This is a genomic window from Leucogemmata humicola (assembly GCF_055379415.1).
In genome coordinates, this window is record NZ_AP040875.1 from 5,516,777 (window position 1) to 5,574,447 (window position 57,671).

Consider the following 57,671-nt stretch of genomic DNA (forward strand, 5'->3'; position numbering starts at 1 on the left):
GTCCGTGACCGTGAGTTCATTTGCCGCGAGATCGATGACTTGACGCGATGGCGTGCGCTCGTCGCGGGCGAGGGTAGCGCCCTTGAGTCGAATCGTTATGCCGGTCGTGCCTTGAGCATTCACGATCTCGAAGAGCGCTCGCGTTAGCGGTGCGCGCGCGTCGAGCGCAGCGTCGAGTTGCGCACGCTGCATTGGGGCGAGCGACGCGCGCCCATCGATGGTGATGCGAAGTGTCGACGCAGAAGTGCCGTTCGCCCGCCCCGAAGCGCGCACGGCGAGTTGCCAATCCGTCGCCGTAAAGGCTGCACTCATTGACGGCTCCGACGACGCCAGCCGAACATGCACGCCATCGATGCCGCCGCGAACCCAGCTCTCACCATCGACACCCGAGGCGACGCGTGTGCTCGTATCGGCTCGGAACGAAGGAGCGCGCGCGCGGCGGCGCGGTGTCGATGCTTCGCTCGTCACAACCGCAGGTGCGACGAAACCAATACGCGCCACGGGCAAACGCGCGCCAGCCGAGGTTCCGACGTCGACGTGCGTCAATCGCGCATCCGCGAGTACGAGCGACTCCGTTGTGCGGAACTGCGCATCCGTGAACGTGAGCCGAACGGTCAACGACTCATGCGCAAACAGGGCTTGATAGAACGGTGCAACGCACGTCGTGGCTACTGAGACCTCGAACGCGCCTGCGCCGTGCGGCGATCCTTCAGCCGCAACTTCGTCGAACGCCTCGACCGCGATCCCCTGTCCGCCAGCTCCATGAGCGCTCGTGCACGAGGCAGGCGGTACATCGCCCCGGATTTCGCTCGAGAAACTCGCGAAAACGTGCGCGGGAGCGCCACGCCGGCCGGCGTTCGGGTCGCCGCCCACCAGCGACGACAAGACGGCGATCGCGCACCATGAGTACACTTTCATGAGCGAATCATTGTCTGGCTTCGCCGAGCACTTACGCGATACCGGCCGCTCAGTTCTTCACCAGCTCCACGCGACGGTTTTGCTGACGCCCCTCCGCCGATGTATTCGGCACGGCCGGCTTGGTCGAGCCAAAGCCCTTGCTGCCGAGACGCGCCGCATCGACGTGATAGTTGGCGATCAAGTACTGGCGCACCGCCGCCGCCCGCTTATCGCTGAGCGTCTGATTCGACGCCGCGTTACCCACATCGTCAGTGTGTCCCTCGATCGTGAGCTTCAGGTCGGCGTGCGTCTGCAGCATCTGCCCGATCGTCTCCAACGTCGGCTTCGACTCGGCGCGAATGCGATCGCTGCCCGTGTCGAACAGAATGCCGTGGGTCGCCACGCGCCCATCCGCCATCAGCGCGTCGTACAGGGGCTTTCCGCCGGCGGCCAGCCGGAGGTTCGTCACGAAAGCCGGGCTGTCTGCATCCGCGACGAGCTGAAACTCGATCACCTTGCCGCGGCCGAGGTTTGCGTTTGGCACGTTGGCGACTCGCACACCATTCAGGTACATCTTGGCATACTTACCGTCGGCCATCACCGCGACATGCACGGTCGGCCGCTGCGCATTGTCCGGGAGCGACATCGATGACTCTACGCCGTTGCCAACCAATCCACCTTCGACGCGACTGAATCGGAGGCGCGTCGGGTCTTCAATGGCCTCCGTATCGACGAAGTAGCCCTCGCCCGACCACCCGTCGCTGCCGAGGTAGTCGAACTCGAAGGTGAAGCGCGACGGCAACACCTCAGGAAGCGGAATGATCACTCGCGTCGAGCTGGTGGCGCGCATCGCTCGCTGTCCGCGCCACCCCGCGACTTCGACATTCCCCCGCTTGAGTTCGAGGCGCTTCGGGAAATCACCGACGTTGTCTCTCGTAAAATCCTCGGCGAAGATCACGCGGTCCCCGGGCACGAAGTCGTAGTTGACCAACACCACGTCGTCCGTGCCCTGAGGCGTCGGCGACGCCGACTCGGCGGCCACCGTGGCCCCACCGTCGCTCGTGACACCGGCCTTCGCCATCGCCTTGGCCGAATCGGACGGAGAAACCTTCTTTCCCTTTCCGTCTACTACCTCGACGTTCTTTCCGGCCGCATGCGCCTTCTTGATGCAATCGGGCTTAGTCGCCGCACACATGACCGCGCCAGTCGACTTATCGACGACGACGTCGGCCAAGCTGTCCGTGATACCGTCGACCTTGTCCTTCGCCTTCTGCTTGAGTCGGTCGCCAATACTTTGGCCGGCCGCCAGCCGGGGCGAGGCCCCGAGGATCGCCGCGACAATAAAGAGTCGAACCAGGACCGTGACGCGGCTGGCGCCGCGAAGACGTGCACTGAACGAGTAGTACATATGAATGAAGGCTCCGCACGGTGTCGGGCGAGCCGCCGCATGCGGGCTCGCGTACGCGGCGCTATATTAGCCGCGCCTGATCCGCGCGATCTCACCATGTCAACATGTTGATTCAGCGACACTTCCGACTACGATCGCTCGGCCAAGTCTCGCTCGTCTCCGTCGCCGGTGACATCGAGACCGCCGTCAGCGTTCGCCCTCGGCATCTCGCTGTCTTGGCCGTGCTGATCATGGCATCACGCGCCGTCGCGCGAGACACGCTGGTCGAGATGTTCTGGGGTGGAGAAACGGAGACACGTGCGCGCCACTCGCTCAGCAACGCCCTCTCCGGCCTTCGTTCTCTTCTCGGACCCGAAGCCATCACGGCTCGGACCGACTTCATCTCGCTGAATAGCGAAGCGCGTCTCGAGTCCGACGTCCTTCAGTTCGTCGCCGCCTGCGAAATGCGCGACGATGCGACCGCGGCGAGCCTCTACGCCGGACCCTTTCTCGAAGGCGTCTACGTCCCGGACAGTCCCCAGTTCGATCAATGGCTCGCGCGCGAGCGCGGACGACTCGAACGCCAGTTCCTCGAACTGTGCGAGCGACACGTTCCCGGACTGCTTCGCGCAGGTCAGTGGTCCGACGCCGCTTCGATTTGCGAGCGCTGGGTCGCCGCGTCCCCTCGCTCTGCCAGCGCCTTCACCGCGCTACTCGAGGCACACGCCGGTCCCGATACACCCGCCGCACTCACGACCGCGATCAACACCTACGAACGAACGCGCGAGTCGCTGCTCGAACACCATGGGGTTCGCGTTGCATCATCCGTGACCGAACTCGCGGCGTCGCTGCGCGAGCGACTGGCGGCGAGCGATCGTGCGTTCACCCACACTGTAGCCCCAGAACGCGTACATCATCGCGTCGCATCAGCGCCAGCAAGCCGCCATCACGTAACAACCATTGACCCGACAACGAGCCGGCGCGCCGCGACCTGGTTCGCAACCGTTGGACTCGTCCTCGTTCTTGCAGTTGCCGCGCTGTGGACACTGCGACGCCCGACCGCAGTCGCCGCTGAGGCAAAGCATCCCGTCGTTGCGGTAACCACGATCGACGATGTTCGCGGCGACAGCTCCATCGCGTGGCTACGTGCTGGTCTCCCGCGGCTCATCGCCAGCGATCTCGGCCAACTCGGCGTCGTTGACGTCGTTGCGCCATCGCGGGTACGCGAGGTCGTCGCGCGACTCGCCGGTTCGAGCACTACGCGGCTCACCGAAGAGCAGGCCGTCGACGTCGCGCGGCGCGTCGGTGCAACGTGGGCAATCATCGGCGGAATCTCCGCGGCGAAGGGCGGCTATCTGCTCGACGTCACCATGCGCAAAGTGGGCGACGCCGGCGAGACCGAAAGCTTTACGATCCTCGCCGCAAATCCGATCGAGCTTGGACGTCTCGCCGCCGATCGACTCGCCTCAATACTCAACGTGTCGCCCGGCAGCGGCGCGGCGCGTTACTCCGGTGTCGGCACAGCCAATCCCGAAGCGTACCGTCGATTCGTACGCGGAATGCTGCTCAACGACGCCGAGCAGTTTTCACCGGCAGCTGTCGAATTCGACGCGGCCATCGCACTCGATTCCGAGTTCGTCGACGCCATTCGTGCGCGACGAACCGTGGCCTACATGCTCGGCGACGCGAACTCCATGGGTCGCCTGCGGCGCCTCGAGCAGCGATACGAATCGCGCCTGCCTGCGATCGAACGACTCACCGATGAAGTGCTGAACGTCGACAGTCTTGGTGAAACGGAACGAGCGGACGCGCTGTCACGACAGATGGTGCAGCGTTTTCCGCATGACCCGCGCGCGCACAGCGTGCGTGCCGACTACCTCGTGCACCACGGACGATGGGCCGAATCGGACACCGTCCTCGTGCGCGAACTATCGCTCGACTCGCTCGCCATGGTCGCTGGCGACGGCCCATGCACGCCCTGTGAAGTGCTGTGGCGTCTCGCGCAAACGCGCATTGCGCTAGGCGATCCAGTCGGCGCAGAAACCGCAGCGCGGCGTTGGGTCGCGCTTCAGCCAGATCTTCCCGCCGCGTGGCGCAATCTGTCATCGACGCTTGCCGCCGTCGGTCGGTCCGCAGAGGCAATTGAGGCGGGCTATCATATGGTCGCGCTCTCGAACGAGCCGCCGACTGCCACACAATTTGGCCGGATCGCAATCTCTGCTCGTCGCTTCGATCTCGTCGATTCGTTGCTGCGCGCGTGGCAGGGATCGACGGATCCTGTCCTCGCCGAGAATCGATACGACCTCGAGATGATGGTTCGTCGCGAGCGCGGGCAGTTCGCTGCGTCGGTGCGCGATCGTCTGCCGCCAACGAACGGACTGTCGTTGGTGCAGGCAGATGGCTTGGCGCGAATTGGTCAGCTCTCAGAGGCGCGCGCGATTTTGGAGGCGTCGGGTCATCGCAAAGACACGCCGGAAGGTTGGCACCTGACTCCGACCGGCGCGCGCGGATTCACCTGGGCACACGCGATAGAAGCCGACATCCTCATGCGCGCCGGCGATACACTCACCGCCCGGGTGATGCTGGATTCGATTGCGATTTCTGGAAAGCTCAGCTACTACGGTCGCGACAAAAGGCTGAACCATCACGTTCAGGGAATGCTCTATTTCGCCGAAGGCAAATTCGCCGATGCCGAACGCGAACTGCGCGCGGGCGAGTGGAGTGCGAGCGGTTGGACGCGCACCAATCTCGAGCTCGCACGCGCGCAACTCGCTCAGCATCATCCGGCCGACGCCCTGGAGTCGTTGCGACAAGCGCGACTCGCTCCGGTCGACGCCATGGCGCGGTACGTCCCACGCAGCGAACTCGATTGGTATAGTGCGCGCGCCTTCGCCGACTTGGGTCAGCGTGACAGCGCGGCGGTGTATGCGCAGTACGTACGTCAGGCGTGGAAGAACGCTGACCCGATTTTCCGCGTGCGTCTCGACTCTCTACCGCGATAGCACGCCTCGTACGACGAACGCGAACTACGAAGGTTGGTGCGTTCCCGCCGGATGCGCGGCTGCTCGTCGCATGACCGCGGCCAACAGCTCGTACGCCTCGCGCCACGCGGCGCTGAGCTGCGGCGTCCACCGATCGCCGAGTGATTCGCTGAGCGCCCAAAGGAGAGCGGCACCAACGGGCTCGTAGTCTTGCTCTTTCACGCCATACCGAACATGCCGTCGCCCAGAGTCCGCGACTTCGCCAACGAGCAGCGAAGGCCGATCGAGCACGCGAACGATTTCGCTCATCATTGCGCCAAACTTTCGACGTTGCTCGGTCATGTCCGTCGCGGTGAATAGCGACGCGAGTTCGGGCCTCGATTCGAACAGGTGCGCGTAGAAGCCCGCGATCGTTGCATCAGTCACGGGCTGGAGCTCGGCCCAGCTCTCTCTGATTAGGCGTTCAGTTTCTGGACTCATCGCGCCTAAACAATAGGTGACTGGGCACTGAACGCTAGTTCGGTCACGCGGCGAGCTGCCGTGCGCCGCGCTGCATGACCGCCGCGAGGGCCGTGTATGTCTCCGTCCAGGCCGATCGAACCTGCGGAGTGAAGGCCGCGCCGAGCCCCTGTTCGAGTGTCCACAGAAGTGCATCGGCCACGGTCACGTAGTGATCGTCGGTCACCCCGTAACCAGCGTGGCGTCGGCCGAGTGCCTCGACCGCTGGGAGCAGCTCTTCGAGTCGCTGGAGTCCGCGAACCACGACCGTGATGATCTGCATCAGCTTCTTGCGCTGCTCGGTCATGTCCGTGTGGGCGAACATGCGGCGGAGCGATGGGTCGAGCTCAAAGAGTCGAGCGTAGAACAGCTGGGCGGCGGTATCGGCGATCGGCACGACCTGCTCCCAGCTTTCCTGAACGAGGGCGACATCTGAGGCGTACATGGCAAGCTCCAAGTGCGATTTGTGGAAGTCCGGATGAAGAGTCGGCGGCCAACTTTCGGTCGCCGGACGGGGGGAATCCTACGGCCCCCCGTCACTCTGCCGTCTCCACGAAATCACCCGCTTATCACTCGGGCGTGCATTTCGACTTTTTTGCGCGAAAACCTCGTTTGCAGCCGTTCGCGACGGCTCAGGGCTGCCAAACTTCCACGGCTGTCGTCTGTGCAAGGCCCTGCTTCGGACCGCCGCCAATCACGTAGATCTTGCCGTTCGCCGTCACGGCGGCGAGTCCGTGGCGCGGCGTCGGCATTGGCGTTTCGACCGCCCAGGCGTCGCGCGCTGGATCGTAGACCTCGTGATTGTCGAACACGCCGTCAGTGCGTTCGCCGCCAAAGGTGTGGATCTTCCCATTCAACACCGCCGACGCCAGGCCACCCCGCTTACTCGGCATGGGGGCCTTGGTCGTCCACCGATCGTGGGCGAGGTCGTAGGCTTCGACAACGTCGTAGTTGCTCGCCGGGCTGATCGGGCGACCGCCGATGGCGTAGAGAACGTCGTTCACCACCTGGGCCTCGAGATGGTCGCGCTTCGTCGGAATCGGTGCGCGATTGCTCCACGAGTTCGCCTTCGGATCGTAGACGAGCGTAGTGTCGAGGAGCGCGCGCTGTAGTCCGTATCCGCCAACGACTACGATCTTCCCGGCGACGACGCCGGCGCCGGTCGCGCCACGCGGCGCAGGAAGTGAAGCGCGTTCCTCCCATGCGTTCTTTTCAGGACGGTAAATCCAGAGCGTCGCCTTCGGCGTGAACTTCAGGCCATCGAACCCACCGATCGCATATAGCGTATCGTTCAGGACGATGAGCGGCATGTGATGCCGAGGTTCCGGCAGATCGGCGATGCGCTCCCACGCGTTTCGGCGCAGATCAAGACGAAAAGCAATTTTGGTTGTCTCGTTCGTCGAATCGATGCCGCCCGCGACGTAGATTTGTCCGCGGTACAGCACGCCGTGGTGCTCCTGCAACCGTTCCGGCAGCGGCGTTCCCGCCGACCAGCTACCAATCACACCGCTCGTGAGTACCAGTAGACTCGCCGCAGCGACCAACCGCATATTGATCCGCCTATGAAGATGAACGCCAAGAATCTACTCGTCGTCGGTATTGTCGTCGTCGCAGCGTGCTCGAAAGACAAGACCGACACGACCAAGTCTGCTGCGAATCCCAGCACTCCTGCGCCGGCGGCACCCGTCGCAGTCACACCAGCTTCGTACGTCGGCAGCCACTATGACCCCATGCCCGACGGCGTCAGCTACGAATCGGGCACGGTGATCCTCGGCAAGGACGGCAAGCCTTCGTCGTTCGTGCTGTCGCATGTCCGAACGCCCGCGGGACTGATGGTGTGGATCGACGAGGTGCTGCCCAACGACGGCGTGATTCGTCGGCGTGTCGTTCGCGCCGCGGTCGCGGATCCGGACATCACGCCGGGTCAACGCCGCGTCATCGGAACTTGCGGGGTCGACGGGAAGTTCAACGGCGATGTTTTCGCGGTCGTGAAGGAAGTGGGCGGACGCCGCTACACCACGGTGTATCGTGCGTGGCGCGCAAATCCAGCGACAGCCGGTTTCGATTCGATTGCGACGAAGGGCGTGGTGTGCGAAGAGCCCGGCGGCGCCGAGCTACCTGCACCGCGCTAGACGGCGACGTGGGAACTCGAGCTCAGCGCGCGGTATTTTTCGCTTGACAGTTCGTTGATTTTTCTATAGAATCGTTGGCCTGGGAGTCGCGTCCCGATGTTTTACGTCGTTCTTCTGCAGCGTCAGCGCAGAAACAACGACCTTCTCGAAGCCGAATCCGGCTCGAGTCGTTCATCGGGGCGCGATTTTTCGTTTCTCCCAGTCACACTCACTGATCATCTCATGTCCACGATTTCACTCCGCCAATTCGACGGTATGCGACAGACGAGCCGCGCCCAGCGCGTCGTCCGCGTCGCCGAAAATTCGTGGCCGCTTGATGCCCGCGGTGCAGCGATTGTCTCTGGAGAGCGCACGTAAGACCGCACTCTTCGATCAATCGAAGGAGCGTTCTCAAACGCCCCGTCTGCGCCGCCAAGCGCAGACGGGGCGTTTCGGTTTCATCAGCACTTTCTCGTCGTTCGGTCGCCAGACGCGACACTCGAGTAGCAGGAACGCGACTCCCTACTCGCTGTGCCCTCCGTTTGGTTGGCCAACGCTAAACCCTCAACCCTAGAAACACTGTCGGTTCGGCGCGTATGGGCCTTTGCCGCGCGCCACCGGTGTCCGTAGCTCAAGTTCGTCGAGAGAGCGCGGCGTCGCCGTTCGATCATCCCATGGGCCGAAAGCCGGGACCGAGCGGAGCACGACGCCGAGATGCGGGTCAATCCCGCCGGCCCGGTACCCACAGGGTTCTTCGGAGGATAGAGTATCGAAATCTCTTCTCGTTCGAATCAGCCGTGCTTCTCTACACGCTGGACCTGATCGGTGTTGCCGTGTTCTCCTCGAGCGGCGCGCTTGCGGCTGGCCGTAAGCGACTCGACCTGCTCGGCGTGATCGTGCTCGGATTGGTGACCGCTGTTGGCGGCGGCACCATTCGAGACGTGCTTCTTGCGCGCCACCCAATCTTCTGGCTCGCCGATTCGGCGTACATCATCGTCATCGTTGCCTCGGCGCTCATCACCGTCGCATACGTACGTTGGCGTCCGCCGCCGGCAGCCACGCTCCTCTATGCCGATGCCATCGGCCTCGCGATGTTCAGCGTCACCGGCGCGCAAATCGCCGAACGTGCTGGACTTCCGGCGTTGGCCGGAATCGTGCTCGGAACCATCACGGGTTCCGCCGGAGGTGCTGTTCGAGACATACTGAGTGCGGAGATTCCACTCGTGCTGCGTCGAGGAAACCTCTACGCCAGCGCGGCCATCTCCGGAACGGCGATCTACTTCATCCTCGTCAACCTCGGCGCGGCTCGCGGCGTGGCGACTTGGGCCGGTATGATTGTCGTCGCAGGAGTTCGCGTCGCATCGATCATCTGGGGACTGAAGCTTCCCGTCTTCGTCCTCGAGAACGAAGGTGTTTCCGCAAACACAGATCGAACGTCTAAGACGGAGTCTTCGTAAGTAGAGTTAGTGCAGGCGCACCCGCAGGGCTGGCTGTTTCCGTTGGTTTTCACCTACTCTCCCCGCCCCATGAACCTCACGTCCATCGCCCGTCCGACGATCGCACTGTTCGCCGCCGCGGCCATCGCGGCCTGCCACAAGGGCGGCGCGACGACCACCGCCGCCGCGCCTGCGCCGGCTGCTTCCGCGCCCGCCGCGAGCAGCGCCGCTGCACGTCCGGCCGCCTCGAATGGGCTGCCCGCCGGCGTCACCGCCCGCATGGTCGCCCAGGGCGACTCGATCTTCCACGCCAAGTCATGCGTCCGTTGCCACGGCGCCGACGCCAAGGGCGCGAAGAACGGGCCCGACCTCACGAGCTCCACACACCTTCAGGTCGACGGCAGCTACGCCGGCTTCGTCAAGGTCATCACGGACGGCGTTCCGGCCGAAGCGATCAAGGACAAGTCGCACCAGTTCGCCATGCGCCCGCGCGGTGGTCAGGCTCCGTTGCTCACCGACGACGAGATCAAGTCCGTTGCGGCGTACGTGTACTCGCTCAGCCACAAGTAGGGAGCAGGCGCTGGGTCCTAGAGACTAGGCGCCAGATGGCAACAAAAGCGGGGCGCGGCATACGCCGCGCCCCGCTTTCCGTGTTCTAGTGCCTAGCGCCTATCGTCCAGACTAGTCGTTGCAATACCGATTGAAGGCATTCACGAGATCGTGCGCGATCTCGTCGGCCGGCCGGCCCTCGATCTGCCACCGCTCGAGCATGAACACAACCTGCCCGTCCTTGATCAGACCGATCTGCGGCGATGACGGCGGATAGCCGGTGAAATAGCTGCGAGCACGGTTCGTCGCGTCGGCGTCCTGACCCGCGAACACCGTCGTGGAATGATCCGGCTTGATCGGATTCTGCAGCGCGATCGCAACCGCCGGACGCGCCATCCGCGCCGAGCAGCCACACACCGAATTGACGACCACCATCGTCGTACCCTTCGCGTTGGCAAGCTGCGCGTCGACTTCTTCCGGCGTGCGCAATTCTTTGACGCCAAGTCGGGTGAGGTCCTGGCGCATTGGCGTCACGAGACGCTCGTCGTACATCTGCTGAGGTAGTCGCATATTCAGAAACCCCCGTGGGGATTGTGTCGGGTGTTTTGGTATCGCTACTCGTCGCGGACGAGTGCAAGAATCGCGGCCTGCGGTACTACGAGATATCGATCGCCCTCGAAGGTGATCTCGACCGCAGCCTTACGGAAAAACAGCGCGTAGTCACCCTTCCGCGCCTGCATCGGTACGAAGCGCGTGGGACGCTCAGGCGTTCGCCATGGCTCCTCACTCAACGAATCCGGACTCGGCATGGGGAGTCCAGGTCCGGTGGCCATGATCTTTCCGCCCTGCACAGCCTGGTTCTCCACCGCTGTCGGCGGGAGGTACAGGCCAACGTTCGTTCGCTCTTCGCCCTCGTCACACCGTACGAGGACGCGATCGCCGACGACGATCAGCTCCTTGTCATGCTTGATCATTGCTACTCCTTCAGTTCGCTCTCAAAATCCTGCCCTTCTACTCGGAAACATACGGGTCGACAGAAGGGCTTGGCAGAGTCTTGCCGCGGCTGAGTCGAAACACCGGATAGCTGACGATCACGATCGCGAGAGCGTAAAGGCTGTTCTGTCGATCGGCAAACACTGCACTGACGAGAAACCCGATCGACCCAAGGAACACGAAGCCGGTGCTCCATGGATGCCAGATCGCGCGGAATGGACGGTCGGCCTCCGGCTCGCGACGCCGCAAAACGAACAGGGCCGCGAACGACAACGCGTAGGCAGCGACAAAGAAGAACGCCGCGATGCCGATCAGCGTGTTGAACGTCCCCGTCGCGAGGAAGGCAACAGCGATCACTCCAGTCGTGATCATCGAAACCGAGGGCGTACCACCGGCGTTCACACGCGTTGCGATCGACGGCCCCAGCCCGTCGCGCCCCATCGAGTAGAACACCCGAGACGCCATGAGTAAACACGCATTGACCGCGCTTGGCATCGACGCCACGACGACGACGCGAACAAGCACATCGCCGCGTGCACCGAACAGCGCTTGCGCAACAGTTGCGGCGGCCAGCGGCGATCCCGCCAACACGCGCGTCGGTACTGCGTAGAGGAACGCGATGTTGATCAACAGATAGATCGCGGCAACGGTCAACAGTCCGTAGAACATCGAACGCGGAATCTGTCGCGCCGGATCATCGAGTTCTTCAGCAAAGTACAGCGGGCCGGACCAACCGTCGTACGTGTAAATCACCGCCTGCGCGGCGAGCAGGAACGCAGCAAAGCCGGAGGTCACAACCGCTGCCGACGGCGAAATAGGCGGCGGTATGTGCGCACGCCCCGCAAAGACGAAGCACGCGACGACGAGAACGAGGAGTGCAACTGTCTTCACTAAACTCGTGATGCGTTGCGTGACATCGCCCGTTTTCGTTCCGCGTACGAGTAAAATCGTAAACACGATTACCGCAGCCATCGCGATGCGGTTGGCCATCGTCGACGGAAGTCCGACGAGACTCGCCGCCGATTCGCCGAGTACGATCGCAATCGCGGCAGTCGACGCGCACGTCGAGATCCAATCGACCCAGCCGACGAGAAAGCCCGCGTAGTCGCCAAACGCCCGCCGCGCGAAGGGATATTGCCCGGCACTGCGCGGCATCATCGTGCCGAGTTCGGCGAGTGCGTTCGTGCCAAGCAGCGCGTACAGGCCGCCGATCAACCAAATCGCGATGAACGCCCACGCACTGGGCAACAGACCCGCGATGTCGCCTGGTGTGCGAAGAATTCCGCCACCGATCGTATTTCCGACGACGATGGCAAGACCAAACGCGAGACCGAGAATTCGCAGTAGCGACGAAGGACGATTCATGCGCGGTAGCATGCGCCTCGAACGCACGGCTTCGCTAGGGACAAAAAAACGGCGGGGTGAATACCGAGAGCTTCCTCAGTACCACCCCGCCGGGTCTTCAGTGAAGAACCGAACCCCCACCCGGGCCGGCCTCCACTTCATTTGACACACGAGAGAATCGCAACCCTTATCGCTCCCCTCGCTAAGAAAACCCTACGCGATCAGGAGCAGGTCAGTCTGCCGAACGGCAGTGGCAGCGTGCAATTCTGCGTCTCACCGTCGAGCGTGATCACGACCTTTGCCGTCGCTGATCCGTCGTACGTGATCACCTCACGACGCGTCGACGTCGTCGGTGTTTGACCGGTGATCGTCACCGTTCCCGACATCGAGCGAATGATCGTACCGGCCGTCGGATACGGAAGCAGCTTCGACGCCGATGGGAATGGAACCACAACACCCTTTACGGTATCGCCTGCGACGCGCTTTGCCGTGAACGCTCCTTCTTTCGACTTGCCCGTTGCCGATTCAGTTCCAGCAGACGCGCTGTTCATCGTGAGCCCCGTCGTGCCGGCGAGTCCCGTCACCGTCTGCGTGCTCGTCATATCGATCGTGCTCGAGCTGCTATCGTGACGCGTCGACGTGCCCTTCACAGTGGTTGTCGTCGCCACAGAGTTGGTCGTCGAATCAAACTTCGCTTGCGAGGCGCCCGCCGTCGTCTTGAACTGAAGAACGCGCGTGACCGTCAATCCATTGCGCGTCGATGGTGCACACGTGACCAAGCCCGTAGCACTCGCGTAGGTGCAAGACTTATCGTCGCCCGCAAAGATCGATCGGATGAAGCCGTTCCCGATGAATCCACCGAATACGCCGCCGCCCATGAATCCGAGACCGAATCCCGGACCAGATCCTCGGCCGCCAAAGTTGAACGGACCACCGTGACCATGATCGTCGTTGCGTTCGAATTGCGGATTGAACGCGGATCCTTCGTCGCCGACGTAACTGCTGCTGAGATTGCTGTATCCAGCCGGAGCAGCGGAGAAGGCCGAGGCCATGGTTACGGCAAGATTGCTCGCCGGCGCGTTGGTACTCGTGCTGTCGCTACACGCTGCGGCGCCGAGTGCGGCGATCGCTGTCGCCGTGATAACGATTCTCTTCATGCTGACATCCTCTTCTGGGGTTCGCGACTCATGACACCTTAGCGCGGCGCACACCCTGTCGATGTGCGCTACGTCGCTTTCCGTTCCGGGAGCCACGCAGCGAGACGCAGACGAAGATGTCTTAGTGCTTTTCCCATCTGCGACTCGACGGTCTTCACCGAAATTCCGAGCGTGCTAGCGATCTCAGCATAGCGAAGACCCTGACCGCGACTGAGCTCGAACACCTCGCGACACGCGGGCGGAAGTTCTGCCACCGCCGCGGTGAGTGCGTCGCGCAGTTCGCCGGCAACCAGCTGCGATGCGCCCGTCGCATTCATGCTCTCTTCGCCAACGAGCTGCGGTTCTGCACGACGCGCAACATTCGCGTGTCTCAATTGATTGAGCGAGCGATTGCGCGTTGCTCTCAACAAATACGCACGCAACGATTCGGAGATGTTGATCTCCTCACGGCGTCGCCACAGCTCGAGCATGACCTCCTGCGCCATGTCCTCGGCGGCCGCGCGATCGCGGAGCATGCCCTGTGCAAACGCCACGAGGTGCGCGTAGTGCGCACGAAACATGGTATCGAACGCGGCCTGGTCTCCCGACTTCAGTCGTTCGAGAAGGTCGCGGTCATCCATGTCATATGAGTGAGGAGTTCGTTCTGACGGGGAAATCGTCTATTGCCAGCGACCGCGTTCCCGTATACTCCTGGGAGCGTCTCATGATCCGAAATAAGGGTACTCATTTCGTCGCGTGTCGATAGGGTATGATCGACGACCGTTCTTCCGATAACGACAGCGCGAACCCATCCGATTGGGATGCGGTCGCGCGATACCTCGCCGGCGAAAGCTCGGCCGAGGAATCGGAGCGTGTTCGTCAGTGGCTCGACGCGCACCCGTCGGATAAAGCACTCGTCGAGCAATTGAGTTCGGTCGAGTATGGCGAACCGGACGCAGTGGACGTCGAGGGTGCGCTCACAAAGGTTCATGCCCGCATGGAACAACGGGCGGGGTCACCGCGTCTAACTCTCGAGCGCGGTAACGGCGGTCGCGCCGGCAGCCCGTCACGCCGACGATCCGCCGCAGCCGTTCTATTGCTCGCTACCGCAGCAACCATCCTCGGCGTGGTGACACTCAAACGGCCGAATTCGGCCGCTAAGGTGTCGTCTGTTGCCGCTCGAACCTATTCCACCCGAACTGGACAGCGCGACTCGATCATGCTTGCTGACGGTTCGCGTGTCATTCTTGGTCCTGGCAGCCGGTTGACCGTTCCAGCCGACTTCGGGACGGCCGTTCGCGCAGTTGAGCTACAGGGCGACGGCTACTTCGACGTTCGCCACGACACGACCAAGCCCTTCACGGTTCGGGTCGCGAACGCGCTGGTCGAGGACGTAGGCACCACGTTCACGGTCGAAAGCGACGCAGGCGATACGACCTCTGTGTCAGTGCTGTCTGGCAGCGTACGACTTCGTGCGAACGGAACCGCTGCCTCGACTGGCGCGATTTTGGCCGCTGGGGATCGCGGATCGCTCACGGTAGACGGCCAGGTGCGCGCCTACCCGAAGACAGTCCGAAGTGACGACACGACCTGGACGACTGGCCGCGTCGTGTTCCACGATGCCTCCATCGCGCGTATCTCTGGTGAGATTCGCCGCTGGTACGGAGTCGAGCTTCGGGTCGCCGATTCGTCGCTGCTCACGCAGCACGTGACGACGACGTTCGACGACAGCGACTCGATCGATCAGGTTCTAAAGAGTCTTGCACTCGTTCTCGGTGCACGAGTCGAGCGTCAGGGAGACAGTGCAACCATTCACGCAAACCGCGGGTCTTCAATCGTGCGGTGAGTAGCTTCGCGAGCAGGATACGCCCGGTGGTATGGAGCGCTGGTGCAGCGCTCCTTTTGGCGCGTCCGGTAGTCGCGCAGTCACGTGCGTGCGCGCAGTCCACGGATTCCGCGAGCACAGCAGAGCACTGGAACGCCCCGCTCGATCGGTTCGTTACGGCACACACCGGCAGCATCGCGCTTCGCGACGCGCTCGATCGTGTCGTCTCCATCACGAAGATCCGCCTCTCGTATAGTACGGAATCAGTTCCGCTCGATCGCCAGGTGTGTTTGTCCGCCGACCGAGTTCCGGTCGGTCGCGTTCTGTCGGACCTCCTGGCCGGAACGAGCGTCGCGCCCGTAGCAGTGGGAAGCGATCAAGTCGTTCTCGCTCCGCGCGCGCCCGTACCGGAACGCCAGGTTGCCCCGGACATGGCGTCGTCGATGAGCGTGCTCGACAAGATGGTCGTCACGGGCAGCGCCATCGGAAGTTCGTCGCGCGACGCAACGGTGAGCAACGACGTCATCAGCGGTCGCCAGCTGTCTCGCGACAATTCCAACAACCTGTCGAGCGTTCTCGACGGCTATGTCCCCGGCGTTTGGAGTTGGACGCAGTCGCCTGCGAGTATCGCAAGCTCCTTCGCCAGCATTCGCGGTGCGAGCTCGTTCGGACTCAGCACTCCCAAGATTTACGTCGACGGCATCGAGGTCGCGAACCCGCTCCTAATCACGCGCTTTTCGACCGATGCAATCGATCGCGTCGAAGTGATTCGCGGACCACAGGGCTCGGCGCTGTACGGTACTGATGCCATCAGCGGCGTCGTCAACATCGTTACGCGCCACGAAGGCACGAACGCCGATGGCGAGCACGCAATGCTTCGCAGCTCGGCCGGCCTCGTGCAGAGCGATTTCGCGCGTGGCGTTCTCGCGCAGAATCATTCATTGTCGCTCGTGACGGGTTCCCCGACAGGCTCGGCCGATCTTCACGTGTCGGCTGGAACCGTTGGCGATTTCATCCCGAACGGATATAGCCGCGACCTCGTTGCTTCGGGCGGAGCTCGCGTCATTCGCGATCGATCGACCTTCAGTGCGACTGCTCGCTTCTTTACGCAACAGACCGGCGGCGCGACGAGCCCATTGCTCGTGCAGCCGAGAGTCGACAGCCTGAATCAGGGCTTCGCGACGCAGAGCACGCTGCCTCAGTCGATTCGCGAGTACACACTCGGCTCGTCCGCGACGTTCGCTCAAAACGATCGCTGGACTCATTCGGTCGTCGCCGGGTTCGACGGCTACTCACTCGCCAACGTCCAGACGAGCTTCTCGCCAGTCTCCACGGTCACCGACTCCGCACTGCGCGCCGCGCAGGGTGCAGCCACTCGCGGAACGTTACGCGCGTCGAGCGTGCTCCACCTCGGCAATAGCGACGCGACGAAAGCGACGGTCACGTTCTCGGCCGAACAAGGATTGCTACGCGCAACGTCGACGACATACGAGATGGCGGCAACGCAAAACCACGGTGCGCTGCCGCGGTTGCAGCCCACCGAGATGGTGACCTGGCAGAACAACACCGGACTCACCACTCAGGCTGCAGCGTCGCTCGACAATCTCTGGTTCGTCAGCGGTGGCGTTCGTCTCGAGCGAGACAGTCGCTTGCCGGGAAATCAGGTTGCCGCACTTCCAATGTTGGGCGTGGCAGCCGTTCGCGACTACGCAGGCCTCACCGTGAAGCTGCGTGGCGCATACGGCGAAGGAATTCGGCCGGCGGCGACGTTCGGCCGCACCACGGTGCCGCAGAACGCGTACAACACTACGCAGCCCGCGCTTGGCGCCGAGCGACAGGCGGGAACGGAGGCCGGTCTCGACCTCGCGTTCCGTCAGTCGATGTCGCTGCGTGTCACTCGCTTCGATCAGCGCGCGTCGGGATTGATTCAGCAGGTCGCATTGCCGGTCGACGACAATCCGCTGTCGCGACGGATGCGCTACGAGCTCGAGAACGTTGGCGAGATCTCGAATCGCGGCTGGGAAATGGAGGCGGCCGCCAATCTCGCCCGACTCACTGTTTCCGGAACGCTGTCGTTCGTCGACAGTCGGGTCGAGAAGTTGGCCACGGGCTACAATGGCGATCTGATGACTGGCGATCGCATGCTGCAGGTTCCCTCGCGTATGGGCGCGCTCAACCTGTCGTACGCTGGCCGCCGCTGGACCGCCGCGCTCGGCGGCTCGCGTGCGCTGGACTGGATCAACTACGACGAACTCGGACTGTCGAACGCGTATTTGAGCGACAACCGTGCGGCGCACGAACTCGTTGGTCAGCAGCTTCGGAACTACTGGCGCCGGTACAACGGCGGCCTACGCGTCCGCGCCTCGGCGTCGCGCGACTTCCGCGACATGTTCACATTCGAAGTGAGCGGTGAGAATCTGCTCAACTATCAGAAGAACGAGCCCGATAACCTGACGATCGTTCCTGGCCGAACGCTGATGACCGGAGTGCGATTGAAGTTCTAGAAAGGTCACAGGTCACTGGTCCGAGGTCTCAGGGAAACCTGAGACCTTTCTTTTTTCCCCTGAGACCAGTGACCTGTGACCTGTGACCTGTGACCTTATTTGCTCTTTACCAGGTGAAACTTCGTCTGCCGGTTCAGCGCCCAACGTACGGCGCCATCCGGACCAACGACCACGTCTTCCTCCTGCGCTGAACGCACAGGTTGGTTGTTCCACTCCGGTACTTTCGTGGTCGCCTGCAGTTCGATCGAGAACCACATGTTCGGAATCACCTTCGCGTCGCCGCGCCCGGGAACACCGTCCTGATAGTCCCAGAGGCCAATGAGCGGGCCGGCGCCGTGTCCGTTCATACCGATGGGATGCGAGTAGACGGTTCCGTCGAGGCCGGCCGCCGTCATCTTGGCGCGCGATGACTTTAGAACTTCGTTACCGGTGCGTCCCACTTTGATTTCGCCGACGACGATGTCCTGCAGCTTGTTCGAATTGAGCAACGCGGCCTTCAGTCCTGCGGGCACGTCGGTCTCGCCGTCGCGAAGAACGTAGCCCATGTGCTGCGTGTCAGTGTTCAGGCGCATGGCGGTGATGCCGAAGTCGCAGTGCAGCACGTCGCCCTTCTGCACGATCGGGTTTTCACCGAGCTGGGCGTCGGTCGCGCCCTTGCGTTGAATCTCGACTGACGGGTGGAACCAGGTTCCGAGCCCGAGGTCGTTGACCTTCTGACGCATCCACCACACGACGTCTTCTGTGCGCGTGACACCCGGCTTCACGACAACGCTCGAGAACGCGGTGTCGATGATACCCCACACCGTTTCCTGCATCTTCTTGTAAGTCTCGCTCTCCTCGGGCAGCCGCGATGCGATCAGGTCCAACGCGAGATCGTCGGCGTGTTTGAATTTGGCCGCGAGCGTAGGTCCGAGCGCCTCGCGCATTCCCTCGAGTTCGCCTGCGGAGAGTCCGTCGTTGAACGCGAACACGCGCGATACGTCGATCGCGATGACTTTCGGGTTTCGCTTTTCGATCTCAGTCTTCAGGACCTGCCACTGCTCGTCGCCCCAAAGCTCAGCTTGGGCTTGCACCTGGCCGCCTGCGGGGCCCGACGCGGGCTTCATTGAGCGAATCGCCTGATAGATGCCACCCTGCGACGTGCCGCCCATAGCGAGGCGCTCGAACGGCTTTGCGCAGTCGCCGCGCGTGAAGGCGCACGGATCGTAGAACAGGTAGATCGTCCGTCGCCGCGCGTTGAGTGTGGTCGCCGCCACCATCGACGAGAACACGGGGTCCTCGTTGTACTCGCGCATGGGCACGACCCACATGTCGACACCGTGCTTTTTCATGAGCGCCGGCAGGACTGTCTTCATTCGGCCCTCGAGCCAGCGCTGCTGCAGGGCAGCCTGTTCGCGGAGGGTGCCGAAGGGTCGGTAGGTGTTGAAGCTCTGCGCACCGGCGGGTAGCACGGCACCCAACGCTGCGGAGAGAACGAGTGTCAGAGAACGTGCGGTTCGACGCATAAAGGCCATGCCGATAGGTGTGGGATGGCCGAATGTAAGGCTTGAATGGCCGCCAGGCACTAGCCAGCGGTGCCGTTTCCGCCGCACGCCTCACGCCTATTGACATAGCTACCTAGGTATAGCTAGATAGGCATCGTGGCCAAATCCAAGAACGACATCCTCCAGGGCACACTCGCCCTCATCGTCCTCAAGACGATCGCCGCGCAGGGACGCATGCACGGCTACGCCATCACCGCGCACATCCAGCGCGTGTCCTCCGACCTCCTCCGCGTCGAAGAAGGCTCGCTCTACCCCGCCCTCCATCGCATGTCGCAAGACGGATGGCTGCGCGCCGAGTGGGGCACCACCGAGAAGAATCGCCAAGCGCGTTTCTACACCATCACCGCCACCGGCAAGAAACAGCTCGAGCTCGAAGAAGAGAGCTGGGCACGCCTGCGCGAAGGTGTACAACGCGTCCTGCGCTACGCCTGATCAACGCCGCTGCCGTTTCGTTTTCTCTGGAGTCGTTCAATGTCATGGTTCACGCGCATTCTCAACGTCTTTCGATCGAACGAGCATTCCGACGACCTCGATCGCGAGATGTCCTTTCATCTCGCCGAGCGCGAAGATGATCTCGTTGCCCGGGGCATGAATCCGGTTGCGGCTCAGCGCGAAGCACGACGCCGCTTCGGCAATTACGGCCAACAAAAAGAGAACACTCGCGACCGCGACATCTTCAGTTGGCTCGACGTTCTCGTCGGCGATCTCCGGTACGCCGTTCGCGCCCTTCGCAGTGCGCCCGGCTTCGCACTCGTTGCCATCTTTTCGCTCGCACTCGGAATCGGCGCCAACACGGCAATCTTCTCGCTGATCAATGCCGTGATGCTCAAGTCGCTCCCCGTGAATCATCCGGAGGAGCTGGTGGTCGTAATGCGCGACAGCAACGAAACGCTCACCAATCCGATTTGGGAGAACATCCGCGATCGCCAGGACGTGTTCAGCGGCGCATTTGCCTACGGGATGACAGAGTTCAACCTCGCCACCGGTGGCGAAGCGCGACGCGTGTACGCCGATTGGGTGAGCGGCGATTTCTTCTCAACGCTAGGTGTGCGCCCAGTCGTTGGACGAACGCTCGCGCGCGCAGACGACTACCGCGGCTGCCCCGCAATCGCCACAATCAGCAATTCGTTCTGGCAAAGTGAATACGGCGCCAGCGAGAGCGCGGTTGGCAAGAACCTCAGTCTCGATGGCCATCAGTTTCAGATCGTCGGCGTGATCGATCCGGGTTTCTTCGGAATGGACGTCGGTCAGCACATACAGATCTATGTGCCACTCTGCGCTGAACCGATTGTGTCCGGTCCGAACAGCGCACTCGATGAACGCAGCAATTGGTTTTTGCAAATCGTCGGTCGCCCCAAGCCTGGTCTCACCCGCGCGCAGGTCGAGGCTCGGCTCGAGACGCTCACGCCTGGTTTGGTGGAAGCGACACTCCCGCAAAACTGGCCCGCCGCGTCGCTGGAGAATTACAAGAAGGCGAAATTCACCATCGGCGGCGCAGACAAAGGATTCTCGCAGCTACGCACAACCTTTCGAAAGGCGTTGTACGTGTTGATGGCGGTCGTTGGCATCGTGCTGCTGATTGCGTGCGCCAATGTTGCCAACCTGCTGCTCGCTCGCGCCACAACGCGACAGCGTGAGATTGCGGTGCGCCTCGCACTGGGCGCCGGGCGCGGCCGACTCATTCGGCAGCTCATGACAGAGAGCGTCCTGCTCGCGCTCATCGGCGCGACACTCGGCGTGTTCTTCGCCATCTGGGGATGCCAGGTGCTCGTGCGTCTGATGTCGACGACCAAGAGTGCGCTATCGCTCGACCTCAACGTCGATCCGCGTGTGCTCGCCTTCACCGTCATCGTCGCGACGGCGACAGGTGTCCTGTTTGGTCTTGCGCCGGCATGGCGAATGGGCCGCGTCAACCCACATTCGGCCATGAAGTCACACGGACGCGGTGTGGCCGAGGGACACTCGCGCTTTTCGATGGGCAAGGCGCTCGTCGTGGCGCAAATCGCGCTATCGCTCGTGCTCGTCGCCGGCGCGGTTCTACTGCTTGGAAGTTGGAGGCGGCTCGCCAATACAGATCCCGGCTTCAAGAAGGATCAGGTTCTGCTAATCGCTACTGACACGCGTGCCCTCGGTCTCGCCGACGATCAACGCGGCGCGCTGTATCATCAGCTCCTCGAGCGCCTTCGTGCAACTCCGGGCGTGCGCGGCGCAAGTATTTCGCAAATAACGCCGATCGGGTCGGCCGCGTGGAACAACGGAATCAAAGCTGACGGCTTCGCGCCGTCGTCGAAGAAGGACAACATCGTCTGGATGAATCAGGTGAGCGAGGGCTTCTTCGCCACGTTGGGCACACCGCTACTCGCTGGGCGCGACTTCAACTCGTCCGACGTTCCGAACGGCGCAAAGGTCGCGATCATCAACGAAGCGATGGCGAAGCGCGTGTTCGGCAAGGGCTCCGCGGTTGGGAAGCGCTTCAGCCTGCAAGAGGGCAAGGCCTACGGCGCACCAATCGAAGTCGTGGGCGTGGTGGCAAACGCGAAATATCGATCGGTGCGTGCAACGGACGAGCCGATCGCCTATTTGGCGTTCAGTCAGAGCGAGCGGACGGATCGACGCCTGTCCATCGAGGTTCGCACCGATGGATCGCCCGCAGCGATCATACCGAGCATCAAGGCTGTTCTCACCGAGGTCAACCCGCGGTTGATGATCGATTTCATTCCGTTGCAGCGACAGGTGTCCGAGTCGCTGCGACTACCGCGCACGCTCGCCACGCTCTCGGGCTTCTTTGGTGGACTCGCGCTGCTGCTCGCGACGATCGGCCTGTACGGAATCATGTCGTACAGCGTTGCGCGTCGTCGCAACGAGATCGGAGTGCGCATCGCACTCGGCGCCGCACAAAGTCGCGTCATTCGCATGGTGGTCGGCGAAGTCGGACGCATGGTCGCAGCGGGAGTCGTCATCGGCACGCTGCTGACGCTCAGCGTCACACGGCTTGTGACGACATTTCTCTACGGCGTGAAACCGACCGACCCGATGACGATGGTGGTGTCGGCGGCCGTGCTGGCTGCGGTCGCGATTGCGGCCGCGATGCTTCCGGCCTGGCGCGCCGCGCGACTCGACCCTGTTGCCGCGCTGCGAGAGGACTAGACCTTCGGGTTCAGCACGGGCTTCTCGTCGTCTTCGTGCACGATCGTACGACGTACGAGCTGCACGACGCCGGCGAGAATCAAACTCCAGAAGACAATCGCGAGGCCGCGAGTGAGCAGCGCGTTGAGCCCCAACCCTGCCCAATCGTCCCAGTGCGCGCGCACAGTGCCGTTGGGTTCGTGGCCAACGGCAATCAGCAGCGCACTCGTCGCCATCTCGGCCACCACCTCAACGAAGGCAAACGCCGGCGCGCGCCACAGATACTGATGGAGTGGATAGTTCGCGAGGTGCGCCGTCACCATCCCAAGCAGAAAGATCAGGCCAACGGTGAAGCTACCGCCCAGATAGGGCCAATTGTTCGAGCCGTGCGTCAGCACGAGCATTCGGAAAATTCTCACGAGCACGCCCGTGACGATCGCCATCTCGACGAGCGAGAGGGAGAATTTCCGAAAGGCCTTCGGTTCCTCGAGCCGGAGCTCGACGGTGTGTCTGGGAAAGAAGGAGGGCATGACTACTTGGACACTAGAACCATCGGAATGGGTCTACAGTGACCCAACTCACGACCGCACCACTGGCGTCACCATTGTTGGCGTGCCACGCATCAGTGACACGAGCATGTCTTCGAGCTTCTCGAGTGCAAACGGCTTTGGCAGGATGGGCTGACGAATGGTGCTCAGTCCCGTACGACCACCGGCACCCACGACGTCACCTGTAATGAACATCGTTCGAGCCGCGAGTCCAGGCCGTTCGCGACGCAAACGCTCGTGAAACGCCGGCCCGTCCATTCCGGGCATTCTGAGATCACAGACAATGGCGTCGACGGGAGTTTGGCGAATCATCTCGATTCCTTCAATCCCGTCCGACGCGGTGAGCACCGTGAATCCACGAATTTTGCCGAACGCCTGCACTCCGGCGCGGAGCGTCGCCTCGTCGTCGATGAACAGTACACGCAAACCGGAAAGTGGCGAGCGACGCACGGCGCCGACGACGTCGCCCGGCTGCGCGTCGTGCGCAGGCTCGGCGGCGGCGGGCAGCCTCACGCGAAAGGTCGTGCCTTGCGACGAGGTGTTCGCTACGACGATCGTGCCGCCGTGGGCAGTCACAATTCCGTAACTCACGCTCAACCCGAGCCCTGTCCCTTCGCCTTCATCCTTGGTTGTGAAGAACGGCTCGAACACGTGCGCACGAGCCGCGTCGGGAATTCCCGGACCACTGTCGCGCATCTCGAGCACGACCCACGAACCCTGGCTCCGCGTCGTTACACGCAGCGTTCCGTTGCCCTGCGCTGCCATGGCCTGAATCGCATTCGTCATGAGATTGAGGCACACCTGCTGTAGCTGACGCGCATCGCCGATGACTGCAGGCAACTCGGCGGAGAAATCCGTCTCGAGCTCGATGTGATTCGACGAAAGTTGATAGCCGCGCAACCGAAATGTCCGCGACAGCACGTTGTTGAGATCGAGCGGCTCACGCAACGCTTCACTGCGGCGCGCAAACGCGAGCAGATCCTTCACCACCTGACTCGCACGAACCGTCTCGGCGCGGATTACGTCGATCGACTCGCGCTGCGTTGGCGTGAGTCCGCCGTCACGAAGCAGCAGCTGGGCAAAAGCGCTGATGCTACTCAGCGGGTTGTTCACCTCGTGTGCAACGCCGGCGACCAATTCTCCGACTGCGGCAAGCCGGTCCGACTCCATGAGACGAACGCGCATGTCACGTTCACTCGTGATGTCGCGACCGACGAGCAGAATGCTCGGCGGATCCGTTTCGGGCAGTCGACTCATTGCCACGGCAGCAACACGGCTCGCCATGGTGCCGAGTCCTTCGTGCCGAAACGAGACTTCGACGCGCGCGGGTGATCCGGTGAACGTTGCCGCGAGTGCCGCGGCGAGTTTGGCGCGATCCGATTCCACGACGAGATCGCCGATCATGCGACCGACCACCTGCTGCGGCGCGATGCCGGTGATCTCACGTACGGCGTCGTTGGCTTCACGGATCTCCCCACCCTGAACGACGGTGAGCACGGCGTCTGGCGCGGCACGAAAGAGCGTTCGAAAGCGAGCTTCCGTACGACGCATCGTTTCCACCAACTCCGCATTCTCGAGCGACACGGACAGCAGGTCGCCCATCGCCTCGATGCGTTCCAGATCGGCGGACGTGAACACACGTTCGGTGCTCGTGGCGACGGAGACCGCGCCGATGCACTCGCCGCGACGAGAGATCGGCACGACCGCCAACCCGACGATCACGTCTTTCGTTCGCGCGTAGATGGCGGGATCGAAAACCGATGTGTCGCTGTGAACGTTCGCGATCGCAAAGGCTTCGCCCGAGCGGATGACGCGCCCCATGGCTGAACTGCTCGCCGGCACGATCGTACCCGCGAGTGGGGCACTGATGCCCGTGGCGAGCACGAGGCGAATCTTGCCTTCACCGTCGAGCAGCCCGACCGTCGCACCGTCACCCTGCGCGATGTCCATGACCGCCTCGAGGAAGCGGTCGAGTACTCGCTCAGGGTTGAGCTCGAGTGTGATTTGCTGTCCAAGCCACCACATGCGCTGCAGTACGCGCTGCGCATCTTCGAGCTCGGACGAGCGCGACTCGACCGTCTGCTCGAGCGTTGCGGTGAGCACGCGCTCCGCGGCCATCGTCCGTGCGAGCTCTTCGACCGTTTCGCGCTCGGCGCTCGCGGTGTGCATGCCGTACGCTGTGAGCAGCGTTGCGACCAATGCGCACGCGAACAGCGCGAGGACCTCGCGGCTGTGGTCGCGCTGCCACAGACTGACGAGAATCGCCGTTCCAACGCCGATACAGGCCAGCTGGCCCAGCGCAACGAGTCGAGACGTACCGGAACGGAGCGAAGACGAACGTCGCATCACGAGCTCACTGGAAACCCCTCGTCGAAACCGACGTCGGTTCCGTTCAGGTCAGAAACTCGTGCAGCAGCGAGTGGAAGTGATGCACTCCATTTTCGCGCGCGGCCGAATATCGCCCTCGGTCATAGACGCGCGACCGGAGGTTTCGTTGCACCGTCTGACAGATCTCGATGTCCTCGTCCTGAATCTCGTCGCTGAATGAAACGAGGCGCGCCCATTCGGGGTCGGTAGCGACGTCGGTGGGCGGATTCGTGGCGAACCATTCGAACACCACGACTGTGCGGTCGTGCGCTACGGGCAGCACGACGTTCGTCTGCATCTGCCCCATGTAGACGTTGAGCATGATGTTCGGGAACAACCATCCGTACACTGCTTCAGCAACGTCTGTTTTCGATGGATCGTACTTGCGATCGGCGCTACCGCCTGACGGCATCGCGCGCAGCGGCGCGTGCTGAATCGATGAATAGCGGTGCGGTTCAACGCGATAGCTGTCGTAGTCGATTTCCTTGTGCAGCGAAGGATGCACGACGGGGATGTGGTATCCCTCGAGGTAATTGTCGACGTACACCTTCCAGTTGCACGCGAGTTCGTACTCCTTGCGCATTACATACTTCATCGACTCGCAGTTGAACGGCGCGACTCGACTCGGAATGTCTTCGAGGTAGTCGGCGAGGGGCGCAGCTTTGCCATCGAGATTCACGAAAACGAGCGGACCCCAAGTATCCACGGCAATGGACCGGAGACGCATGTCTTCTGGTGTGAAACGCTCGACGTCGCCCATCTCCGGTGCGCGCAACAGCTCACCCTTGAGCGAGTACGTCCACCCGTGATACTTGCACTGGAGCGTCTGGCGTTTGCCGCACCCATGCGCCACAGGACCAGCGCGATGCAAACACACGTTGTAGAAACTCCTGAGCGTGTCGCCATCGCGGAGCACGACGATCGAGTCGTTTCCGACTTCCGCGGTGAAGAACGAGCCAGTCTCCGCCACTTGGTCCATCCGTCCGACGAGTTGCCACGTATGCGCGAAGACGCGCTCGCGCTCTAGCTCCAGATACACCGGATCCACGTAGAGTCGCGCCGGTAGCGTCGAAGCGCGGCGAATGTCGGGGTCGAATGGAAAGATCATCGGCATCGTGAAGAGTACATCGGAGCGGTGGGGCCGTGCCTCATTCCTTGAGCGCGAACGCCATGAGCTTCGCGCCCGTCGCGGCACCGGTTGCAATCACGACGAACTGCTTTCCAGCGCGTGTCCGATACGTCATTGGATTCGCATAGCCGCTTTGCCCAAGGTCAGACGACCAGAGCGTTGATCCATTATCGGAGTCGATCGCGTACAGGACCGAACCGCCTCCCGTCAGAAAGAGCAAACCGCCACCGGTAACGATCGGCCCTGGCGACCCAGCAACGCCAAGCGGGGGCAGATTCAGGCTTTTTAGTAGCGGATGGTTACGAATTGTCGGCATGTCGCCCAGTGTGACCGTCCACTTCTCATCGCCAGTGTTGAGATCGATCGCCGTGAGAGTGCCGTAGGGCGGCTTGTTGAGCGGGAGCGACAGCGGACGCTGCGTACTGTCGCGCGCAGGCAGGACCACGCGAACACCTTGCTCCGCGAAATCGACAGTGTAGTCGGCGTTCAGCGAATCCGAGCGCGTTGGCTGAATGAGACGAAAAAGCGCTGGTTGGTTCGTCGCCTTGATGAAGATCGTGCCCGTGCGCGGATCGAGCGCGCCGCCGCCCCAGCCAGCACCTCCGATCACTCCGGGCATGACGATCGTGCCACCGAGCGACGGCGGCGTGAAAAGCGGGCCGACGCGATAGTCCTTGATCACGTCGAGTGCACGCGATCGGATTTCTGGAGTGAAATCAACGATGTCACTGAACCCGAATCCCTGTTTAGCGAAGGCTTTTGGTTTGCTCGGAAACGGCTGCGACGGAGACGCGACCTCGCCCGGCGCATCGCTCGCCGGCACCGCGCGTTCGACGAACGGCCAAATCGGAGTTCCATCGACGCGATCGAAGACGTAGAGGAAGCCCGTCTTCGACGGAACTGCCACGATGTCGCGCGCCTGGCCATTCACCTTTACCGACGCCAACACGGGAGCGGTCGGCAGATCGTAGTCCCAAAGACCGTGATGCACCGTCTGAAAGTGCCAGACGCGTTTTCCATTCTTAGCGTCGAGACACACGATGGACTCGGCAAACAGATTGTTGCCCTTTCGTGCACCTCCATACCAATCGTTGCTCGGCGTGCTCACCGGGAGATAGATGAGTCCCCGCGCGTCGTCGACGCTGAACGGAGCCCAGACGTTGGTGTGTCCGGCACTGCGCCACGATTCGTTGGCCCAGGTCTCGGCGCCGACGTCGCGCGCCTTGGTCGGAATCGGGCTGAAGACCCAGGCCCGCTTTCCAGTTTTGACATTGTACGCCTGCACGTCGCCAGGCGGATCGTACGGGTAGATCAACCGATCCGCGACGCCATTGCCGACGATGACGAGGTCGCGCCATACGACGGGCGGCGATGTCTGCGTGTATTGTCGCTTGTTGACAGTCTTGCCATCGCGGCCGAGGTCCTTCGTGAGATCCACGACTCCAGTGTCGCCGAACTCTCGAATCGTCTTACCCGTGGCGGCGTCGATCGCGATGAGATTCCATCGGCTGTTCAGAAAGATCCGGCGCTGCTTGCCGTCGCTCCACGTGGCGACGCCGCGGTGGACGAAGCCGGTTCCATTCGGCGGCTGGCCGGCGTCGTACGCCTTGGGATCGTACGACCACAGCTCTCGGCCGGTATTGGCGTCGAGGGCGACGACGCGATTGTACGACGTGCTCAGATACAACGTGTCGCCCACCATGAGGGGCGTCGCCTGAAAATTTCCGGGACGCGTCCGGAGCGCGGCATTGGGCGTTTCGCCCGTACTCCACTCCCAAGCTGGCGCGAGGCGCGCGACGTTCGACCGATTGATGTCGGTCAGCGCGGAGTACTTCGTCGCGCCCAGATCTCCGCCCCATGCGGGCCATTCGCCGCTCGCCTGCGCGGGGAGCGCGCGGGCGAACGGTAGCCACAGGAACACGAGGAGACCCCGAAGTGCACCGCGAACGAGATCGGCCCGCTGCGGGGCCGTGAGACGCCAATACGATCGTCTGCGCGCGTTCTGCATGCCTTCAGCATGCGAAGACCGCGGAGGCGGCGCCAGAGTACTCTAGCGCCGCTTCACTGTGCGGCTATCGGATCGCGTGTCCGATTCGTCCCCAACGGATGTCGGTGATGAACGGGAGCGGTCGGTCACTGACCTGACCATTACATGAACCGTCGTCGTTCCCGGGCCCAGGGACGTACGAGTAGTACACGAAGAGCGGCCGGCCGCGCACGTTCGCCTTTGGAACCACGCCCCAATAACGGCTGTCCTTGGAGCAGTACCGATTGTCGCCCATCATGAAATAGTGATCGGCTGGCACGACCAGTGGACCCCAATTGTCGAGCGTCGGCTGCGTAGGCGGCTCCCCGAAATGGGAGCCTTTGATCTCGTTCTTGTGCTGCCAATCGAAGTCGGCGCTCGTCTGCGTACCGTCGCCCTTCCAGTTCGTGAAGGTCTGGTGCTGAGCGACGCCATTCAGAAACAGCTGGCCGTCGCGCATATGGAGCGTGTCGCCCGGCATACCGATCAGGCGCTTCACGAGTGTAGGCGTAAAATCAGGCGCGTTGTCGGCCTGATATGGCGACACGAACACGACCACATCGTTGTGATTTGGGCTCGTGTACCCGGGCAGATGCGAGTTCGTGAACGGAATTGTGGGGCCGTACGCCAGCTTGTTCACGAAGAGCCAATCGCCAACGAGGAGCGTCGGGATCATGCTGCCTGAGGGAATTCGAAACGCTTCGACGAACAGCGTTTTCACGAACAGGTAGATGACGACGGCGCCCGCGAGAGACTTGAAGTTCTCCCACAACACCTTGTTCATTGGGCGCTGGTTCGCAGGCTTGCCGGCGCCACGCGCCTGCGCGACGACGTTCTTTGGCTGAGCAGGCTTTTCAGTACTTTTGGCCATTGACGACGATTTGCAGATGGCAGCGGGCAACCGACACTCGGGCACCCGGGTTGAAGCTAGCAGAGATTCGTACGGTGCACGACGGTACTTCGTTCCATGAAACGCAGCGGGGGGACGTGCACGAAATGGCACGTCCCCCCGAGTGCAGACCGACGATGACTTACTTGATGTGCTTGTTGACCAGCTTGGTCATTTCGAACATCGAGACCTTGCTCTTGCCACCGAACACCGGCTTGAGCTTGTCGTCGGCGTTGATCATGCGACGCTCCTTAGCGTCCTGGAGGCCGTTCTTCTTGATGTAGCCCCAGAGCTTCTTCGTGATCTCGGTCCGCGGAATCGGATTGCTACCGACGACCGCGGCGAGCGCCGCATCTGGCTGCTTAGGCGCCATGAAGGCCGCATTCGGCGTACGCTTCTTCGCCGCCGGCTTCTTCTTCGCGGCTGGCTTCTTCGCGGCTGGCTTTTTCGCAGCAGCCTTCTTCTTCGCGCCGCCCTTCTTGGCGGCTTTCTTTCCACCCTTCTTTGCAGCCATTCTCTCTCCCGGTAGATGGAATGGTTGGAGTTATCTCACGTGAGGAGTGCGCGTTTTCCCTATGAAAATCGCAATCCTCACGGGCGAAAAGTATAGTGATCGGTGTAGGACGCAATAGGGAAATGCGTCTTTTCCCCTATGAGAAACAACGATTCTCCCTCTGAAAACGGCCCACGTTCGATCACGAACGGGGCCGTTTTCGCTCGGAAACAACGTATTTCCCCTCTGAAAATCGCGCGCTGATCACTCGCGCACACTCCGATTTTCACTGCGCAATACTACCGAAATTGCGCACTCAACCAGTCGGCAATCGCGCCAAGCACCTCACGGCGCACATGCAACGACGGCAGCTTCGCATAGTCGAAACTTCCCGTTTCATCAGCGACGAAGAGATGATTCGTCGCGGGAAACGTGCGCACGGTCACGCTCGAACTCGGACCAGCACGAAACGCCGCCGCCAACTTTTCCGCCTCGGGAAGCGGCACCTGATGGTCCGTTTCCCCATGGAGAATGAGCACCGATGCTTTGACTCGACGAGCCACCGGCGACGGATCATAGTCGAGAAAATGCTTCCACCACGGCATGACCGTAGATAGCGAGTCGCTCGTTCGCTGCGCCTGAGCAATCGCCGCGGCGCGTCGGTCGCCCATCAAATGCGCCACGGTGTCGATCGCATACATCTGCTGAGATCGCACCACCTCTCGGCCCGGCGACGCAAAACCCGCCATCAGCACGATCGCGCGAAGCTGCGGATCAGTCGACGCAACCTGCGGCGCGATGATTCCGCCCTCGCTATGACCCACGAGGGCAATGCGCGCCCCGTCGATCTCCGAACGCGATCGAAGGAACGCGACGCCCGCGCGAATGTCATCGGCAAAATCGTTCGACGTCACCGTCGATGGACCAGCGTCCGATCCATTGAGACCACGATCATCGAGGCGCAACACGGCAATCCCACGCCTGCCGAGTGTATCCGCCAACTCACGAAACGGGCGGTAACCATCGAGCGCGATGCTACGCCCATCTCTATCCTGCGGGCCCGAACCAGTGATCGTCACCACGGCCGGCGCGCGGCCGGTTGCGCGTGCGCGAGGAATCGTCAACGTGCCGGTGAGCTTGAGTCCAGCAGGCGTGCGCACGACGACATCTTCCGCCGTGTATGGTGCCCCCGCAGGCGCGGAATAGTCGGGCCTCGCCAAGGCGATCGCATCCACCGGCCCGCCGCGCTCGATCGTGAGCTGCTGTGCAGGTAGTGAACCGCCGAGCAACCTCCCGTCGGCAGCGACGGCGAGGCGCATCACGACTCCCGCGTAACTCAGCGTGACGGAGTCGGCCGAGATCCGACGCACGGTGAGCGGAACGGCCTGCGGCGCTCCAGCAATGAATAGTGCGATTCCGACTGTATCGCTTCCCATCGCGATCGCACGTCGCACCATTTGCTCCATGAACGCCACCGATGGATTCACGACGAGCAACGCTCCGTCGACGGCGGGCAGGTGCGCAGGCATCGCGCTTCCCATGCGAGCAACGACGCTGTCGCCGTCGATGGCGAGACCGGCTGACTGAGGCGCGGTGTCAGTCGGCGTTCGATATGACTTGGTCTCCAGTCGCGTTACGAGCGCCGTGGGTGCCAACGACGCAACGTACGATAGACGTCCGCCGCGCACCCGATCCACCAACTCGCCCGTGATTTCCGTCGCCGTACGCGTGACACGCTCGGCGACGATCGTATCGGTACTGCCGAGCGCATGCGTGACGAGATAGAACGACGCGCGCTCGGACGCTTGCGCACTCACCGCGACAGGGATGAATGCAGCGAGCGCGGAAACAATCAGCTTCATCGAACTCCTTTGGATACGTCGTCGAGCCTTCACCCGCGCGCCTTCACGCGAGAGCTGTCACCCTTGGTCGAACGATCGGAGGAGCTCAATCATTCGCACGTCATAGGGATCGGCACTCTGATCATCCTCGCCAATCTCCGGGTGCTCCTGCGGCGTCTCGAGGATGAGCGGAATGTCCTGGCTTCGACGATCGGCCACGAGTTGACGAAACGGCTCTACGCCAATCAACCCGTCGCCGATCAGCGTATGGCGATCGCGGTTCGAGCCGAGCGCGCCTTCGCTGTCGTTGAGATGAAAGAAACCGGGCGGCTCGCCGGTGGCTTCTTCGAACTCATCGAGGACGCGCGACACGGCGCCAGACGCGTGTAGATCGTATCCCGACGCAAATAGATGGCAGGTGTCGAGACCGTAGCCGGTACGTGAACGCAGCGGTGCCGGAACATGGCGAAGGATCGCGCCAACTTCGGCGGCTGTCTTCGCGAACGTTCGTCCGGCGCCAGCCGTGTTCTCCACGAGCACGCGGGTCGTGCTCTTCGGCACGTTATCGAGCGCAAACACAATCGCCTGCGCAACGCGCTCGGCGGCAAGCTCGCGATCGTCGTCGAGCGCTGCGCCGGGGTGAAAGCAGATCGATCCGATGCCGAGCGCGGTCGATCGCTCGAGTTCTTTGGCGAGGCCGGCGCGGGCGCGCGAGTACTTCTCTTCCTCGTGCGTGGCGGTGTTCAGGACGTACGCCGCATGCGCCATGACGAATCTCGGTTCGATCCGCGCCTCGTTCAGCGCACCGTTGAAGCGCAGCACACGCTCCGGGTTGATCGAGCTCTTGTCGCCGTAGTACTTCGGAATCGTCGTGAAAATTTGCAGCGCCTGCATCCCCGCCGCTCCGGCCCGACGCGCGGCCATGTGGATGCCGCCGTTGTCGATGGTATGAGCGCCGAAGTAGTGCGTCACGTGACGTGTTCCTTCCAAAGGTTGATCATTCGCGAGCCACCCACGTAATCAACACTCTCTGGATTCTTCAACTGTCGCAAGCGGCGAACGACTTCGGCAATCCGTCGCGCCTGCTCGTGGATCACGTCGAGCATCTCGTTTCGCTCGCCCTTTTCCTCGAGCTCCATGATCATCAGCTCCGCATGTCCCAAGAGTGCCGACAGCGGGTTGTTGATCTCGTGTTGCAGCGCGAGCGTCGCGTCGCCAATACCGGCCAGCCAGCGCGCCTTCGAAAGCTCTTCCTCCGCCGAGCGACGAGCCATGTCCTGCGTCATGCGCCGGCGCGCGACGATCAGTCGTGCGCGCAGATCTTCGGGCGTCGTGGGCTTGGCGATGAACTCGTCGCCGCCGGCGTCGAGTACGCCATGCAGACTTTCCGGATGGTCGCGTCCGGTGAGAAAAAGGACGAACACCTCGCGCTTTTCGTCGAACTCGCGAATGCGGCGACACACCTCGAGACCGTCGACGACACCGAGTTCCACGTCGAGCACGACGAGCTCCGGGCGCCAATCTTCGATCGTGCGCCACGCGTCGGCACCATTCGCCGCCACGCGTGTCTCGTGTCCCAACTCGGAAAGCACGGCAACGACGAGTAGCCGAACAATGGCGTCGCCGTCAGCCACTAGCACGCGGAGGGGAATCGGCCGCGCGTCGGCCGCAATCACCGGATGCGTCCTTCGCGAACGACGCGTGTGCCGACCGAGTCATTCATTCGGCGCGTGAACCAGGCAACTGCGAGTCGTGGTCCAGCGAGCGCAACGGACGGTTCCGTCGCGGCATCAATGTCTCGCGAAGCGATAGCGTGCCACTCGAAGATGTGCCCCTGCGTCTGCGATAGGGCGACGTCGACCTGCTTCCGCGTTCCGTTCGGCTCTTCATAGGCCACGGCCACGCGATCGCCGTCGGCGGCGATTGCCGTCGAGACGAGTCGGTCTCCGTAGATCACAGCCACAGGTGAGTGGAGCATCGATCCCATGAAGTGCGCGAAAAACACCCCCGTGCCTTCCGGGGCAATCATCGAGTAGGCGATGTGCAGATCGTCCCCTGACGTGGCGACCGACGCCGGAGGACGAGCACAGCCGCGAGAGCTGACATCGGTAGTATCGACCGGCGACGTCGTTCCCCAAGTCTTTCCACTGTCGGGAGACCAGGCGGCGTAGAGCACCGAACTGCTGTCGCGTCGAACAGACCACCAGACGGCGTAGAGGCGGGTCGTACCGCGAACGGTCCGCAAAGACGACCTGCAGAGCGAGGGATCAGATGGCGGAGTGACGGCCCACGCGGAATCCGCGACCAACCGGGGTTGACCCGTCGCCGCGAGCGTGAGGTGGCTCGGACTGGCCGGGCCGTCGATCGGAGTAGGGTCGGTCCATTGGACGGGCGACGTGTCACAACCAGCGGTCAGAAGCCCGACGGCCAGAAGCGTGGGCACAAAAAGGCGCATCGTCTGACAATAGCGGGGAGGATTATCTTCAGCTATCAGAGAGCAGCCAACAGCGTCGCTGTCCGCTGTCAGCTGCACTGTTTCCAATTAGCTGACTAGTGAATAGCTGAGGACCACGCCAATGGCCGTTCGTACCGCTCCCGAGAAGCTCGCCGCCGAATCCCAACAGGCCGAGCAGACGATTTCGCCGCGCTCCGCGCCGCTCGCTGGCTTCAGCGGCACCAGGCGCGTTCCACCGCCGTTGAACGAGCCTGTGAAGAGCTATGCGCCCGGCTCTCCCGAACGCGCGGCGCTCAAGTCGCGCCTCAAGGAGATGGCGAACGAGCGCATCGACATTCCCGTCATCATTGGCGGCAAAGAGATTCGCACGGGAGAAACCGCGCAGTCGGTGATGCCGCATGCGCACTCGCACGTTCTTGCCGACTGGCACAAGGCATCTGCCAAGCACGTCGAACAAGCGATCGTCGCGGCACGCAACGCGCGCACCGACTGGGCCAACTGGGCGTGGGAAGATCGCGCTGCTGTGTTCCTGCGCGCGGCCGAGCTGCTCGCCACGACGTGGCGTCAGACCATGAACGCATCCACGATGCTCGGCCAGTCGAAAACGGCGTTCCAGGCCGAGATCGATGCGGCATGCGAGATGATCGACTTCTGGCGCTTCAATCCCGCGTACGCGCAGGAGCTGTACGACGAGCAGCCGTTGTCGAACAACATGATGTGGAATCAGCTCGACTACCGTCCGCTCGAAGGCTTCGTCTATGCGGTGACGCCGTTCAACTTCACGTCGATTGGCGGCAACCTGCCGACCGCGCCGGCGCTGATGGGCAATACGGTGATCTGGAAGCCCGCGTCGTCTGCGATGCATTCAGCGTACTACATCATGAAGCTGCTCGAGGAAGCAGGCCTTCCGCCGGGCGTGATCAACTTCGTGCCGGGCGATCCGGCCGAGATCTCGAACATGCTGCTTGGCCATCGCGAGCTCGCCGGCGTGCACTTTACCGGCAGCACGGGCGTCTTCAACAGCATGTGGAAGACGATCGGCGCGAATATGTCGCAGTATGCTACTTATCCGCGCATCGTTGGCGAGACGGGTGGAAAGGACTTCATCGTTGCACATCCGTCGGCCGACCCGCAGGCGCTTGCTGTCGCCATCGCCCGCGGTGGGTTCGAGTTCCAGGGTCAGAAGTGTTCGGCGGCGAGCCGTATTTACGTCCCGCGCTCCCTATGGAAGGAAGTGCGCGATCGCACCGTCGCGATGATGGAAGACATGCGCATGGGCGACATCACCGACTTCCGCAACTTCGTTGGCGCCGTGATCGACGAGAAGGCGTTCAAGAAGATCAGCGACTATCTCAACGACGCGCACACGAACGCCAAGGTCGTATCGGGCGGTGTGGCGACGGGCGATGAGGGCTACTTCATCAAGCCGACGCTCGTCGAGGCGAAGGAGCCAGGGTATCGGCTGCTCTGCGAGGAGATCTTTGGCCCGGTCGTTACGGCCTACGTCTATGAAGACGACAAGTGGGAGGAGACGCTCGAGGTCATCGATCGCACATCCCCGTATGCACTCACCGGCGCGGTGTTCGCGAATGATCGCGCCGCGGTACGTGAAGCGATGATGGCGCTTCGGAACGCCGCCGGTAATTTCTACGTCAACGACAAGCCCACGGGCGCCGTTGTTGGACAGCAGCCGTTCGGCGGTGCGCGCGCGTCGGGCACGAACGACAAGGCCGGCTCCAAGCTCAATCTCGTTCGCTGGGTCAGCGCTCGATCGATCAAGGAGACGTTCTCGCCGCCGCTGGACTACAAGTATCCTTTCATGGCCGAGAAATAAGGCGGAGTTAGAATTGCTCATCCTCTCGCAGGGCGATGTAGAGCGATTACTTCCGATGGACGCGTGCATCGACGTCATGGCGTCGGCGCTCGCGTCTCTCGCGCGGGGGGATGCGGTGCTTCCGCTGCGAACGGTCATCCTCGTTCCTGGCACCACCGACGCGTTCGCGACCATGCCGGGGTATTTGAAGCTTCGCCTGCCCGGCGATAGTCCCGAGGCGCCGACCGGAGAGGGCGAGACCGTTGTTGGCGCCAAGGTCATCACGGTTTTTCCGGGGAATCACGGCACCGCGTTCGATTCGCATCAGGGCGCGGTGCTGTTGTTCGATCCGCAGAATGGCAGTCTCGCAGCGGTGCTCGATGCCACTCCCGTCACCACAATCCGCACCGCTGCGGTCTCGGCCGTCGCAACGCGACTGCTCGCACGCGAAACGGCATCGTCGCTCACGATCATTGGCGCTGGTGTTCAGGCGCACGCCCATCTCGAAGCCATGTGTGCGGTGCGGCCAATCCGTACGCTTCGCGTGTGGAGTCGAAGTCCCAACAATGCAATGCAGCTCGTCGAGGCCGCGCGCGATCGCTTTCAGCTCGAGGCCTCGATTGCCAGCAGCGGACCTGATGCGGTTCGCGACGCCGAGATCATCTGCACGACGACGTCGGCGCGCGAGCCAGTGCTGTTCGGCGAGTGGCTGTCGCCCGGTGTGCACATCAACGCAGTTGGCGCATCGCAGGCCAGCGCGCGCGAGGTCGACTCGGAAACGGTGATTCGCTCGCGCCTGTATGTCGATCGCCGAGAATCTGCGTTGAAGGAACCCGGCGACATATTGGTTCCGCTGCACGACGGCGACATTGGACCGGAGCACATCGTTGGCGAGATCGGCGAACTGCTGATCAATCGCGTCGAGGGGCGCCGCGATGCCAATGAGATCACGTTGTTCAAATCGCTCGGTCTGGCGATCGAAGATCTCGCCGCATCGTCATATGTGTACGCCGAGGCGCTGCGTACGGGCGCGGGCGTAAGGGTCGAACTCGGCGGAGCACGGCTTGCGGCTCATTGAGCCGCCGACGATCGACGATGTTCGAGCCGCACGCGATCGAATCGCGTCGACGGTCAAAGCGACTCCGCTGATCCGCCTCAACGTCGACGCGCCCAACGAGATCTACCTCAAGCTCGAGTCGCTTCAGCCTATCGGGTCGTTCAAGCTGCGTGGTGCGACGAACGCGATGCGCCTTCTGCCACCCGATGCGCTCGCGAGCGGTGTGTACACGGCGAGTGCCGGCAACATGGCGCAGGGTGTAGCGTGGGGTGCTCGCGCGCTCGGGATTCCGTGCGCGGTGGTCATGCCGAATTCCGCTCCTCGCACAAAAGTCGACGCCGTGGAACGACTCGGCGCGCGGATCGTGTCGGTGCCGTACGACGAGTGGTGGCAGACGCTGGCAGATCACGGCCGGGACGGAATGGCGGGCGCGTTCATTCATCCGGTGGCTGACTCAGCCGTCATGGCGGGTAACGGAACGATCGGTTTAGAGATCGTTGAAGCCCTTCCGGACGTCGACGAAGTGTTGGTGCCGTTCGGCGGCGGCGGACTCATCTCTGGGATTGCGACGGCGGTGCGCGCGCTGTCGCCTTCGACGGCGATTTACGGCTGCGAGGTGGGCACGTCCACTCCGCTCACGGCTGCGCTCGCCGCACAGGAGCCGATCACCGTCGAACGGACGCCGAGTTTCGTCGATGGTATTGGCGGTCGCGGCGTATTGCCGGAGATGTGGCCGATCGTGAGTCGGCTCGTGGATGGCGCGCTGGTGGCGCCGTTATCCGACGTTGCTCGCGCTATTCGCACCCTGGTCGACCGCGCGCACATTGTCGCAGAGGGGGCCGGCGCAACGTCGGTGGCGTGTGCGCTCGCGCCGAGACGCGCTGGAAAAAAGACGGTGTGTGTCGTGTCCGGCGGCAACATCGATCTGAAAACACTCATCGAGCTCCTCGAAGTTTAGTGATTTCGCGACGCGACTTCGCGTTGCCCCGGGAGTGTTCGGCCGAGTTTTTGCTCCCCTCTTGATGTCGATCGACGAGGATGTCGTGTGACCAGCCGCCCTATGCGGACTGGTCTGTTTGGCTTGGCCGGTGGCATCCAATCTGCCTTGATGTAGCGGCACGAAGCGAAGACGCTGCCCGACGCCGGGATGGATCGCGAGGCGTATGCGGCGAGAGAATGCGGGCGGCGGCGATTTTGGGGGCGTTGACGGATGAGAATTCTGGTGGACGCGAGCGGAACGGAATGGACGGTCTTCGAGGTGAAGCGAGGAGCGGGCGCTAAGGATCGAATGTCGTATTTGCCGGAGCAGTTCGGCGACGGCTGGCTCTGCTTTGAATCGCGACTCGGCAAGCGGCGCCTGACGCCGATCCCCGCGCGATGGCGCGAGTTCGGCGACGAAGAAATGAGTCGCCTGCTGGCCAAAGCAATCCCGGTGAATCGCACTCGGGACAGCGGTGATGTGCCGCGCGTCTCCGACGAGGACGAACCTCGCGTGCAGGGCTGAAGGCCTGTATCGCAGAACCAACAAAAAGCGGCGCCCAGAGAATTGGGCGCCGCTTCGTGTTCGCGTATCGCTCTACCCTGCTACGGCTGCTTGGGCGGCGTCGTGGGTTTTCCCTTTCCAATCGAGCGATAGTACTCCTCGACGTTTTGCCTATACGCAGCGGGCACATCCCCGGAGCGCTCGAGGAGGACTCGCGTCGAATCGGATTCCCCAAGCCGGCGTCGCAGGCCGAATTCGAAATCTTTAAAGCCCTCGATGGTCTTGGACCGCAGATCAGCGGCCGTGCGCGTGTCCACCAGGTTCTGCGGATTCACCATCTGCTTCAGATTGTCGATCGCCTGGTCCAGCTCCTTCGTCGGCACGCCTGTGCGCGCGAGTTCCTGACGTAGGGCCTCGGCGTCGTTCAACCGCTGCTGTGCTTCGCGGCTGAACTGCTGCGCATCGTCAGTCGAGAGCCGTCCCTGCGGGAGGCGACCACCACCAGGCATTCCGCCGGCGTTCGGGTTGTTGCCGCCGTTGGCCATCTGTCGGCCGCCCTGCTGACCATTCTGCCGCTGCCCTTGGCCCTGTCCCTGGCCTTGCCCCTGACCTTGGCCTTGTTGTCCTTGGCCTTGTTGTCCTTGCTGCCCTTGGCCCTGTTGGCCTTGCTGACCTTTTTGGCCCTGCTGACCCTGGCCCTGTTGCCCTTGCTGACCCTTTTGGCCTTGGCTCTGCTGTCCTTGCTGTCCTTGCTGTCCTTGCTGTCCTTGCTGTCCTTGCTGTCCTTGCTGTCCTTGCTGGCCTTGCTGGCCTTGCTGGCCTTGCTGGCCTTGCTGGCCTTGCTGGCCTTGCTGGCCTTGCTGGCCTTGCTGGCCTTGTTGGCCTTGTTGGCCTTGTTGGCCTTGTTGGCCTTGTTGGCCTTGTTGGCCTTGTTGGCCTTGCTGACCGTTGTTGCCCTGCTCCGTTCGCTGGCGCATACGCTCGTCCATCGACTGCAGTCCGCGCACGAGATCGCGCGCCTTGTCCACAGCCTGCGACTGCTCGCGCTGTCCGTTGGCCGCCTGTCCCGCGGCAACAGCCTGCTGGATCTGCTGGCCGAGGTTTGAGATGTCGCCTGCGATCTGCTGCTCCGCCGTGTTCAGCCAATCCGGCGGCGCCGTGCGTGTCTGCTGCTGCGTGTACCGCAACTTCTCCTCGACCTTGCGACCGCGAAGCGTATCCGCCGCCGACTCGAGCGCGCGAGACATCCCCTTCTGATCGCGCTTCGAATCGAGAGCCATGCGATCGAGCTTGCCCTTTAGATCTTTCACCTCGTCGGCCATCGCCGCCTTTTGTCCGGCGATCGATTGCTGGAGGCGCTGCTGCTCGCTCGAACCGGCCTGCGCCTGCCCAAGCTTCTGTACATCGGACTGAACCTGTTTCTCCTGCTCGGCAAGCTGCTGCGCCGCGCGTTGCGCGTCGTTGATGTCTCTGCTCGATCGACCATTCTTTTCCTGGTCCAGCAGACGACGTGCATCCTGCAGGCTGTTCAAAGCCTGTGATGCGTCACCGCTGCCCTTCTGACCATTTGCGGCCGCTTTGCGCATGGAGTTCGCCGCGTCCTGAAGACGACGCGCCGCGTCGGCCAGCGTCTGCGACTGTTGCTCGCGCGCAAGACGCTCGAGCTGACGCGCCTGCTCCTCTGTCTGCTGTGCCATGTCGCGCTGACCCTGACCGCCCTGCGAACCGGACGAACCCATCTGGCTGAGGCTGTCCGCCTTTCGACGAGCGCGGTCATTCTCCTGCTGCTGTCGCGCGGCGAGCTGCTTCAGCTTTTCCGCAGTCTCGTCGACCTGATTGTCGGACTGCTGCTGTTGCTGACTCTGCTGCTGTCCGCGCTGAACCGTTTCGTACTGATTCCGCAGACGGTCGCGCTGCAGTTCGAAGATGTCGGCGAGATCCTTGGCGTCGGTACGCTGGCCGCCACCTCCGCCACCGCCACCGCCCTGATTCATCGAAACCTGAATCTCTCTGAATACGGCTTCGGCCCGTTGCAGCTGCTGGAGTGCGCGCTGTTCCGACGAGAGCGCGCCCTGCGGCGATCCCTGCGTCAGCGTCTTCTCCGCGGTGTCCATAAACGCGGCAGCCTTGGGCAGAATCTCGCCGATCTTCTTCCAGTTGGTGTCCGACGTCGAGATGCCGCGCTCGACTAGACGATTTGCCAACTGGCTCGTCTGCTCGCGGAGCCGCTGCTGTGACAGTCGCAGCGTCGCCAGATTCTCGTCGAGTGTTTTTTTATCGGTCTGAGCGCTATCACGCGCGGTCTTGAATGTCGCCGCGATAATCTCGCGCTGTTTCTGCGACAGCTGACCCGCGTCATCGGGCTTCTGTTGGCCACCGCCTCCGCCACCACCGCCACCGCCTTGCTGTTGGCGATAGTCGTTCTCGTACGGCCGCACGGTCAAGAAGTAGATGTCGGTCGAGGCTTTCTGCGCGCCACTCACCGCGTTGTTGTCCGACGCGCGCGCGTAGTACGACACGACGTCCCCCGGCTCGAGCTTGAGTCCCTCGAGCATGAACGTGTAGCCAGCCGAGATGTCGCGAATGGCGCGCGTCCCGTCGTGCAATGGAACCGCACGTTCTGGACTGCCGTTCACCGAATACACGAGATCGAGCTTGGCAACGCCGTAGTCGTCTTCCGCCTTCGCCTCGGTGTAGACCTCGTCCACCGAGAGGACTTTTTCATCACGGCCTGGCTTGATGAAGTGAACAGTCGGCGGACGATCTGGCAGTACGTCGATCGTGTAGTTCAGCGAGCCGGTCACCATCTTTCCGTCCGGCCCCTGCAGTTCGACTTTATAGAAGCCGGGCTTCTGCACGCGCAACATCGCCATCAGGCGACCGTCGTCACCCGGCACGAGTTTCAGTGTATCTCCGCCATCGACGACGATTCGACCACCAGCCGTCGGAACAGTCGACGCGATTCGAATTCGCACCATCGTTCCGGCGAGCGCCGCAATGTCGCCGGTACTGTCGATGTCGAGCGGCTGGAGCTGCGTGTACGCCGGATAGCGATACTGTAAATCCATTCGCTTGACGTACGGCAAATTGGAAACGTCGATCACGTACGTCGTCGATCGCACGCCATTGGCTTCGACGGCGTACTGCGTCTTGCCGGCAATATCGAACAGCCGGAACGCATAGCGCCCTGCACTATCGGGCAGCATGGGTAGGCGCGTCCAGTTCGTCGAATCGGCACTGCGCACCAGGAGCTCGACGTTGTCGGACTGGAAGCCGCGCAGCCGGGCCTCGATCAACTCGTCGCCGCCCTTCGCGATCGTCGCGTTACCCGGATCGACGGCAATGCTGAACAAGCTCACCGGCTCAGCCGTGCTCCATGGCGTGGTGATCAGCTTCACGCCGTGCCGCAGCACCTGTGGACCGAGCGCCGTGAAGAGAATCGCGGCGAACATCACTGCGGCGAGAACGCCGCCGTTGAGCTTCAACTCGCCAGCGTCAATCGCGCGACCGTCGCCGGCCTTATGTACTCGCTCGAGCGCGTTGCGCGTCAACCGCTCCATGATCGCCGGCGAACGTAACGCTGACGTCTGCCCCACGGCCCCGCTCTGCAGCTCGACCGCCGTGATCACAGTCGCACGCAAGCTCTTCTCGTGTTCCTCGAGATACAGCGCCACCTGGTCGTCGCGGAATTTCGGCAGGAGCGGTTGCACGACGAACCGAACGACGATCGCGATGATCGCCACCGCAGCCACGATTCGCGCTCCGAGGACGGCGCCATCGGTGTATTTCAGAACGCTCATTGCGTACGACGCCACGAGCAGCACACCCCAGCTCGCCGCTACGGCGATCGCTGCACCGCGCAACGCACGCTTGGCTCGGTACCGGTTCCGAACTCCGCGCACGACTCCGAGGAGTTGCGACTGTTCCGACGGAAGTCCGTGAATGCTTTCCATTACGCCCCCCTTTGTTGCTTCGTCGTCAGGACGACGAAACGCGCGATAGCCGGTTGGACATCGCGGTTTCGGCAGCCATCAACAACAGCGCGCCGACCAAGAGATACCACCAAATTTTTTGACGACCTTCCTGATCCTGCGGCGTCGCGGTGCCGAAGTCACTACCAGGCAAACGCTGCCCATCGAGTGCCGTCACCGCCACCACGATATCCTGCGGATCGAGATGCGATAGATCCGACTCGGCCGGATCGACATTGACCGCGATCGGGCGGCCACTGCCAACCGGCGTGTCGTGTCCGCCGAGCTCGTAAAAGCCCTGTTCGTGTAGTGTCGCCAGGTGGTTCGGACCCGTCGCGGTCAGCCGCTCGCGCGACCCAGAAGGCGCTTGTAGTCGAAGCTCGCTCAAGCTGTCGGCAGCGCGGCCAGCCGTGAACTGCGCCGTCAACTCACCGTGACGAGAGAGATCGACGACGTCGCCAGCGATGAACCACGGACGCGGATCCGCGTAGCGTCCAGCGTGCTTGCCAAGTTGATGCACAAACGGGAGAAAGACCGGCTGGAGCGGCAAGTTCGTCCAGTAGGGATCGAAGCTCGACGCCCAGATCAATACTTTGCCATTTCCCACAGTGCGCTCAACGAGCGCCGGTGATCCATCGTCGAAGCGCGCCGACACACTCGCACCGGTTGCCGGCGTGAGCGCACGATATCGATAGAACTTTGCAGTCGAGAAGTCGCCGCTGCGCGGCGCATTGAATAGTTCGAATACCGGATGTGCGTAGTCGATCGACGACAGCGTGCCACCTGCATCTACCGTACGATCGGTCACTGCACCGATCGTCGCGGGAAGAACGCCACGCCAGTCCGGACTCCACGTTTCTGTGCGGTTGGTGCCTGGAACGATCACGAGACCACCGCCACCATCGACCATCGCGCGCAGCCGAGTGCCAACGGCGCCGCCCGGCGGATCGACTTCGTCGAGGATCACGAGCGCGCGTCCGTCGAAATCGCGGGGCGTGAGCGTATTCACCGGCTTCTCGTCGACGCGGAATGACGGACGGTCGCCGATCGCGAGCGCTCGGCTCAGGAACAATCCCTGGTTTGCGCGTGGATTCGCCGGCTCGACGACGAGCACCGGCACGGCTTCGTCCGGCGCGATCGTGAAGTTCAGCACGTCGTTCTGCGTGAGCGAGTCTGGCGTGATGCGCACGACTCCCTTTGTCGCTCCACTCGGGACTGCGATCGAAGTGAACGCCACCTGCTGCGCGCCACGCGCCGGAATCGGCACAGGCTTCGTCTGAACGTCGCGTCCACCGATCGAAAGCGTCGCCGACACGGTTTTGGGTGCCGCGCCGGTATTGATCAATCGAGCAGCGACCGTCACGTGGTCACGATCGCCAGTGCTATCACGGCTCGTCGTCACCTGCGCAACCGCAACATCCGACGCCGCTGTGCCACCGAGGTCGATCGGCGTGATCGTAGTACCCTGCGGGAACGTGATCTCGTTCCGATTCGCCCAACCAATCTTCTGATAGTCGGAAATCAGCACGACTTCGCGACGCGGCAGCGTCGACGCCGAGATGATCTGCGATGCGAGCTTGAGCGCTGGCGCGTATTTCGTGCCTTCGGACGTGAGCTTCGTTGCGTTGATTGCGGCAACGATGCGATCGGGCGTTGCCATCGGCTCGCTCGCGACAGACGCGTCGCCAGCAAAGACAACCAGCGTCGCGCGATCTGTGGCTGAGAGTCCGCTGACGGCCTTTTTGGCGGCGTCACGCGCCTTGGTCCAGCGGTCGGCGTAACCCATGCTCGATGAATGGTCGAGCAGAATCACGAGTTCGCGCGCACCAGATCCAGTGATCGCCGCCTGATGTCGTTGGAAGAATGGCCGAGCAAACGCGGCGACGAGTAGAGCGATGGCGACGCAGCGGAGAATGAGCAGCAACAGATGGCGAATCTTCTGCCGGCGCACCGACCGATACGGAATACGCTGCAGAAACATCAGCGACGGAAACTCGACGACGACTTTCCGTTCCCGATTGATCAGATGAATGATCACGGGAATGGCGATGGCAGCAATGCCAGCGAGAAACGCGGGCGCGAGGAAATTCATCTACCGCACCCTGTTGAATCGCTGACGCGCGCCGAGATAGCTGAACAGCGCCTTGTCGAGCGGCTTGGATGTGTCGAATAGCGCATAGTCCGCGCGCGCCTCGACGATCCGCTTCGAGAGTGCGGCGGTGTGCTCCTTCATAAGGTCCTGATACTGCTTGCGCAAATATTCTGGAATGACGGGCATTTTGGTGCCCGTTTCCATGTCGATGAAGTTCGTCGCATCGGTGAACGAAAAATCGAGCTCTCGCGGATCGAGGAGATGGAACACCATCACGTCGTTCCCGCGACCGCGAACGTTCGCCAACGCGCTGATCACTGAATCGGGGTCTTCGTAGAAATCGGAGATGAGCACAACGAGACTTCTGCGCCGAAACGTCTCCGACAACTTTTGCAGCGGTGCAAATAGAGTCGACTTGCCTGGCGCCGCCTTGGCATCGCGCGCGGCGTGCTCGATTCGATCGAGCGTGTGCAGCACGAGTCGCAGATGCTTCGCCGACGGCGGCACATACTCCACGACGTCGTGATCGATCGTCGCCAACCCAACGCGGTCGCGCTGCAGGCTCGAGAAATACGCGAGACACGCCGCCATGTAACAGGCATACGTCAGCTTCGAGAGTCGCCCTTCTTCCGGCCCGCCCGACTTGTATCGCATGGAAGGCGACACATCGAGGATGATCGAGAAGTTCGTATTCGTCTCGGCCTCGAACTCCTTGAGGAAGTACTTGTCCGTGCGCGCCCACAGCCGCCAATCGATGCGACGAATGTCGTCGCCGGGCATATAGGATCTATGCTCGGCGAAGTCGCTCGATGCGCCAAGATTCGGCGACTTGTGGAGTCCGTTGATGAACCCCTCGACGACGGTCTTGGCGAGCAGCTCCAGATTCCCGATCCGCGCAAGGACGCTCGGATCGAGGAAGGATTTCTGTTGCTGCTGAGAAGCGGGTGCGACAGACGTCATCAGCTCTACATCCCCGACTTCGGAATCGGTACCGCGGCGAGCAGCTTCTCGATCACCTGATCGGACGTGACCTTCTCCGACTCGGCGTGGAAGTTCATGAGCACGCGGTGACGAAGTACCGGTTTGGCGAGCGCACGGATGTCCTCGAAGCTCACGTTGTACCGACCGTCCATGAGCGCCCGGGCCTTGCCGCCAAGAATGAGATGCTGCGGCGCGCGCGTGCTGGCACCGTACGCCACCCACTGTTTGACGAAGTCAGGCGCCTTGGGACCGGGGCGACTCGTGCGAGCCAGACTCACGGCATAGCGCGCGACGGCATCAGCGATCGGCACGCGACGGACGAGTTGCTGGAACGCGACGATGTCCGCACCGGTCACCGCGTGCTGGAAACGATGCGACTGCACCGACGTCGTTGATGTCGCCACCTGCACCTCCTGATCTTCCGGGAGGTATTCCATCACAATGTTGAACATGAACCGGTCGAGCTGCGCTTCCGGCAGCGGATACGTACCTTCGAGCTCGATCGGATTCTGCGTCGCGAACACATGGAAGGGCTCTTCGAGCTTGAACGTTTTGCCCTGCACCGTCACGCGATGCTCCTGCATGGCCTCGAGAAGCGCAGACTGCGTCTTCGGCGGCGTGCGGTTGATTTCGTCGGCGAGAACGATGTTCGCGAAGATTGGTCCCGGCGTGAACACCATGTGGCGACGCCCAGTGTTGGGATCGTCCTGAATGATGTCCGTGCCCGTGATGTCGCTCGGCATCAGGTCGGGCGTGAACTGGATACGCGAGAACTTGAGATCGAGCACCTGCGCAATGGTGTTGATCAACAACGTTTTTGCGAGACCAGGCACACCGACGATCAGACTATTGCCGCCCGTGAACAGCGACAACAGAACGAGTTCGATCACGTCCTCCTGTCCAACGATGAGCTTATGAAGCTCGGAGACGATCTGAGCGTGGCCGGTTTTCAGGCGCTCGGCCAACGCGATGTCGTCGGTCGATTCCAATGCAGAGGTTCGGATCGTCGTCGCCATAGATTTTTGTTGGGCGCTAGGCACTGGGCGCTAGACGCTAGAAACAAGGACTTGGGTTATTTGTGGACCGCGATTGCCGTGCGCAACATGAAACTGCGATCCGTCGCGGGTACGTCGACGGAGCAAACCACACCAAGAGTTCTGCCGAATTCCTAGTGCCTAGTGTGTCAGAGCGTAGATCACGTAATTGACCCCCAGTTTGTATGTCTCATTCGCCGCGGCGATCGGAACGAAGCCCGACGCCGACCACTGCCATGATTCGCCGATGTCATTGTCGACATTGGCAATCATGATCAGCCGCTTTTTGGGGTCATTGTCCTGATAGATGCCCCAGTACGTCGGCAAGTTGTTTCCGTACGCCGACGTGCTGCTCACCGCCGCCTTGAGATCGATCTTGAAGAACGAATCGAAGATCGGCTCGGTTCCCGTGAGTTGAACCCATTTCGCGCCTGGCAGTGCGCGAGCAACCTGCTGGCGCAAATTGGTCCAGTCGTAGTTCCCGTTCCAGCCCTCACGGAAGTCATCGAAGATCATGAATCCGCCCTTGAGGAAGTACGCGCGAAAGCCGGCGACCTCCTTCTCGGTCGGATGCCAGCCGCCAGGCTCGGACATATAGCTGACGGGATATTTGAACAGAGTCGGATCGTCCAGCGAAACGAGCGCGCTACCGAGAATCGGGCCGGCCTGCACAAACGGACGCACCGAGCTGATGTCGCGAAGAATTTTCACGAAATTCTCTTCAGCGTCCGGATAGTCGTGCGACCAACCGGGACCTTCACGACCGGACCAATGCTCGTAGCCGCGATACTTGATGCGCGCGAAGGTGAAACGCCCGTCATACTCGGGGTTTCCGTGAAACAACGGATGCTGATAGAACTCGTCTGGGCTGCCAAAGTAGCGGTTGAAGCCATTTCCACCGCCACCACCGCCGCCTCGTCGCTGTGCTCCAGCATTTCCGGCCATGACCGCGCAGGCAAGTGCGGTCACGGACAAGGTTCTGACAATGCTCATGGGTTCCCCCCACTGTTGGGTCGAACACGAGCGTCATAGAGCGTGAGCAAAAGCGTCTGCGCGCGCTCGAAATTCGGTGCCTCTTCCAATGCACGCAGCACGCTGGTGCGCGCATGCGTATCGTCGCCAAGCTCATGCTGTGCGAGCGCGAGCTGGTAAAGTGCGTCCGCGCGATCGACAGGGCCGAGCGCAACGATCGCCGCACGTTCTCGCACCACCGTCGGCTTATCGCCGGCTGCACGTGCAAGACCAGCAAGCCGCTGATGAAGTGCAATGTCGAACGGATTCACGAACATGGCGCGATCGAGTGCATCGGCCGCACCGCGCGAATCACCGAGCGCTTCGAGCAGGTCGGCGAGTGTTACGAGCGCCTTTGCATTCGTCTCGGTGAGGGTCATCCATTTGATCAAGACATCGGCCTGCTTGCGCTTGTCACCCTTCTTCTCGTAGGCCGTGGCAAGAAGCGCGTACGGGCTATCGTCGCCCCCGTATTCGGGGAACATCGTCCGCGCCTTTTCGAGCAGAGGAATCGCATCGTCGACTCTGTCCTTGGCGAGCAGCCCCATGCCCGCAAGCAACTGAGTGCCGAAGTCATTCGGGGCCGAATTCGCCGCTTTTAGGAAATCCTCGGCCGACGTCGCACGCGAGAACGTCGGCGGCGTCTCGGTCAGCGAACCCAGCACACCCACGAAGCGCGTTTTCAAATAGTCATCGAACTTCTTGTCGAACGCCTTGATGTCCGTGTTCAACACGCGCTGAAAAACCTGCTCGGTCGTCGCGCCTTCCTTATATGCCTGCAACATCTTCAGAATGGCAGGCTCGCCCCAATCGCGTGCGATCAACTCACAGACGAGTGACGCCTGGTAATACGAAAACTGAACCTGTCCCGGATACGCTGGATGCATGAATCCATCGTTCATGCGGCTGACCGGAACGAGCTTGCCCGCCTTGAACGCCGCGAGAAAGTCGGGCGTGACGTTGAAGCCCCAGCCCGGCCGTGCGTGATGCTCCTCGTAGACCGACAGGCCCTCCGAGAACCACCGCGGAATTCGGTTGTCAGTGCTGCCAAGCGTGAAGGTGTGCGCCAGCTCGTGCCACACCGTGGAGCCCCAATTGAACGGACCCGCGTCCTTCGCCGCTGGCGAATCGAACGCCAGCGTCGTTCCAAAGCTCACGCCGAGCGCGCCAAGTCCGGCCAGACCAACAGTACGCACCGAGAAGTCTGCGTGGCTGCGATACACCTCGATTCGAATCGGCGGCGGCGGCGCGTACGCATACTTCTTCGAGAACGTCGAGTACGCCTGCTCAGCCAGATCCTTTAGATAGACCGACAGAATAGGCGACTCGGTCTTGTCGATCATGAACTGATAGTGCTCGCTCGGCACGAGATCATAGTTCTTATATGTGTCGAGCAAATCGAGCGTATTCTTCACCCAAACGTTGTACGGATCGCCGGCGAACGACGTCTCGAGACTCTTGCGCCCCTCGGCGATCTGGCCGAGGCGCATCTGATTCATTCCAAGCACGCTCCACGCGTGCCAGTCTTTGGCATCCAACGCAACGGCCTGCTTGGCGAAATCGGCGGCGGCGCGATACAACCGAACCTGTGCCGACATCTCAGCGAGCGTCGTAAAGAGATCCGAATCGTTCGGGTTTTGCGCAGCTGCACGCGAACGCATTGTCTCGAAGCCCGCCTGATCGTGCGTGAGATACTTGATCGCCGCAGCAACAGCGAGGGCGCGCTCCGAGGTCGGATTCACTTTCAGCGCGCGGTCGATGTCCTGCTGCGCCTCGGCATACGCCTCGAGATCGACAAGCGCTTCCGCGTGCAACGTACGCGCTTCGACGTAGTCTGGATTGATGTTCAGCGCGGCACGCAGCAGCGAATCGGCGCCAGACTGTCCGTCTGCCTGAAGCCGCATCGCCGCGCCGAGTAGCGCGCGCGGATTGTTCGGATTCGTCTGCAGGACTTCTTCGAAGCTGCTCTGTGCCTCGGCGAAGTTGTACTTCCGCAGAAACAGCTCGCCGAGTTTGACTCGAGCGTCGGCATTTGACGGATCTGTGGTCAGCGCGCGATCGAACGCTTTGAGCGCATCCTTGAAGAGCTGCGGATCCTTCGCGCCTAGATATTCGACGGCGGTAGCGACGGCAACGAGGTCGTCGCTGCTGAGATTCGCACCGGCCGAGGCATTGTAGACGTCGATGAAGTGATCGAACTCCTTCATCGCGCGATCTCGTTCACCGCGATCGAAGTGGAGGACCGCGAGATTCAGCGCCGCAGTGAGACTGTCCGGCGCATGCTGCGCGGTTGCGCGAACGAATGCGCTCTCTGCCGCGGCTCGCTGGCCGCGCATGAGCAGTACTTCGCCGAGCGGATTCCAGAGCGCGCTGCCGCCCTTCGCCGTCGTAGCGCGACGCGCAACGCGCTCCGCGTCATCGAGCTTGCCGGTCATCACGTACGCTTGCACGAGATCGCGCTGGGCGTCGATCCACGAGCTGTCGCTGACCGGAACTTTCGAGAGCAACGTGATCGCTTCCTGGTATCTGCCAGTGCGCAACGCGTCGTGTCCGTCGTCCTGCGCCTGCAGCATTGCCGGGGCGAGCGCGAGTAGAGCGCACCCCAGAATACGCCGAGCCTTTCCATTATTAGTGACCCACGCTCCGCGCATCATGTCTTCCGTCCTTCGATCTCGCGGATCGTCTTTGCTTTGCGAGCGAGCTGCACGAGCAGACCTTCGAGTGCATCGTCGTAGGCGTCTGGCGTCATCGACGCTTTCTTCGTTCGCAGCACGTCGATCTGATCCTCGATGCCGAACTTGTCCTTGTACAACGCGGCTAGCTGCGGATCGCTCGCGCCCGCCTGCGTCGCGAAGCCGCCATCGAAGAAGAAGCGTCGCGCCAAGATGCCTTGTCCTGTTTTACCATCCGGATCGGCAACGCCCTCTTTCGTGCCCATGTCATCGAGCTGCGCGTGTTCAGTCTGCAGCCGTGTGTCATTCTCGTAGAGGCGTTTCGTTTCGACCACGGCGTAACGGAATGCCTCGAGCAGCGAAACACGGCCGTCCTTGTCGGTATCGGCGCCGTCCTTGACGAGCGCGTCGACGAAGTACTGCGCGAAGTGCGATTCGTTTCTCTCGAACGCACTCTTGGTCGCGGTGATGATGACGCGATTTGGCGCAGCGAGTACGGGAATCATGTCGCCGCTCGCGCTCGTGAGATTCACGAACGCCACCTTCTGGGTCGGAAAGCGGCCGAGCAGCAGCGCGAAGTCGCGTGCGCTCAGATCCGGGCCGGGAATACTGATCTTGGTCTCAGGGCCTTCGCCGCTGCCGTGACCGATCAACACGACGATGACCTGATCGCCTCGACCCGCACGACCCGCGAGCTGATTGAATGCTCGCTCGATGTTGACCTTCGTCGATTGCCCACGATAGTGCGGCTTCGTGGAGACGCTATCCTCGCCGAACCACTGCACCTCGGCGTCCGGAATATTGAAGCGCTTCGCTGCCGCGTCCGCGAGAGCCTGCGACAGTTTCGCGAACGAGTCCGTGTATTTTTTTTCACCGCCGAGACCCCCGACGATGATCAAATGCGTTTGCGCGGGAAGCTGGATGAGAGAAGTGGCAAGCGGGAACAGCGCGAGAAGGGCCGAGCGCGCAAACGCTCGTCCCAACGTCCACTGCTTCTGATTCCCGCTCATGCCAATCCTCGCGCTTTGCGGTAGGCCCACTCGGCGCTTACCAGCGCGACGAGCAGCAGGAAAATCGCGGGCATATCCCACAGATCCATCTGATTCACGACCGTGACACCGTGCTTGCTCAGCGCAACGTCCTCTGGGAGCGTGTTTGCCGTAGCCGGCGTGTAGTATTTGCCGCCGGTTTCGCTCGCCATTCGCTTGAGCAGCGGCGCGCGCATTTCCGCATCGAAGTATTCCGTGTTCAGATCGGCGACGCGTAAGTAGGTGGTATCGCCGGCTGAACCACCCGTCGGAAACTGTGCGTCGACGCGGACTGAATAGATGCCTGGCTGCTCGGGCGTGAACGTACCACGATATTCACCGTCGCGATCGATCGCCCAATCGAGCTGAATGTCTCGCTTGAAGCCGCTGTCGCTCGTCAGATGTGCAATGACCTTCGCGTCGTTGCGCGCGATGAACAGGCTGTCAGCAACCGACGCGCGAATCGAAATCGGATTCTTCGGATTGGCCTGATCTGTTGGCAGGGTCACGACGACGCGATTCGGAACGTCCGAGGTCAGCCATCGCAGCATCTGCCGCCAAAAGCGCTCGAAGGTCTGATCGTCTTCCTTCGCCGCTGGATCCATCTGCCAACTCCACGAATCTTGAATCGGCAACGCGATCGATAGACCGCGACCATAACGCTGGTAGACAAGCACCGGCTGCTGATACGACGACAACGGCGCTCCGGGCTCGCCAGCGTGACCGCCAGGGACGAGAGAACCGGAGATGAGCGTCACTGCGCCCGGCTTCACGTCGCGAATGCGATTGACCGTCGTCACCGCGGGCAGCGTGCCCCAGCGCAGCACGGATGCAGCCGGAGTCGCACCAATCTGCGCGACGGCATGGCTCGCTCCCGCCGGCGTCAACGCCACCTTCAGGTCGGCGAAGAACGTCAGCGAATCGGCAACCGCACTCCCCGAAACCGTAACGGGCATCACGTCGGCGAGCGGCGTTCCAGCGTACCCACCTTCAGAGAATGCTCGACGTCCACCGAGCATGAGCAGGCCACCACCGCGAACGTTGACGAACTCTGCGAGCATCGCCAACTGGTCATGCGTGAAGAAGCTCGCCTCGATACTGCCGAGAATCACGGCGCGATAGCGGAATAGCTCGGCGCGCGTCTTCGGAAAACCACTCGACAGGTCGCTCTCGCTGTCGACGTTCAGTCGAAGGAATTTGTTTTCGGCGGTGCGCTGGAGTGCGACAAGCTGAACATTCGAATCCGCTTCCACCGCGGCGCGAATGAAGCGCATTTCGTAGCGCGGCTCGCCTTCGACGTAGAGGATTTTCTCACGGCCGTCGCGCACGTCGACCAACGCCTGCTGTGCGTTGTTCTGTTCGACCTGTTCGCCGGGCTGCAGAGGAATACGGAAGGTGAACGAGCGCGGGCCGGCATCATGTGCCGCGACTGTCACGCGTACCGGTGCAACGTCGCCTTCAGCCGGAAGCGTGATGGAATCGCGCGAAACGATCCGACCTGCGTCTTCGACGACGAGCGGAACCCGCGCGCCGGCGTAGCCGTGCTGTCGAATCAAGAGATCGGCGACCAGCGCGCCACCCTTGAGCACCGAGTGCGACGCTTCGACGCGGCGAATCTCAATGTCCTTGTCGAACTTTTCCGCGCCAAGCCCAACGGCGAAGATCGGCACCGACTTCGAACGCAGCGACAGCAGTTCGTCGCCGAACGGGGCGCGTGAATTGTCGGCGCCGTCGCTCAGGACGACGAGCCCGGAGAGCGGCACTGCATCGAGTTCCTGGCGCGCCTGCTCGATCGCCGCGCCAAGGCGAGTTTCGCCAGCGTTGAACGACAGATCGGCTACGCTGTCGACGCGCTGTGCGCCTGACGAAAAGCGGAATAGCCGAACAATGAACTTTTGCTTGAGCGCTTTGAGCAGCGCGCTATCGGGTCCACCAAACGCGTGCTCGACCCAATCGGAACGAGCCTTTCCGTCGCGATCGGCAATTCGCATGCTTCGTGAATCGTCAACGAGCACACCAACGTAGTTGCGCTGCGGAACGGCCGCCGATAGGAGCAGCATCGGACGGAACAGGCACATCATGAGCACGCCGAGGGCGGCAACTCTGAGGGTGCCGAGCACCCAGCGATCGCGCTTCGAGCTCTTGCCGCGAACTCCGCGGTAGCTCAGAATCGCCGGAACGCCGATCGCGGCGACGGCAAGCAGCAGAATCACGACTGAAAAGGGCGCGCCAAAGGCGACGTTGCCCTTCGCGAACTCAGTCGGCCTGTACTTGAACAGGAATTGAAAAATTCCTTCCAACCAGTGCGTCATGACCGCCGCGGCTATTGGCTAATGGCCATTTGCTATTAGCTATTGGCCGACAGCCTGAGCCGACAGCGAACAGCCTACCTTCTTAACTACGACGCGGACACCGTCAGGGTTGAGACACGACGGTCGACCGTATCGTTCCTCGAACACACGTCTCTCTACACTTTCCCGACATGAACGCCCGCTATCTCACCGCCGACGTTTTCACGGATCGACGCTTTGGAGGGAATCAGCTCGCCGTCTTTCCCGACGCGCGCGAAATCTCCCCAGACCTAATGCCACACATCGCGCGGGAGTTCAACTACTCCGAGACGACATTCGTTCTGCCGCCCGCCGATCCGAGCCATACCGCCAAAGTCCGAATCTTCACGCCGGGCGGCGAGTTGCAGTTTGCCGGCCATCCCACCGTGGGAACCGCACACATCCTCGCCACTATTGGCGCCATTGCGATTACTGGCGACGAAACGCGAATCGTGTTCGAAGAAGGCGTTGGTCCGATCCCCGTAACCATTCAATCGACGAACGGCCGTCCTACGTCGGCGCAGCTGTCTGTGGCAAAACTGCCAGAGGTCGGCCCGCCGCCGCCGTCGCACGAGACCCTCGCTTCGATGCTGTCTCTATCGAAAGATGACGTGTTGCACGGAGATTTGTCGGCCGAAGCGGTGTCGTGCGGAACTCCGTTCCTCTTCATTCCGCTCCGCGATCGCGCTGCAGTCGCCCGTTCGCGCCTCAAGCTCGACGTTTGGCAGACCGCACTCGGCTCGTATGTCACGAATAAAGTGATGGTCTTCGCGATGGACGGCGAACGCCCAGGCTCCGATGTGCGTGCGCGAATGTATGCTCCAGGCATCGGCGTCCCCGAGGATCCTGCGACGGGCAGCGCCTGCGTTGCGCTCGGAGGCTACCTCGCGGCACGCGATCCGCGCTTCGATGGCACACTTCGCTGGATCGTGGAGCAGGGCTTTGAAATGGGCCGTCCGAGTATTCTCGAAGTCGAGGCCGACAAAGCTGACGGGAAGATTACAGCGGCTCGCGTTGGAGGAAAATCTGTCATCGTTTGTGAAGGAACGATGGAAATCGGAAATTAGGCGCTAGGGACTCGGCGCTGGGCGCTAGAGATTCGGAAGGGATTTGATTTGGGAAACGACAAGCGCGCGTCCGATCTTCGGTTCCATAGATTCTCACGCGCGTGAGCGCGTGAGGAAATACCTTAGCATTTAGTGGCGAGCACCTAGCGCCTAGTGCCTCTGTCAAATGACCGTCGAATCAAAGTCTGATCTCGCATCGATGCGGGCAGTTGGGAAGCTCGTGGCTCGCGCGCTCGACGAAATGCGCGCGGCCGCTCAGCCGGGGATGACGACTGAACAGCTCGACGACGTCGGCGCCAAGTTTCTTCGGCGTCACGGCGCGCGTTCGGCGCCGCAACTCACGTACGCATTCCCCGGCTTCAACTGCATCAGCGTGAACGACGAAGTGGTTCACGGCGTTCCGGGCGCGCGTGTGCTGCAGGCGGGCGATGTGCTCAAGATCGACGTCACAGCGGAACTCGACGGCTACATCGCGGACTCAGCGATTACTGTGGTACTCGCACCGGCGTCGACACGCGCGAATAACCTCGTGCAATGCGCGAAAGCCGCGTTCAAGCGCGCGTTGAAAGTCGCTGCGCCCGACGTGCGCGTCGCGGAACTCGGCCGCGCGGTCGAAGGCGAAGTCAGGCGCTGGGGTCATTTCGTCATCCGCGATCTGTGCGGACACGGCGTAGGTCGCGGGCTGCACGAAGAGCCGTCGGTTCCGAACTTCTTCAGCCCGTTCACGCGCGGGCATCTCACCGAAGGCATGGTGATCGCCCTCGAGCCAATCATCAGCGAAGTTCGCACGGACCTCGTCGAAGACGACGACGGTTGGACGATTCGCACGACGAATGGCTGCCTTGCCGCGCACTACGAGCACACCATCGTCATACTCGGCGGCCGCGCAGAAATTCTGACCGCGTAGGCTCTAGAGTTCGTCGAGACTGCGCGGCCAGTCCTGCTTCAATAGACGCGACAGTCCGCGGTCCGCGAGTAAGCGACCTTCGTTCTGGCAGCGCGCGCAGTAGTTGGTCTCGTTGTCCGCATAGCGAATGCGCTGGATCGGCGCGCCGCACACCGGACACGGCTGACCGAACTTTCCGTGGACCGCCATCTCGGGGCGAAACGCCGTCACCTTTTCCGGAAATCCGCCGGCCGCCTCGGTGCGGAGCCGGTCCGTCCACTCGACGAGAATCGCCTTGGTGGCCACGAACAGCGTGTCGATCTCGTCGTCGCTCAAACGCGATGTGAGTTTGACTGGCGACAGTTTGGCGCGATGCAGAATCTCGTCGGAGTACGCGTTGCCGATGCCGCTGAACAGGCGGGGATCGGTGAGCGAACGTTTGACCGTGTGGTTTTCCGACCGAAGGCGTTCGGCGAACTCTGCCGCGGTTGCGTCCAACACCTCGAGGCCGCCGCGGCGAAACTCGCCAAGGTTCGCCTCGCCGCGCGCGAGATAGAGCGACGCTCGGCGCTTGGTGCCCGCCTCGGTGAGCGTGAGCGTTCCGGTTGGAAAATCGAAAGCGGCGAGGTCTGAGCGGCCGCCTGCTTTGCCACCGCGCGGCTTCCAGTGCAGACGCCCGGCAATCATGAGGTGGAGGACGATGAACAGATCGTCGTCCAACCCGATCACGATTCGCTTTCCGAATCGCCGGACAGTTCGCACCGTCTTACCGACGAGCTCGCTAAGGGGTGGCTCGACTGTTCGAAGAAGAAAGGGCGTTTTGAGGCGCACCTCCGATATCGGTTGCCCGACGAGTCGCGATTCGAGCGCTTCGACGTATGCGACGATATCCGGGAGTTCGGGCATGTCAGGAATTTACGACCAGTCTCGCGAGATTCCGCACCCAGTGCTAATATTTTAGCACAATCGTCTCGAACCGTTTCGGTGAAAGCGGTGTCAGACGTGAGGAACGCCCTCAAACATTCAGGGGAAGCTGAGCGCACCGAGGGTTGGAGCGTCGTTTTCCCATCAACATTTCAGGGGTACCGTGGCGACCATCGATCTCGACCTCCTCCAAGGCACCCTCGATCTCCTGATCCTCAAGGCGCTCACGTGGGGCCCGCGACACGGCTACGCCACCGCCTCCTGGATTCGCGAAACCACCAACCAGCGGCTGCAGATCGAGGAGGGCGCGCTGTACACCGCTCTTCATCGCATGGAAAAGCGCGGTTGGCTCGAATCGGAATGGGGCCTCTCCGAAAACAATCGCAAAGCCAAGTACTACCAGCTCACAACGCAGGGACGCGGACAGCTCCGCGCCAAGACAGCGGTGTGGACGGAATACGCCAGCGCGGTCTTTCAAGTTCTCGAAACCGCGACCGCGTAGCGACCCCGCGTCTCATGCCACGCATTCCAGGTATCCGTCGACTCTTGCACATCGGACGAACGCGCGCGGGCATCGGTCGCGCGGTCGACGACGAGCTGCGCTTTCACTTCGACATGACAATGAGGGACCTCATGGCCAGCGGAATGACACCCGACGACGCACGCAAGGAAACCGAGCGTCGATTCGGCAACGTCCAACAGACGCGCGCCCGTCTCGAGAAGATCGACCGCGCGCGACTCGATAATGAGCGACGCGCCGAGTGGTGGACTGCATTCGCTCAAGATCTGCGCTATGCGCTGCGCGGGCTTCGCTTGAAGCCAGGATTCGCCTTGGCCGTGATCATCACACTCGGACTCGGCATTGGCGCCAACGCTACGATGTTCGGGATCGTCGATCGCCTGCTATTTCGTCCCCCGACATTTCTCATCGCACCAGAGCGCGGCGCGCGACTGTATCTCGTGCGGACGTTCGGTGGAAAGGAGAATCCGCAGAGCGGCTTCGGGTACCGGCGCTTCGCCGACATTCGCGACGGTACGTCGTCGTTCGATGCGATCACGCCGTTCTACACTCGCAACATCGCCGTTGGCTCCGGCGAGACGACGAAGGAAATGCGCGTCGCCGTGAGCGCCGCGGATCTCTGGCGACTGTTCGACGTCAAACCGGCACTCGGACGATTCTTCACAGCCGCCGAAGACGTTCCGCCGAATGGAACGCCCGTCGCCGTGCTTTCGTATGCGTATT

Annotated in this window: 46 protein-coding genes (2 of these 46 running past the window's edge); 16 read left to right on the forward strand and 30 right to left on the reverse strand. The window is 62.1% G+C overall.

The window, feature by feature from the left end; genetic code table 11:
* Both AC6H4Z_RS23725 and AC6H4Z_RS23730 read right to left on the reverse strand, forming a co-directional pair.
* A protein-coding gene (locus AC6H4Z_RS23725) for a hypothetical protein (protein WP_497544450.1) crosses the window boundary here: on the reverse strand, positions 1 to 918 show its 5' portion. Its footprint begins 33 nt before the window's first position; 918 of the gene's 951 nt are visible here — the first part of the coding sequence; the start codon lies at positions 916 to 918; its stop codon lies beyond the left edge, outside the window.
* A gap of 49 nt (positions 919 to 967) precedes the next feature.
* Positions 968 to 2,305 (reverse strand): OmpA family protein, encoded by a 1,338-nt coding sequence (locus AC6H4Z_RS23730; protein ID WP_497544451.1) that lies wholly within the window; start codon positions 2,303 to 2,305, stop codon positions 968 to 970.
* A gap of 104 nt (positions 2,306 to 2,409) precedes the next feature.
* On the opposite strand from AC6H4Z_RS23730, the gene AC6H4Z_RS23735 reads away from it, so the two are divergent.
* Positions 2,410 to 5,286, forward strand: a complete 2,877-nt coding sequence (locus AC6H4Z_RS23735) for an AfsR/SARP family transcriptional regulator (protein WP_497544452.1) — start codon at positions 2,410 to 2,412, stop codon at positions 5,284 to 5,286.
* 24 nt (positions 5,287 to 5,310) lie between these two features.
* Here AC6H4Z_RS23735 and AC6H4Z_RS23740 read toward each other — a convergent pair whose 3' ends face one another.
* The 3 genes from AC6H4Z_RS23740 to AC6H4Z_RS23750 form a co-directional block, all read right to left on the reverse strand.
* Complete coding sequence (locus tag AC6H4Z_RS23740; RefSeq protein WP_497544453.1) at positions 5,311 to 5,691, reverse strand: globin domain-containing protein; 381 nt, start codon at positions 5,689 to 5,691, stop codon at positions 5,311 to 5,313.
* 97 nt (positions 5,692 to 5,788) lie between these two features.
* Entirely contained in the window at positions 5,789 to 6,208 is a 420-nt protein-coding gene (locus tag AC6H4Z_RS23745; RefSeq protein WP_497544454.1) for a globin family protein, read from the reverse strand.
* A 187-nt stretch (positions 6,209 to 6,395) separates the two neighbouring features.
* The gene (locus AC6H4Z_RS23750) at positions 6,396 to 7,313 is read right to left on the reverse strand and encodes a Kelch repeat-containing protein (RefSeq protein WP_497544455.1); all 918 of its coding nucleotides are present in this window, start codon (positions 7,311 to 7,313) and stop codon (positions 6,396 to 6,398) included.
* 12 nt (positions 7,314 to 7,325) lie between these two features.
* On the opposite strand from AC6H4Z_RS23750, the gene AC6H4Z_RS23755 reads away from it, so the two are divergent.
* The 3 genes from AC6H4Z_RS23755 to AC6H4Z_RS23765 all read left to right on the forward strand — a co-directional run bounded on the left by AC6H4Z_RS23755 (position 7,326) and on the right by AC6H4Z_RS23765 (position 9,880).
* The gene (locus AC6H4Z_RS23755) at positions 7,326 to 7,895 is read left to right on the forward strand and encodes a hypothetical protein (RefSeq protein WP_497544456.1); all 570 of its coding nucleotides are present in this window, start codon (positions 7,326 to 7,328) and stop codon (positions 7,893 to 7,895) included.
* A 776-nt stretch (positions 7,896 to 8,671) separates the two neighbouring features.
* Positions 8,672 to 9,331: a trimeric intracellular cation channel family protein gene (locus AC6H4Z_RS23760; RefSeq protein ID WP_497544457.1), complete on the forward strand. Its 660-nt coding sequence runs from the start codon at positions 8,672 to 8,674 to the stop codon at positions 9,329 to 9,331.
* A 69-nt stretch (positions 9,332 to 9,400) separates the two neighbouring features.
* Positions 9,401 to 9,880 carry a c-type cytochrome gene (locus AC6H4Z_RS23765; RefSeq protein WP_497544458.1) on the forward strand — a complete coding sequence of 160 codons (480 nt, stop codon included), beginning with the start codon at positions 9,401 to 9,403 and terminating at the stop codon, positions 9,878 to 9,880.
* A 111-nt stretch (positions 9,881 to 9,991) separates the two neighbouring features.
* Here the strand turns inward: AC6H4Z_RS23765 and AC6H4Z_RS23770 are convergent, their stop codons facing one another.
* From AC6H4Z_RS23770 to AC6H4Z_RS23790, 5 genes are all read right to left on the reverse strand, one after another.
* Complete coding sequence (locus tag AC6H4Z_RS23770) at positions 9,992 to 10,429, reverse strand: BrxA/BrxB family bacilliredoxin (RefSeq protein ID WP_497544459.1); 438 nt, start codon at positions 10,427 to 10,429, stop codon at positions 9,992 to 9,994.
* Between the two features lie 44 nt (positions 10,430 to 10,473).
* Positions 10,474 to 10,833 (reverse strand): co-chaperone GroES, encoded by a 360-nt coding sequence (locus AC6H4Z_RS23775; protein ID WP_497544460.1) that lies wholly within the window; start codon positions 10,831 to 10,833, stop codon positions 10,474 to 10,476.
* Between the two features lie 37 nt (positions 10,834 to 10,870).
* Positions 10,871 to 12,217, reverse strand: a complete 1,347-nt coding sequence (locus tag AC6H4Z_RS23780) for an APC family permease (protein WP_497544461.1) — start codon at positions 12,215 to 12,217, stop codon at positions 10,871 to 10,873.
* A 200-nt stretch (positions 12,218 to 12,417) separates the two neighbouring features.
* Positions 12,418 to 13,353, reverse strand: a complete 936-nt coding sequence (locus AC6H4Z_RS23785; RefSeq protein WP_497544462.1) for a hypothetical protein — start codon at positions 13,351 to 13,353, stop codon at positions 12,418 to 12,420.
* Between the two features lie 68 nt (positions 13,354 to 13,421).
* On the reverse strand, positions 13,422 to 13,973 hold the full coding sequence (locus AC6H4Z_RS23790) for an RNA polymerase sigma-70 factor (protein ID WP_497544463.1): 552 nt from the start codon (positions 13,971 to 13,973) through the stop codon (positions 13,422 to 13,424).
* Positions 13,974 to 14,101: 128 nt separating this feature from the next.
* On the opposite strand from AC6H4Z_RS23790, the gene AC6H4Z_RS23795 reads away from it, so the two are divergent.
* Both AC6H4Z_RS23795 and AC6H4Z_RS23800 read left to right on the forward strand, forming a co-directional pair.
* Positions 14,102 to 15,178 carry a FecR family protein gene (locus AC6H4Z_RS23795; RefSeq protein WP_497544464.1) on the forward strand — a complete coding sequence of 359 codons (1,077 nt, stop codon included), beginning with the start codon at positions 14,102 to 14,104 and terminating at the stop codon, positions 15,176 to 15,178.
* 26 nt (positions 15,179 to 15,204) lie between these two features.
* The gene (locus tag AC6H4Z_RS23800; RefSeq protein ID WP_497544465.1) at positions 15,205 to 17,661 is read left to right on the forward strand and encodes a TonB-dependent receptor; all 2,457 of its coding nucleotides are present in this window, start codon (positions 15,205 to 15,207) and stop codon (positions 17,659 to 17,661) included.
* A 95-nt stretch (positions 17,662 to 17,756) separates the two neighbouring features.
* On the opposite strand, the gene AC6H4Z_RS23805 is transcribed toward AC6H4Z_RS23800, so the two are convergent.
* A complete protein-coding gene (locus tag AC6H4Z_RS23805; protein ID WP_497547085.1) occupies positions 17,757 to 19,166 on the reverse strand; it encodes a M24 family metallopeptidase in 1,410 nt (469 codons plus the stop codon).
* A 135-nt stretch (positions 19,167 to 19,301) separates the two neighbouring features.
* Here AC6H4Z_RS23805 and AC6H4Z_RS23810 point away from each other — a divergent pair, with 135 nt between their 5' ends.
* Positions 19,302 to 19,637 carry a PadR family transcriptional regulator gene (locus AC6H4Z_RS23810; RefSeq protein WP_497544466.1) on the forward strand — a complete coding sequence of 112 codons (336 nt, stop codon included), beginning with the start codon at positions 19,302 to 19,304 and terminating at the stop codon, positions 19,635 to 19,637.
* 39 nt (positions 19,638 to 19,676) lie between these two features.
* Positions 19,677 to 22,352, forward strand: coding sequence for an ABC transporter permease (locus tag AC6H4Z_RS23815; protein ID WP_497544467.1), 2,676 nt, complete (start codon positions 19,677 to 19,679; stop codon positions 22,350 to 22,352).
* Here AC6H4Z_RS23815 and AC6H4Z_RS23820 read toward each other — a convergent pair.
* From AC6H4Z_RS23820 to AC6H4Z_RS23865, 10 genes are all read right to left on the reverse strand, one after another.
* Complete coding sequence (locus AC6H4Z_RS23820) at positions 22,349 to 22,861, reverse strand: hypothetical protein (RefSeq protein ID WP_497544468.1); 513 nt, start codon at positions 22,859 to 22,861, stop codon at positions 22,349 to 22,351. The genes AC6H4Z_RS23815 and AC6H4Z_RS23820 overlap by 4 nt on opposite strands.
* A 48-nt stretch (positions 22,862 to 22,909) precedes the next feature.
* Positions 22,910 to 25,225 carry a hybrid sensor histidine kinase/response regulator gene (locus AC6H4Z_RS23825; protein WP_497544469.1) on the reverse strand — a complete coding sequence of 772 codons (2,316 nt, stop codon included), beginning with the start codon at positions 25,223 to 25,225 and terminating at the stop codon, positions 22,910 to 22,912.
* A gap of 46 nt (positions 25,226 to 25,271) precedes the next feature.
* Positions 25,272 to 26,354 (reverse strand): aromatic ring-hydroxylating oxygenase subunit alpha, encoded by a 1,083-nt coding sequence (locus AC6H4Z_RS23830; protein WP_497544470.1) that lies wholly within the window; start codon positions 26,352 to 26,354, stop codon positions 25,272 to 25,274.
* A 40-nt stretch (positions 26,355 to 26,394) separates the two neighbouring features.
* Complete coding sequence (locus tag AC6H4Z_RS23835) at positions 26,395 to 28,383, reverse strand: outer membrane protein assembly factor BamB family protein (protein WP_497544471.1); 1,989 nt, start codon at positions 28,381 to 28,383, stop codon at positions 26,395 to 26,397.
* 64 nt (positions 28,384 to 28,447) lie between these two features.
* On the reverse strand, positions 28,448 to 29,272 hold the full coding sequence (gene lepB, locus AC6H4Z_RS23840; protein WP_497544472.1) for a signal peptidase I: 825 nt from the start codon (positions 29,270 to 29,272) through the stop codon (positions 28,448 to 28,450).
* 160 nt (positions 29,273 to 29,432) lie between these two features.
* The gene (locus tag AC6H4Z_RS23845; protein ID WP_497544473.1) at positions 29,433 to 29,804 is read right to left on the reverse strand and encodes an SWIB/MDM2 domain-containing protein; all 372 of its coding nucleotides are present in this window, start codon (positions 29,802 to 29,804) and stop codon (positions 29,433 to 29,435) included.
* Positions 29,805 to 30,082: 278 nt separating this feature from the next.
* Positions 30,083 to 31,645: an alpha/beta hydrolase family protein gene (locus AC6H4Z_RS23850; RefSeq protein ID WP_497544474.1), complete on the reverse strand. Its 1,563-nt coding sequence runs from the start codon at positions 31,643 to 31,645 to the stop codon at positions 30,083 to 30,085.
* A gap of 57 nt (positions 31,646 to 31,702) precedes the next feature.
* Positions 31,703 to 32,596: a deoxyribonuclease IV gene (locus AC6H4Z_RS23855; RefSeq protein ID WP_497544475.1), complete on the reverse strand. Its 894-nt coding sequence runs from the start codon at positions 32,594 to 32,596 to the stop codon at positions 31,703 to 31,705.
* A complete protein-coding gene (locus AC6H4Z_RS23860; protein ID WP_497544476.1) occupies positions 32,593 to 33,300 on the reverse strand; it encodes a response regulator in 708 nt (235 codons plus the stop codon). The genes AC6H4Z_RS23855 and AC6H4Z_RS23860 overlap by 4 nt, the downstream gene beginning before the upstream one ends.
* A complete protein-coding gene (locus AC6H4Z_RS23865) occupies positions 33,297 to 33,869 on the reverse strand; it encodes a hypothetical protein (protein ID WP_497544477.1) in 573 nt (190 codons plus the stop codon). The genes AC6H4Z_RS23860 and AC6H4Z_RS23865 overlap by 4 nt, the downstream gene beginning before the upstream one ends.
* A gap of 331 nt (positions 33,870 to 34,200) precedes the next feature.
* On the opposite strand from AC6H4Z_RS23865, the gene pruA reads away from it, so the two are divergent.
* From pruA to AC6H4Z_RS23885, 4 genes are all read left to right on the forward strand, one after another.
* Positions 34,201 to 35,913 (forward strand): L-glutamate gamma-semialdehyde dehydrogenase, encoded by a 1,713-nt coding sequence (pruA, locus tag AC6H4Z_RS23870; protein WP_497544478.1) that lies wholly within the window; start codon positions 34,201 to 34,203, stop codon positions 35,911 to 35,913.
* Between the two features lie 13 nt (positions 35,914 to 35,926).
* On the forward strand, positions 35,927 to 36,970 hold the full coding sequence (locus AC6H4Z_RS23875) for an ornithine cyclodeaminase family protein (RefSeq protein ID WP_497544479.1): 1,044 nt from the start codon (positions 35,927 to 35,929) through the stop codon (positions 36,968 to 36,970).
* A complete protein-coding gene (locus AC6H4Z_RS23880; protein ID WP_497544480.1) occupies positions 36,957 to 37,907 on the forward strand; it encodes a threonine ammonia-lyase in 951 nt (316 codons plus the stop codon). The genes AC6H4Z_RS23875 and AC6H4Z_RS23880 overlap by 14 nt, the downstream gene beginning before the upstream one ends.
* Before the next feature lie 252 nt (positions 37,908 to 38,159).
* The gene (locus tag AC6H4Z_RS23885) at positions 38,160 to 38,453 is read left to right on the forward strand and encodes a hypothetical protein (protein ID WP_497544481.1); all 294 of its coding nucleotides are present in this window, start codon (positions 38,160 to 38,162) and stop codon (positions 38,451 to 38,453) included.
* Positions 38,454 to 38,533: 80 nt separating this feature from the next.
* Here the strand turns inward: AC6H4Z_RS23885 and AC6H4Z_RS23890 are convergent, their stop codons facing one another.
* The 8 genes from AC6H4Z_RS23890 to AC6H4Z_RS23925 form a co-directional block, all read right to left on the reverse strand.
* Complete coding sequence (locus AC6H4Z_RS23890) at positions 38,534 to 42,385, reverse strand: DUF4175 family protein (protein ID WP_497544482.1); 3,852 nt, start codon at positions 42,383 to 42,385, stop codon at positions 38,534 to 38,536.
* Between the two features lie 25 nt (positions 42,386 to 42,410).
* The gene (locus AC6H4Z_RS23895; protein WP_497544483.1) at positions 42,411 to 44,495 is read right to left on the reverse strand and encodes a BatA domain-containing protein; all 2,085 of its coding nucleotides are present in this window, start codon (positions 44,493 to 44,495) and stop codon (positions 42,411 to 42,413) included.
* Positions 44,496 to 45,455, reverse strand: a complete 960-nt coding sequence (locus AC6H4Z_RS23900) for a DUF58 domain-containing protein (RefSeq protein ID WP_497544484.1) — start codon at positions 45,453 to 45,455, stop codon at positions 44,496 to 44,498.
* 5 nt (positions 45,456 to 45,460) lie between these two features.
* Positions 45,461 to 46,492: an AAA family ATPase gene (locus AC6H4Z_RS23905; RefSeq protein ID WP_497544485.1), complete on the reverse strand. Its 1,032-nt coding sequence runs from the start codon at positions 46,490 to 46,492 to the stop codon at positions 45,461 to 45,463.
* A gap of 159 nt (positions 46,493 to 46,651) precedes the next feature.
* Entirely contained in the window at positions 46,652 to 47,503 is an 852-nt protein-coding gene (locus tag AC6H4Z_RS23910; RefSeq protein WP_497544486.1) for a DUF4159 domain-containing protein, read from the reverse strand.
* Positions 47,500 to 50,175, reverse strand: a complete 2,676-nt coding sequence (locus tag AC6H4Z_RS23915; RefSeq protein WP_497544487.1) for a tetratricopeptide repeat protein — start codon at positions 50,173 to 50,175, stop codon at positions 47,500 to 47,502. Before AC6H4Z_RS23915 ends, AC6H4Z_RS23910 begins: the two co-directional genes overlap by 4 nt.
* Positions 50,172 to 51,203, reverse strand: coding sequence for a hypothetical protein (locus tag AC6H4Z_RS23920; protein ID WP_497544488.1), 1,032 nt, complete (start codon positions 51,201 to 51,203; stop codon positions 50,172 to 50,174). Before AC6H4Z_RS23920 ends, AC6H4Z_RS23915 begins: the two co-directional genes overlap by 4 nt.
* Entirely contained in the window at positions 51,200 to 53,533 is a 2,334-nt protein-coding gene (locus tag AC6H4Z_RS23925) for a hypothetical protein (RefSeq protein WP_497544489.1), read from the reverse strand. The genes AC6H4Z_RS23920 and AC6H4Z_RS23925 overlap by 4 nt, the downstream gene beginning before the upstream one ends.
* A gap of 170 nt (positions 53,534 to 53,703) precedes the next feature.
* Between AC6H4Z_RS23925 and AC6H4Z_RS23930 the strand changes: the two genes are divergently transcribed.
* Both AC6H4Z_RS23930 and map read left to right on the forward strand, forming a co-directional pair.
* On the forward strand, positions 53,704 to 54,618 hold the full coding sequence (locus AC6H4Z_RS23930) for a PhzF family phenazine biosynthesis protein (protein WP_497544490.1): 915 nt from the start codon (positions 53,704 to 53,706) through the stop codon (positions 54,616 to 54,618).
* A 166-nt stretch (positions 54,619 to 54,784) separates the two neighbouring features.
* Positions 54,785 to 55,525, forward strand: coding sequence for a type I methionyl aminopeptidase (map, locus tag AC6H4Z_RS23935; RefSeq protein WP_497544491.1), 741 nt, complete (start codon positions 54,785 to 54,787; stop codon positions 55,523 to 55,525).
* Positions 55,526 to 55,528: 3 nt separating this feature from the next.
* On the opposite strand, the gene AC6H4Z_RS23940 is transcribed toward map, so the two are convergent.
* Positions 55,529 to 56,410, reverse strand: coding sequence for an Fpg/Nei family DNA glycosylase (locus tag AC6H4Z_RS23940; protein WP_497544492.1), 882 nt, complete (start codon positions 56,408 to 56,410; stop codon positions 55,529 to 55,531).
* A 181-nt stretch (positions 56,411 to 56,591) separates the two neighbouring features.
* Between AC6H4Z_RS23940 and AC6H4Z_RS23945 the strand changes: the two genes are divergently transcribed.
* On the forward strand, positions 56,592 to 56,930 hold the full coding sequence (locus tag AC6H4Z_RS23945) for a PadR family transcriptional regulator (RefSeq protein ID WP_497544493.1): 339 nt from the start codon (positions 56,592 to 56,594) through the stop codon (positions 56,928 to 56,930).
* A 14-nt stretch (positions 56,931 to 56,944) separates the two neighbouring features.
* Positions 56,945 to 57,671 carry the start of an ABC transporter permease gene (locus AC6H4Z_RS23950; RefSeq protein ID WP_497544494.1) on the forward strand. The gene runs 1,988 nt beyond the window's last position, so only the first 727 of its 2,715 coding nucleotides appear in the window; it begins with the start codon at positions 56,945 to 56,947; the stop codon falls past the right edge of the window.

What these genes read in the sequence shown, in the direction of transcription:
- lepB (WP_497544472.1), bottom strand. Translation starts at nt 29,272, where the DNA reads ATGGCCAAAAGTACTGAAAAGCCTGCTCAGCCAAAGAACGTCGTCGCG.
- AC6H4Z_RS23755 (WP_497544456.1), top strand. Translation starts at nt 7,326, where the DNA reads ATGAAGATGAACGCCAAGAATCTACTCGTCGTCGGTATTGTCGTCGTC.
- AC6H4Z_RS23745 (WP_497544454.1), bottom strand. Translation starts at nt 6,208, where the DNA reads ATGTACGCCTCAGATGTCGCCCTCGTTCAGGAAAGCTGGGAGCAGGTC.
- AC6H4Z_RS23915 (WP_497544487.1), bottom strand. Translation starts at nt 50,175, where the DNA reads ATGATGCGCGGAGCGTGGGTCACTAATAATGGAAAGGCTCGGCGTATT.
- AC6H4Z_RS23930 (WP_497544490.1), top strand. Translation starts at nt 53,704, where the DNA reads ATGAACGCCCGCTATCTCACCGCCGACGTTTTCACGGATCGACGCTTT.
- AC6H4Z_RS23835 (WP_497544471.1), bottom strand. Translation starts at nt 28,383, where the DNA reads ATGCAGAACGCGCGCAGACGATCGTATTGGCGTCTCACGGCCCCGCAG.
- AC6H4Z_RS23790 (WP_497544463.1), bottom strand. Translation starts at nt 13,973, where the DNA reads ATGGATGACCGCGACCTTCTCGAACGACTGAAGTCGGGAGACCAGGCC.
- AC6H4Z_RS23825 (WP_497544469.1), bottom strand. Translation starts at nt 25,225, where the DNA reads ATGCGACGTTCGTCTTCGCTCCGTTCCGGTACGTCTCGACTCGTTGCG.
- AC6H4Z_RS23885 (WP_497544481.1), top strand. Translation starts at nt 38,160, where the DNA reads ATGAGAATTCTGGTGGACGCGAGCGGAACGGAATGGACGGTCTTCGAG.
- AC6H4Z_RS23795 (WP_497544464.1), top strand. Translation starts at nt 14,102, where the DNA reads ATGATCGACGACCGTTCTTCCGATAACGACAGCGCGAACCCATCCGAT.
- map (WP_497544491.1), top strand. Translation starts at nt 54,785, where the DNA reads ATGACCGTCGAATCAAAGTCTGATCTCGCATCGATGCGGGCAGTTGGG.
- AC6H4Z_RS23845 (WP_497544473.1), bottom strand. Translation starts at nt 29,804, where the DNA reads ATGGCTGCAAAGAAGGGTGGAAAGAAAGCCGCCAAGAAGGGCGGCGCG.
- AC6H4Z_RS23765 (WP_497544458.1), top strand. Translation starts at nt 9,401, where the DNA reads ATGAACCTCACGTCCATCGCCCGTCCGACGATCGCACTGTTCGCCGCC.
- AC6H4Z_RS23850 (WP_497544474.1), bottom strand. Translation starts at nt 31,645, where the DNA reads ATGAAGCTGATTGTTTCCGCGCTCGCTGCATTCATCCCTGTCGCGGTG.
- AC6H4Z_RS23750 (WP_497544455.1), bottom strand. Translation starts at nt 7,313, where the DNA reads ATGCGGTTGGTCGCTGCGGCGAGTCTACTGGTACTCACGAGCGGTGTG.
- AC6H4Z_RS23775 (WP_497544460.1), bottom strand. Translation starts at nt 10,833, where the DNA reads ATGATCAAGCATGACAAGGAGCTGATCGTCGTCGGCGATCGCGTCCTC.
- AC6H4Z_RS23910 (WP_497544486.1), bottom strand. Translation starts at nt 47,503, where the DNA reads ATGAGCATTGTCAGAACCTTGTCCGTGACCGCACTTGCCTGCGCGGTC.
- AC6H4Z_RS23890 (WP_497544482.1), bottom strand. Translation starts at nt 42,385, where the DNA reads ATGGAAAGCATTCACGGACTTCCGTCGGAACAGTCGCAACTCCTCGGA.
- AC6H4Z_RS23735 (WP_497544452.1), top strand. Translation starts at nt 2,410, where the DNA reads ATGTTGATTCAGCGACACTTCCGACTACGATCGCTCGGCCAAGTCTCG.
- AC6H4Z_RS23815 (WP_497544467.1), top strand. Translation starts at nt 19,677, where the DNA reads ATGTCATGGTTCACGCGCATTCTCAACGTCTTTCGATCGAACGAGCAT.
- AC6H4Z_RS23900 (WP_497544484.1), bottom strand. Translation starts at nt 45,455, where the DNA reads ATGACGTCTGTCGCACCCGCTTCTCAGCAGCAACAGAAATCCTTCCTC.
- AC6H4Z_RS23940 (WP_497544492.1), bottom strand. Translation starts at nt 56,410, where the DNA reads ATGCCCGAACTCCCGGATATCGTCGCATACGTCGAAGCGCTCGAATCG.
- pruA (WP_497544478.1), top strand. Translation starts at nt 34,201, where the DNA reads ATGGCCGTTCGTACCGCTCCCGAGAAGCTCGCCGCCGAATCCCAACAG.
- AC6H4Z_RS23820 (WP_497544468.1), bottom strand. Translation starts at nt 22,861, where the DNA reads ATGCCCTCCTTCTTTCCCAGACACACCGTCGAGCTCCGGCTCGAGGAA.
- AC6H4Z_RS23770 (WP_497544459.1), bottom strand. Translation starts at nt 10,429, where the DNA reads ATGCGACTACCTCAGCAGATGTACGACGAGCGTCTCGTGACGCCAATG.
- AC6H4Z_RS23805 (WP_497547085.1), bottom strand. Translation starts at nt 19,166, where the DNA reads ATGCGTCGAACCGCACGTTCTCTGACACTCGTTCTCTCCGCAGCGTTG.
- AC6H4Z_RS23730 (WP_497544451.1), bottom strand. Translation starts at nt 2,305, where the DNA reads ATGTACTACTCGTTCAGTGCACGTCTTCGCGGCGCCAGCCGCGTCACG.
- AC6H4Z_RS23905 (WP_497544485.1), bottom strand. Translation starts at nt 46,492, where the DNA reads ATGGCGACGACGATCCGAACCTCTGCATTGGAATCGACCGACGACATC.
- AC6H4Z_RS23920 (WP_497544488.1), bottom strand. Translation starts at nt 51,203, where the DNA reads ATGAGCGGGAATCAGAAGCAGTGGACGTTGGGACGAGCGTTTGCGCGC.
- AC6H4Z_RS23895 (WP_497544483.1), bottom strand. Translation starts at nt 44,495, where the DNA reads ATGAATTTCCTCGCGCCCGCGTTTCTCGCTGGCATTGCTGCCATCGCC.
- AC6H4Z_RS23780 (WP_497544461.1), bottom strand. Translation starts at nt 12,217, where the DNA reads ATGAATCGTCCTTCGTCGCTACTGCGAATTCTCGGTCTCGCGTTTGGT.
- AC6H4Z_RS23830 (WP_497544470.1), bottom strand. Translation starts at nt 26,354, where the DNA reads ATGATCTTTCCATTCGACCCCGACATTCGCCGCGCTTCGACGCTACCG.
- AC6H4Z_RS23785 (WP_497544462.1), bottom strand. Translation starts at nt 13,353, where the DNA reads ATGAAGAGAATCGTTATCACGGCGACAGCGATCGCCGCACTCGGCGCC.
- AC6H4Z_RS23925 (WP_497544489.1), bottom strand. Translation starts at nt 53,533, where the DNA reads ATGACGCACTGGTTGGAAGGAATTTTTCAATTCCTGTTCAAGTACAGG.